Here is a 56,796-nt window from a genome sequence, read left to right as displayed (position 1 = left end):
CCTCCCTATATGAACGCAAGCATCGACTACTACTATCTTGTTCGTCGGCCGGATTGCAACTTCTTTCGGGAATAGTGCGTCTACACTCTTTCAACGAGTGATTCTTCCGGTGACGGTCCCGTTCTCTGTTTTCGCTGTGAGTTCATGTGTGCCGACTGGCGAAATCACCCATAATTTCCCATCGTCGCCAGTTTCGCCTATCTCGACGCCATCAACCGTAATAGTCGAGTTCATTGGCTCGCTAGCTGCTGTATCGGTCACTGTCACCTCGATCGGCCCACCCATCGACGTCCTGTTTACCGACATAGTAACCCCGCTACTCAGCCAGCTTTCCCCCTCTGTGGATGGCATCAACGATGCGTCAAGTTCCTGTATCTCGCGATAGACATCACCGGTCCCGCTGTCGAAGTAAAACTCGAGGCGGCCCTGTTCGTGAGACATCTCAGTCCAGTAGTGATCCGGACTGTTATCCTGGAAATACGGTCGGTCTCCCGCCCACGGATAGAGCCCCCTCGCGTGATCGTATGCTTCGCCATCGCCGAACTGATCCGGCGCTGTTTGGTCACGGTTGTCGAACCGTGTCGTTTCAACGATGTATTGCGTTCCGTCCATTATTTCGATCTGGTACCCAGTCTGCGAAGTGGAGACGACCACGTCACGAGGGGTACTACTGACTGGGGTCATCGACAGCTGCTCGAGGTTCGCCCGGAGAGGTGTCTGATGATAGTCCAGCTTCTTGTGGTTGGAACGCGTTTGACGTAGCGAATAGCTCGGTACTTGGGATGCTCGTTCTTTGAGATCGTCGAGGCTGTCCGACAGTATCGCTGCCTCGTTGTGATTTCGGAGGAGGGCCTGGAGCAGTTCTCTCGACGAGCGCTCACTCGCTTCGTGTCTTTCTACTGCTTCGCGCTCTCGTCGCTCGAGTTCGTCTTCGCGTTGCTGAATCCGCTTGTACGCCCGATTGATCATCGCGATTCGTTCTTCTCTCGACGCTGTGGCGAACTTCCTGTCGACAATTGTGTACTGGTCGTGGTCGATTCGGAGTTCATCGTCAGCAATCGCAAAAACCATCCCGATATTCGGCGTATACTCGGTATATCCGCTGCTCACGTCGCCATCGAGTTGGAGTCGGTTCGTCGAGTTCTCGACTTCAACCGGCGCTGTTTGCAGGAACTGCTTCCCTTGGAGGGCCGTCTCGGATTGCCCGCTGGTCTCCACGCTAGGAGTCGCCCCGACAGTAGCCATCATAGGCAACGAGAGGACGAGGAGAAACGCGAGGAAGACAGGTGTCGCGTTGTTCATCGCGGTTCCATATGAACTCCTGATACAAAAAGAAGGTGTTTATCGACCACAGCAAAAATACGGCTTATTTACGATGGTCTCCTGTGGTCGGTAACAATACATTTTTCGATGGAAAGGGTTTTTTCCCCCCGGAAACCACCCGTTGGTACGCATGCGGATTACCACTGCCACCGTAATTACCCTCGCAGTCCTCCTCGCTACGTCGAGCTTGGGGGCAGTGGCCGCGACACCGTCGGCTACCACACCGACGACTGTCGAACGGTCCTCGTCAGCATCGCCCTCCCTCTCCCCAGCCGTCGAACAGTCACGTTCCATCTCGTCTCAAGAGACTGTTGAACCACCGGAACGGCCTGATCCCTGGCAGAAAATTCGGATCCAAATTGCTGATGACGGGAACGCAGTGTGGACGATTGAGAGTCGATTTCTCATACGGAACGATACCGAAGCAGAAATTTTCAATGAATACGCCAATACAGTCGTTTCGGGTGATCAAGTTGACCTATATAATTCACATACATTTCAGGAGTTCGCAAATCTCGCAGCCGAATCGACCGGTCGCGAGATGTCGATCGAGACTGTGAATTGGGACGACCCTCGGATTATACGTCCTGAGACCGATGTAGAGTCACAACCCTCGAACGGTGACGATGTGCGGATTGGAGTTATCTCCTACTCGTTCGTCTGGACGAACTTTGCGGTGGTCGACGGTGATCGCCTTCATGTCGGTGATGCTCTCTGGTCACCTGACCGTTCCCTCTTACCGATATTGAGCGATGGACAGCGACTTGTCATCAAACCGCCGGAGAACTACGGATTCGTCGATACACCAACGAGCACGGAAAATGGTGCGCTCATCTGGGATGGTCCCCATCAGTTCGACCAAGACGGTCTCGAGATTACGATCCTCCAGGGTGCCAGTAGTGATCCCGATGGACCTGACAGTCCCAGCGGATCTGGTCCTCCGTTGCTGTCGACTGCAGGGTGGGTGATTGTCGCGTTTCTCGTACTTATCTTCGGTGCCGGCGGCTATCTAATTGCGCGCAAATACGGTTACGATCCGATCACACAGGACCGAATCTCCTCGTTCTCGATCACCGCATTATTCGGACGTGCCGAACAATCCGACAGCCGCAAAAGCGACCAGAGTAATTCTCGAGACGCGACACGTGGCGTGGACGGTGGCCCTGCGGCGATCGCCCAATCCGGATCGTCATCCACGGTCGACGATCAGACGCCCGAGTCAGGTGCTGGGACCAGTCTCACATTTAAAGAAACGCACGACAATGCGATTGATCCAGAGCTGTTGAGCGACGAGGAACGCGTCCTACGCCTGATCGATCAAAACGGCGGCCGGATGAAGCAGGCCACCATCGTCTCGGAGACCGGCTGGTCGAACGCCAAGGTGTCGCAGTTGCTCTCGAAGATGGACGACGACGACGAGATCGAGAAGCTTCGTATCGGCCGTGAGAACCTCATCACGCTGCCTGGTGTCGATCCGACCGGGACTAACTGACTTGACGACTGTCATCACGCCTTTTCTCCCTCAGGGCTAGCAATCATCTCGGCTTCGCGAGCGAGTTTTCGGTGGCGCTCGAGATCACGTTGACCTGACGGTCGCAGACGCCCGCGACGGTGCCTGGAGATTTTGTCGGCCAAGAACTTGCGCGCAGGGCGCACAGATTATGGTCATCGAGCGTCCGGGGTGCGTCGTAACGCTCGCAACCGGGGGCTTCCGACCAATGATCATAGCCAAACCTCCTCAGGATCGAACTCCGAGATCAAATCATGTCCTGACGTGAAGTCATATATTGTTACACCCGGTTTCGCACCCACCCGTGAGCAACAGATCTCCTGCCAAGGGCTGGGTCTCAAACGCTGGGCTTTGGCCGGCGTTTCCATACTGCACGCGGTTTCTGTTACTGTCCTCCTACTACAGGAGAAGAGTCAGTGATCATGTTTTTTTTGATCGCCATCTCTCCACCATGTGAAACCGGATCACATGCGAACCCATCGGCAACACGGTAATACTCGAGGACGTAGCGAACATCTCCTTCCACGGTATCATATTCTTCGAGATCAGTCGTCGTGATCACCTCACCGAAGCCATCGTATAGCTTTCCTAGCGACGTCCTATCGATGCGTACGGAAGGTGTTTCGCCGACTGAGTACCGACGCATCGGATGGGCGTCGAAGTGTTCTCGACTGATCACCCACGTCACGTTCTCGTTTGGTCGTACCTCTTGAAACACTGAGTCGTATTTCTCCAGCTCACGTTTTCCGAGTGTATATGTATGTGTGTGTGTGTGTGCAGGATCCAGTCATATACCTCGCGTTCGACGCCACGCTGGATGACATTTTTCTTCGAGAAATCGATCCCCTCGAGTTGTGATCGGTTCGTTTTGACGAACACGTCCGCTGCTTGGCGCTCATCGCCCTCGAGGTAGTAGACTGTCGCAAATCGGCCTGAACCGCCTTTGTTCGTCAGATCAGTCGACTGTGTGACTTTGATCTGGCGGAGATCTGCTCGTTCGTCGTAGGTCAACCCTCCAACGTTGATTTTCGTTTGAGGGCACTCGGCAAGCTGGTCATAGAGCGAGGTCACGATAGAACGGGCTTGGAGTTTTGCGAACGTATGTACTCCGACTCCGCTGTCGGTATCGGGTGCTGTCGCTGGTGGATGTAACGTCCGATAAAAGAAACCGCGGAAATTAGGGCCGGCGGAAGCCGGTAGTTTGACAGCTTAGTTCTGACGTCGGAGGGCCAGCATGGCCGCGCCGAGGAGTGCGACGAGAGCGACGCCGACACCGAAGCCGGGCGTACCATCGTCACTGTCGTCTCCATCGGAGCCGGAGTCGTCGGAGTCGTCGGAGTCGTCCGAGTCGTCGGAGTCGTCCGAGTCGTCAGAGTCGTCCGAGTCGTCGGAGTCGTCCGAGTCGTCCGAGTCGTCCGAGTCGTCCGAGTCGTCCGAGTCGTTGACAGTCAGCGTACCGGAGTCACTGGCGTCGTCGCCAGCGTGGGTCTCCCAGCTGATGTCGCCTGCGGAGCTGGTGTTGAAGTCGTAGCTGGCGTCGTACGTGCCGCCGGCTTCGACTTCGATTTCCTCGCTCGTGACGGTCTCGCCATCGATGTCGATGTGGAAGTCGACAGTGCCTGCGGCGTCGCCGTCGTTGGTAACGGTCACGTCGAGCGTGGCGTCTTCACCAACCTGAACCTCAGAGGGTGCGTCACCCTCAACGGAGATGTCAGGCTGGGAAGCAGCGACCAGTTCGACATCCTTGAGGACTGCTTCAGCGTCACTCTGGGTGTCTGTGGCCGTAAGGTCGAACAGGACACCAGTGGTTTCTTGGCTAAGGTCGAATTCAGCGGCGAATTCGTTGTTACCGTCCTCGCCAGCGGTGACAACTGCGTCACTCAGCTGAACGAAGCCACCCTCATCATCGTCCGAGTCGGCTTCGGCGCTGAATTCCGTACCGGGTGCGACCGTGGTCGTACCGGTTGCGGTCGCGTCCTCAGTAGCTGAGAGCGAGCTGATGTCGTCCCAGTTGATTTCGCGGTCGACAACTTCGAGTTCGAACTCCTCGGTAACATCGTCAGCGTCGTCATCCATGTAGGAGTTTTCGGACGCGTTGATCGTGACCGTGAAGTCGTAGGTCTGGCCAGCCGTGAGCGCACTCTCATCAAGCGTGAAGATCAGATCGCCATTGTAGTTCTCCAGATCTCCAGTGTTGATCAGTTCAGCACCAAGCTGACTGTGATTCAGGGTATCGCCCTCGTCGATCGGGCCAGTCTGCTGCTCTTCGGCTTCGATCGTGATCCCTTCCTCCGTAGCAAGAGAATCACCGAGTGCTTCGACAGCACCCTCTGCGCCGAAGTCTTCAACGGTTACGATGATGCCGTCATCTTCAGCGACGGTGTTGGTCTCGGTAATGGTCGATTCGTTGTAACTCTCGTAGTCGCTAAGATCAGCGTCAGCCGGTGCAGTTGCAGTGGTTACACCACTAATTTCACCACGTTCGCTGATGACGAGGCGGCCACGGTCGTGTTCGGTGGAGATACTGTAGGCACCGTCCAGTTGGTCACCGAGGGTCAGATCCCAGGTGTACGCTGGGAGCGGTGCATTCTCGAGTGTTTCATTCGTATGGTTCCCGGTGACAGTCGCATCAGTCTCACCAGCCACGCTCCATGCGTTAGAGACATTGTGGGTGTTGTATTCGAGGGTGACCTCGTCACCTTCGACACCACTCACGACAGCACTCGTTGCGAAGGAAGTGTCGTCGCTATCGAGGACGACAGCGGCAGTACTGCTCTGTCCAGTGCTGATCGTAATTTCTGCGATACCACCTTCTTCGGCCGAGCTGACATCAACGAAGTCGTACTCAACCTGTCCATCAGTCACTTGGAGAGTTACCGTATCCGAAGCACTCGAGTCGGTGACATCGAATTCAAATTCGTACTCTCCGGCGTCGAGTTCGGCGTTCGAGACGTTAGCCTCGAAAGTGAGTTCGTCACTAACGCCCGTGAGGTTGAGTGAGACAACGTCTGCATCCGAGGCGGATCGGACCTCTTCAATGTTGGCGTGGCTATCGTCGAACAGATTATTAAGCTCATCCGAGCTGACGCCATCAGCAGATACGTTCACCCACTGATCTTCACGTGCGGTCTCGAGTGTGACATCTACCTGACTGCTGTCAGGGACTGTGTCACTGCTGAAGCTGGCACTGAAGTCCTCTGAGGCAACGCGGAACACGTGCTCGTCCCAGTCACTTGCATTATCGCCTGGACCACCGATCAGGTTAACGTGGTAGAATCCACTGTCGTAGTCACTCGAATCGAAGCTGATGGTGTCACCGTCTTCGATCGAACCGCTTGCGACAGCATCACTGGAAGACGAGTCCTCAGGTTCACCGCCTGCGCGGATTTCGAAACCTGCGTATCCGCTCAGGTTGTCGTCCTGAAGTGTGACTTCCTGTCCGATCCAGACCGGGCCTAGATCAGTTACTTCGTCACCGCCGTCAAGGTCATACGATACTCCATCTGCTTCCGGATTGTTTGCCGCTGCCGCACCGCCCGCAAACGCTGCGGACATGGCGACAACAGAAAGGACCATAAGCGCGGCCAGGACCACTGCACGGCCCTTGTCGCGGTATGTCGTTTCGCTTGTCATTTATTGTGTTATTATCGTGTTTCGGTTAGTTAACGCACTATTCACCGGGGGCGAGCACAGCATACAAACCGCCCCGGCGGCGGTCTGCGCTGCCAATTACTCGGCCTCCGGGTAGGGGTATCTACTGTCTTTCCAATGTCGTGTAATAAGCTTTCTTGTTAACAATCACCCTCAGTGACATCTATATAATACTCTCTTACTATATCTTTCGAGAGGAAATACTCCTATAACATATAATTATGGATGGGTGGGATAGTTCCGTCGTATATAAGTAGGATAGATAGAGATATCCAATGCGGGTGATAGGCAGCTCGCCTATTGTCACAAATTCTGTGATGTGTGGGTTCCGAACATGCCGGGGAAAGATCACAGGTAGGGACCGATCTTATTCTTCTTCGGTCCGTTTGTTGGTGCTTAAACTGGCGACATCAGCAAGACTCAGGAGTCAGGAGATTCCACGTTATCTTCGGGATCATTGAATTACAGACATCGGATAGCTGTCACTCGAATTCAATTAGTCTTTCGAGAAACTGCTGAATGCCCGGCGGACCGAGGGAACAGCCTCCACCGGACGAGGCTATAGCAATGTCAGACGTCCGCTATCGGATCGTCCATGTTGCGCGTGCGAAACACGTCCCCGAAAGTCGCTCGAACCACTGTGTTGTCTATTTAGCGGTCAGTTTTCGGTTGTCTCCGAATCGGTGGACTCATCGGACTCGTTGTCAGTAGCCGAGTCGTTGGTCTCCGTCTCCGAATCTGTGGTATTGTCAGACTCGGCGTCAGTAGTCGAGTTGTCGGTCTCCGTCTCCGGATTGTACTCGATGTTCTTGCCCACGGAGGCGTAGATATCGTCCCAGTCCTTGTCCTCGTCCATCAGGTAGACCTCGACGGTCAGCGGACCGGCCCCGAACTCTTCGATCCCAGCGGGACGAACATCGATGTGGAACGTGCCGTTTTCTTCCATGCGGACCTCTCCGGTGCGTTCGATCAGCTTCTGCTTGTCTTCGTTGATCTTGACGAAGAAGTACGGCTCGCCCTCTACGTCACCGTGTTCCGGCGGATCGACGTTCTCCATGCTCGTGTTGGCGACGACCTCGAGGTTGAAGTTCGAGTAGCCGTCACCGCTCGCTGCGGGCTCTTTGTCGACGAACGTCATCGATTTGATCCGATCTCCGCGTTTGTTTTCCATCGGTCGGTTCGGTTCCTCCGGCGGGTTCCACTCCGCGCTCGCAGTGTCGTCTCCGCCGTCGGCGTCTCCGTCGTTCGCGTCTCCTTCGGACCCATCAGAATCGGCGGTGTCGTCGGATCCGTTCGCTCCCGTTTCGCTCTCGTTTAGCGACTCCGTATCATCTTCGCTCGACGGCTCATCCGCTTGTGACCCCCCGAGGCCGCTACACCCGGAGAGCGCGACGAGCAGTGCGACCGCGATAACAGCGACGGTTCGGAATTGCATCGTACCCCGTCGTACCCGGTCGGTTGCCATTATTACAACCCCGATAAGCGACAGCGACCCATTCGACGGAAGACGAGAGAGAACGGGTCCGTAACCGCCGTTTTCGTGCGTTGTACGCTGCGGAACGATCCTTAGGCTGTGCACAAACGGCGTGAGCCTGTTCGCTCGTGATCGCTTTCGACGAAAATAGCTGCGGAGTAGAACCCTTTTGCACTCTCGCTCACGGACGCCGGTTCACGTGACGCGTTCACACCGCATCGATCGACTGGCCGCGCGAGCGGTCCGCAGGAGGTCCGTCGGCCCGCGGCACGCTTTCTCGAGCAATAACTCGCTTCGGACTGCGATCCCTACGCGAGCGGCGTCCGCTCGACGACCTGCCCATCGTAGGTCGGATACTGCTCGACGATTTCACCCTCCTCGAGGTCTCCTTCCTCGATCATCTCTTCCAAGAGCCACCAGGCGACCTCGACGTGGTTCGTTTTGACGGTATAGAACTCCTCGGGGACGCCGAGTGTCTCGAGGCGCTCGGGGTCGGTGTAGGCCTTGCCGTAGACGAGCGTTCCGTCGTCGGTGACGTCGTCGAACTCGCGGCGGACGTTGCGGGCCATGCGTTTGAGCCGCCGGCGGTGCTGGGCCGCGTCTTTGAAGACGGAGGTACAGAAGTAGACCTTCTCGTGGTCGCCCATGGTCTCGAGGATCTCCTCGCGGGAACCGTCGACGGCGCTCATGTGATCCTCTTTGAGTTCGAAGCCCTGCTCTTGCATCCGGCGGTAGTTGCCGTCGCTCATCTCGAACTCGTTGACGTTACAGAACTCGGCGGCTCCCTCGTCGATCAACTCGAGGAACTCCTCCTCGGCGCGGATCCCGGGAATTTCGAAGGCAGGGGTCAGTCCCTCCTCGCGGGCGATGTAGAGGATGTCCTCCCACTCGGTGCCGTGGAGGTCGCCCCACTGTTCGTAGGGCGGGTGGAAGCGAATCTCGTCGAGACCGGCTTCCGAGAGGCGGCGCATGTTCTCGCGGCCGCCGGTGATGCCGGTGTAGAGGTGCGTGTGGTGGTCCTCGCCGAACTCGTCTTTGAGTAGCTCGAGGTAGTGACAGGTCCGGTCGAGGGCTTCCTGGGGCTCGCCGCCGGTGATCGACGTGCCCAGCGCGTCCATCCGGTGGGCCTCGGTGAGGACGTCCTCGTCGCTCTCGACGAGTCGCTCGTTGGCGTAGACGTCGGTGACGTTCTTGCGGTTCTCGCCGAGCGGGCAGTAAAAGCAGTCGCGCTGGTCGCAGTAACCGTAGACGAACAGCACCATCTTGCCGCCTTTCGCGCACTGCTCACAGCCCTTCGAGATCATTCGAGGGAACGTACCCGCCCGAGCCTCAAAAGCAGTGCGAATCCGCAGCGTCGCTGTGCCCCGTTGATCCATATCGTGGGTGCGGTGCGGTAGCACCGATGCGATCGGCCATACACTATTATACGTATCGTCCCTAATGATGGGTATCTGATGACTGGCGGGATCCACGTTCTCTGTGTCGACGACGACCCAGACATCCGCGAGCTAACCGCCACCGTTCTCGAGCGTCGCAACGACGACATCGACGTGAGAACCGCGCGAAGCGGCCGTGACGGGCTGGCCGTCTTCGACGAGAGTGCCGCGGAGCCCGATCGCGATGTCGACTGCGTCGTCAGCGACTACGACATGCCCGACATGGACGGGCTCGAGTTGCTCGTCGCGGTACGGGAGCGCGATCCGACGATGCCGTTCATTCTGTTTACCGGAAAGGGGTCCGAAACGATCGCGAGCGAAGCGATCTCGGCGGGCGTCACCGACTACCTCCAGAAGGGGACCAGCGACCAGTACACCGTGCTGGCGAACCGAATCGAAAACGCCGTCGAGAAACGTCGCGCCGACCGAGCGCGACGCGAGAGCGAACGCGAACTCGAGCAGTACCGCGTGCTCGTCGAGACGGCCTCCGATGCGATGTACGTCCTCGACGACGTGGGATGCGTGACTATCGCAAACGCCGCGTTTTGCGATCTCCTCGACGTCGACCACGACCGCGTCGTGGGCGGCCACATTTCGACGTTCATCAGTAGAGACTCGTTCGAGCGCGGTGTCAAGACGGTTCGCCACCTGTATTCCGGCGGCGGAGAGTCGGACTGCTTCGAATGCACTCTCGAGACCCACACCGACGAGCAGCGCGTCTACGAGGCCAACGTGTCCGTCATCACCGACGACACCGGCGAGTTTGCCGGCTCGACGGCGGTCATCCGCGACGTAACGTCGCGGAAACAACGCGAACGCGAACTCGCGCAGTACGAACGAATTATCGAGCTCGCACCGACTGCCCTCTTCATTCTCGACGCGGACGGGTCGATCGCCTGGTGTAACGACGAGTTCGCCGACGCGTTCGCCGAGGACAAGGCGGAGCTACTCGGAATGTCGTTTTCGGAACTCGTCGACCGTGGCTACTACGACGAGCAGGTGACGACAAAGTACGCCGAGGAGGTACGGAACCTCCTCTCCTCGGCGAGCGACTGCGACCGAGCGAAGTATCAGATTCGGTTTCGCTCGACCGACGGCGCGGTGCTCGTTCACGACGCCCACACCAAGTTGCTCCCGCTCGAGGACGGGGAGTTCGCCGGGACGATCCACGCCATCCGCGACATCACCCGTCGGCGTCACTACCGGCGCGAACTCGAGCGACAGAACGACCGGCTGGAGGAGTTCACCAGCCTCGTGAGCCACGACCTGCGCAATCCGCTGAACGTCGCCCAGGGTCACCTCGAACTGCTCGAGGAGCGGACCGACGGCCAACACGTCGACAAAATCCGGTGGTCGCTGTCGCGGATGGAGGAACTCGTCGACGGACTGCTCGAACTGGCCCGCCAGGGGAAGACGATCGGCGAGCAGGAGTGGTTCCCGCTCGCGCCGGCGACTCGGGAAGCGTGGTCGACCGTCGATACCGGCGACGCCCGCCTCGAGATCGACACGGATATCGAGATCTACGGTGACGAGGCGAGGATTCGAACGCTACTCGAGAACCTGTTTCGAAATGCCGTCGAGCATAGCTCGACAGGCGATCGACGCGGTTCCCGTGCTGACGACACCGGAGAACACGATACGGACGGCGACGACGACGAGACCGAACCCGTCGTCGTCACTGTCGGCTCGCTCGAGGCGGACGATTACGCTACCGGCGACGACACGCGTCCGAACGGGTTCTACGTCGAGGATACGGGACCGGGACTGCCACCCGATCGCGAGTCGCTGTTCGAGTTCGGGTATACGACCGCGGCGGACGGAACCGGACTCGGACTGGCGATCGTCGATGGGATCGTGACGGCCCACGACTGGTCGATCACGGCTCGAGACGGGTCGTCCGGCGGTGCACGTTTCGAGATCGATGGCGTCAGAACTGCTACTGCCGATGCTGACGGCGGCCCTGCGGTCGACGAGACCGAGACCGACAGTACCGGTTGAGTCGGCGGCCACTATTCGCCTCGGCTCCTGTTCGCTCGGCTGCTATTCAACCTGACCGCTGTTCGTTCACGGCGATCACGCTGGGCGATCGACTGACTCTCCACGCGGGACGGTTCGAATCGTCTTTCGTGGACCGGATCCCCTCATCGTCGAATCCGTCGCCCGTCTGATCTGTTCTCCGTCCCAGAAGACGGAAATACCGCGGCGTGCAACCACAACCCGATGCTGCTGGTCCTCTGTGTCGACCTCGACGACGATCTCGGCCGCAAGACCGGTTTCTCGACGCCGGTTATCGGTCGCGAGCCCGTCGAGGAAGCGGCCGTCGCCCTCGCGACCGCCGACCCGGAGGACTCGGACGTCAACGTCATCTTTCAGGGGTTGCACGTCTACGACGACCTCACCGAGCGCGACGAGAGCGTCGAGGTCGCCGTCGTCACCGGGAACGACCAGGGCGACGTCAGCGCCAACCGCGAGGTCGGCGACGAGGTCGACACCGTCCTCGCAAGCCTCTCGACCGGCGAGGACGTCACCGCGCTCGTCGTCACCGACGGGGCTCAGGACGAGTCCGTTATCCCGATCATTCGCTCGCGGGTTCCTATCGACGGCGTTCGGCGAGTCGTCGTTCGACAGGCGCAGAACCTCGAGTCGATGTACTACACGATCAAGCAAGTGCTGAACGACCCCGAAACGCGCGGAACGGTGCTCATTCCGCTGGGAATACTACTGTTGATCTATCCGCTCGCGCTGATCGGGACCTTCCTGAATCTGCCGGGGTTCGTGCTGGGAACGACATCGGCGCTGCTCGGGCTCTATCTCATCTCGCGCGGGCTCGGCCTTGGTGACCGGCTGGACGCGACCGTCGAACGCGCCCGACGCTCGCTGTACGCCGGACGAACGACCCTTCTCGCGTACGTCGTCGCCGCCGCGTTGTTCGTTCTCGGGGGCGTCAGCGGGATGGACTCGCTCGAGTCGGTCCGTCGATCGACGTCCGGCGACCTCGGAGTCCCTGTTATGCTCGCCGCGCTCGTCTACGGCTCGATCCACTGGTTCGCCGCCGCGGGGCTGACCACCAGCCTCGGTCAGATCACCGACGAGTATATCGCGGGATCGCTCGAGTGGCGATACCTCAACGCGCCGTTTTACGTGCTCTCGATCGCGATCGTTCTCCACGCGGTGAGCGCGTTCTTCCTCGACGACGTCGAAATCGCCTACCTCGCGGCGGCGCTGACGGCGGGGACGCTACTGGGAATCGTGAGCACGCTCACGTTCGCCGTGGCGGAATCGCGGTTTTCCGACTCGGATCGAGAGGAGGGGACGCGAGGGGCCGAGCGGGTCTGATCGTCACTCGGTCCACGAGAGTTCGAACTCGAGTTCGAAGCGCTTCTCGTCGGTTTCGGAGTCGGTCGTTCGCTCGATTCGACCTCGAACGTCGGTTCGCTGGGGACGGTAACCGTCCGGCTCCGTGTCTCGCTCTCCAGATCGATCGATCCGTCCTCGAACTGGTCGGAGACAGCGGTGAGCGTTTGCGAGATAGCGTCCCGGGATCGTCGCTCTTCGGTCTTGAAGAGTTGTCCGTCTGGCATCACGTGCGTTGGCGATCGCTACAGTCCTCAAACGTCACCACGACTCCAGCCGCTCGGGAGATATCACCGGCTTTTTCGGAGCGGTTATCGCTCGCGGTCGACGACGAACTCGGCCAGTTCGACCAGGTATTCTCGCGCGTCGGGATCGGTGATTTCGACCCGATCCAGGGCGTCGATCGCCCGATCAGCTTCGCTACGCGCGCGATCGTTCGCCTCCTCGGGCGTGAGCTTAGTCACCTGGACGACCGACGGCCGCTCGAGGGCGGCGTCGTGGCCGGTCGGTTTGCCCAGCGCCTCTGGATCGGCGACGGCGTCTAACACGTCGTCCCTGATCTGGAAGGCGACGCCGACCCGTTCGGCGTACTCGCCGAGCGCGTCGACGGTAACGGGGTCGGAATCGGCGGCGATCGCGCCGAGTTCCGCCGCGGCTCGAAACAGCGCGCCGGTCTTGCGCCGAGCGAGGGTCATGTACTCGTCCTCGTTCGCGGGTTCGGCCGACAGTTCGGTCGCCTCGCCGACGCCGAGTTCGACCATGGCGTCGGCGACGACCCGGGTCGCGTCCGGATCGGCGGAAAAGAGCGCGAACGCCTCGCCCAGTAGCCCGTCGCTCGTGATGATCGCCGGGCCGTGACCGAACTCGGCCCAGGCGCTGGTCGTCCCACGCCGCAGTTCGGAGCGGTCGATGATGTCGTCGACGACCAGCGATGCCGTGTGGACGAGTTCGATCCCGACGCCGAACTCCACGGCGTCCTCGGCCCGTCCGCCGACGGTTTCGCAGGCCAGCAACGTCACCACCGGTCGGACGCGCTTTCCCCCGGAGAGCGCGACGTGGCGAATTTCCTCGGAGAGCGTCTCGGGTTCGACCCCCTCGACCACCTCGATGAGACGCGTCTCGATCAGCGCCCGTCGGCGCTCCAGCAGTTCCATCACCCGGGCTTAGGATGCGGTGGAAAAGTAGCTAACGGATCCAGAACGATCCGTCTCCACCCACCTTTTTTCCGTTCGGGTCGCTCACGCTGTTCGCGACCACTCACGCAAAAAATCTGGACCAAAAAAGCCCGCGAGCGTCCATGACGCTCGGGGTACAACTGCTTAGCCCTCGAACTCTTCGATGAGTTCCGGCACGACGTCGAAGCGGCCAGTCCGACCTTTTTCCACTCGGGTTCGTTTCACTCACCCTCGTGCAAAAAATCTCGACCAAAAAAGGCCGCTCACTGCGTTCGCGGTACGATTACTGGAACTCTTCGATGAGTTCCGGCACGACGTCGAAGAGGTCGTCGACGATCGCGTAGTCGGCGATGTCCATGATCGGCGCGTTGGGGTCCGTGTTGATCGCGACGATCGTATCGGAGCCCTTCATGCCGGCGACGTGCTGGACTGCGCCGGAGATACCGATGGCGATGTAGACGTCGGGCGTGACGACCTTCCCGGACTGGCCGACCTGGCGGTTCTTGGGCAACCAGCCGTTGTCGACGATCGGTCGCGAGGAAGACAGCGTCGCACCGAGTGCGTCCGCCAGATCGCGGATCAGATCGAGGTTCTCCTCCTCCTCGATGCCGCGGCCGATCGAGACGAGGAGTTCGGCCTCGCTGATGTCGACGTCGCCGCCGCCGACCTCTTCGAAGCCGCTGACGGTCGAGCCGATTGCGTCCTCGTCGATGTCGGCGTCGAAGGCCTCGATCGACGCGTCGCCGGTGCCTTCGGCCTGGGGCCATTCGGCACTTCGGATCGTGACGACCGCGTCGCCCTCGAGTTCGTTGGTCGTCTCGACCTTCCCGCCGTACATCTCGCGGGTCGCGATCAGCGTCTCGCCGTCCGTCTCGAGGTCGATCGTGTCGGTGACGACGGGGAGATCGAGCTGGTTCGCGACGGCGGGCGCGTAATCGAGCCCGTTGACGCTGTTGGGCGTCAGGACGTACTGCGGGGCGAGTTCGTCGTAGAGCTGCGTGATCGCCTGCGTGTAGACGTCGTGGTTGAACTCCTCGCCGTGGGAGACGGTGTGGATGGTGTCGACGCCGTCACGGTTGAGCTTGTCGGCGAAGTCGTCGACGGTGCCGCTGATGACCGCGAGGTGAAGGTCGCCGCCGGTTTCGTCGGCGAGTTCGCGCCCGGCGGTGATGATCTCGTAGCTGACGTCGCGCAGGTCGCCGCGGCGGTGATCCGTGATCGCGAGAACGTCCGTCATTGTGCCACCCCCTTGTCGCGGAGGAGTTCACCCAGCTCCGAGGCCGTCTCCTCTGCGCTGCCCTCCCAGAACGTCGCGTCGCTCTCGCTTTCGGGCTCGTACATGGCCGTCATGGTGAGTTCGGATTCGATAGTGCTCTCGTCGACGCCGATGTCGGCCAGGGCCTTGACGTCGAGTTCTTTCCGCTGTGCCTGCCGGATGCCCCGAAGACTGGCGTAGCGAGGCTCGTTGATCCCCGTCTGGATCGTCAAAACGGCCGGCAGCTCGAGATCGGTGAGCTCCTCGACGCCGCCCTCGAGTTCGCGTCGCACGGAGGCGACGCCGTCGTCGAGATCGTGCTCGAGGTGGTTGACGACGGCTCCCCACTGGAAACCGAGGTTCTCGGCCACCGAAACGCCGGTCGCGGCGAAGCTGTCGTCGCCGGCCTGAACGCCGGTCAGCACGAGGTCGGGATCTTCCTCCTCGATGACGGCGCTGAGGATCTCCGTCTTGGCGTTGACGTCGAGCAGGTCAACTCCCTCGAGGGAGTCGTCCCAGACGCGGACGGCGCGGTCGGCGCCCTTCGCGAGGGCCTGTCGGATGGTCTGTTCGCAGTCCTCCGGACCGATGGTGACGGTGACGACCTCGTCGGCGATGCCGTCTTCCTGGAGCTGGACGGCCTCTTCGATCGCGTAGTCGTCCCACTCATTGAGATCGGCACCGAGGTACTGGTCCGCGATTTCGGTTCCCTCGATTTCGAACTCGTCTTCGACGGTCGCTACCTCTTTGACCGTAACGAGAATTTTCATCATCAATCACTGCAACGTCCATACCGTAAACCTTTTCGAAACCGCCCGTCACCCAGAAGCCGTTCAGTTACCATTTTTCAACTCTCATTCACGATACGTTATATCTGCAGTCGATTCTCCAACGGAGATCTACCAGCGTTTCGACCTCTCTCGTCCGCGATCCGGAAGACGGAAACGGTTTAACGCCACCACTGGTAGTGCCGATCATGGCAGACTGTCCACTCGCCGATGACTGCCCGGAATTCTCCGAACGGATCTCGGGAATGGGATGTCAACACTACGGTGACCGGGGTGGCAAGGAGTGGTGCAACCACTACAATCAGCCGATCGACGATCTCAAGACCCAGCCGGTCAAGTCGGGCGAGGAAGTCGTCATCGACGTCGTCGACATGCACGAAAGCGGCGCCGGCGTCGGCCGAACCGACGACGGATTCATCGTCATGGTCGACGGTATCTTACCGGAAGCCCGCGCTCGAGTCGAGATTACGCGGGTACACAGCAATCACGCACGAGCGGAGGAGCTGGAGATCCTGCCGATGGATCCCGACGACGACGACGCTGAAGCGGCGGACGCAGACGCGGATGCAGACGCAGACGCAGACGGAGACGAGGGCGCGGACACGGAAGACGATGCTGCGACCGACGCCGAAACCGGTGCGGACGACGCTGACGGCGGCCCGCAGCGCGAGCGACTCGGTAGCCGCGATAACTTCTGGGGCTCCTAACACACCGCCTCGAGTGGACAGTCGGCGCGGTGAATTCTCACGGAGTTCGGACGGCCGTTCGGGCGATGCTCGGTCCGATGGCAACAAGATGTAAATATCGATTCTGTTTACTGTACGGTAATCGATGGGGAGTGGATCTCGCGGTAGCCGTCAGTTACTCTCGGTTATCGCGCTCGTCTGTGCGATCGGTGGACTGGTTCTGGCAGCGGGGGCGTTGCCCACCCTCGCGTCGGACTCGCCGGCGAGCGGCATTTTCGAGGGTGCGGCCGACGGGCAGGCGTCCGGTGAAACGACCGCGTCATCGGCGGCCGCTGCCGGCAGCGCTGCGTCCGGCTCGAGCGGGATGTCGGGACTGGATTCCGGTCTCATAGCCAGTCTCGCGGACACTCCGCTCCTCGGCGGTCTACTCAGCAATCTGCTGGATGGCTCCGCGGGGACCCAGCCTCGTCCCGATGTCGACGACGCCTCGATGGACGCTCTCGAGGGGGGCGATGACGGCGGGATGCAGTCGGACGGAACGTCCGGCGAGACGGGATCGACGGACGGTTCGGGTGAAACCGGCTCGACTAATAGTTCAGGCGAGACGGGATCGACTGACGGCTCGGATGGAACCGATTCGACTGACGACTCGAGCGGGACGGATTCGACCGACGGAGGCGGTGAAACCGGCTCGAGCAGCGGGGGGACGGACGGCGGTCAATCGACCACCGAGGGAGAAGCCGGCGGGACCGACGGACAGACGTCCGCCGCGCGAGGCGAGGACGGATCCGACGCCGGTGCTGACGAGAGCGAAGCGGACGACGGGAGTGGCTCGGACGACTCGGACGGCGGCGACGACTCGTCGCTGACGGACTCCGTCTCCGACCGCGCAGTGACGGCCGGCCTCGTGGCGATCGCCGCGCTGATCGTCGGCTACGTGTTCTACACGCGCGAGGATCCGATCGGCACGCTGCTTTCGATCCCGGGACGGCTCGTTTCGCTCGCGCTGGCGGGCGTCGTCGCCTGTTCACAGGCCCTCGAGCGGGCGCTGGCCGCGCTGGGCGGCCTTCGTTCGATCGCGGACCTGCCGGGGCTCGTTCTCGCGGCGATTACGGACGCGATCCGCTCGGCGCGGACGCGCGCCCGGGAGGTCGGCTCGTCGGTGTCGACGTCGCTGTTCGGTGGTGCTGAAGGGGCGACCGATACCGACGCGGCCGTCGACACACAGACCAGTGCTCGCGAACGCATTCGGCGGGCGTTCGAGAGTGTCATCGACGCGTCGCCGATGTATCGAACCCGCGTCGCGACCGCGACCCCTGGAGACGTCGCCCGGAGCGCGACCGACGCCGGGGCACCCGGGGAACCGGTCGAGACGATCACCGACTCGTTCCGCGACGTGGAGTACGGCGACCGCGATCCGAACGCCTACCTCGAGCGGACGACGACCGCACACGATCGGCTCCGCGACGCGATGGAATCGGCCGACGAAACCGATGATGGCGGGAGCGACTCGTCGGGTGACCCCGATGAGTAGATCGCCGTCGACGACCGGGCTCGCGATCGTCACCGTCCTCGCGACGGTGTTGCTCGCCGTCGGTGCCACGGTGGTCGTTCAGCCGGCGCTGTTGCTCGAGCGGGTCCCCGAACTCGAGGCGGTGCTCTCGGCGCTCGATCCCGCGCACGTCGTGCTGGCGATGGCGCTCGTGCTCGTGGTGTTCGCACCGACGCTGGGGATCGCCGGTCGACTCCGGCCCTCGGCGACGTCGCCGCTGGTCGAACCGACGGCCGGTTCGGGTCTCGATCCGTCTCGGTTCGACGATCGGGCCACGCGCCAGCGGATCGTCGGCGAATCGTTCGATCGGTGGCTCGAGCTGGCCACGGCCTACGACGACGAGTCGCGGTCGACGCGCGAGGACGCCCGCCGACGGCTCGTCGAATCGCTGCGCCCCATCGCCGCGACCGCCTACGCGAACCGGGCCGGGCTGACCGAAGACGACGCGATGGCCGCGATCGAGGCCGGTTCGTGGACCGACGACCCCCGCGCGGCCGCCTTCCTCGGGGGCCCGGACGGCCCGTCGACGCCGCTGTGGCTCTGGCTGTTCGATCTCGTCAGCGCGGCCGATCCGGTCGTCCGGAGCCTCGAGCACGCGATCGACGAGATCGATCGGGTGCAGTCGACGCCGTCGATCGCGGCACCGGCGGCGACGTCGGCGACCGAGCGGACGGAGACGGCCGACACGGAGGGCACAGCGTGACGGACGCGATCCGCCAAGCGCGCTGGCACGGCGCGCTCGTCGTCACGCTGGTAACCGCGCTGCTCGCGGTCGTGCTCGGACTCCCGTCCCTGCTCTTCCTCGGCGTCGTGGCGCTCGGATTCGCCCTCGTCGGAGAGGTGAGTTCGGTTCCGGATCTCGACGGTGGCGAGGACGAAGCGGTTGCCGACGCCGACGCTCCCGATGACGCCCAAGCGGGTGCCGAGAGCGGCGGCGGTTCCGATGCCGGCCTGCGCCTCGAGCGGGCGCTCGATGACGCCCGCGTGCGACCGGGTCGGTCGGTGACGGTGACGCTGTCGGTGACGAACGAGAGCGACCGGGTCGCGTCGGACGTTCGCGTCGTCGATAACCCGCCCGCGGACGTGCCGGTAACGAGCGGCTCGCCCGCGTTTGCGACGGCCGTTCGGCCCGGTGAGACCGTCACCCACGAGTACGAACTCACGCCGCCGCGCGGGGAGTACGAGTTCGGAACGCCGACGGTCCGCTGTCGGTCGCTGTCGGCGACGGTGGTGACGACCGACGAGGTCGAACCCGCCGGCGAGACCGGGTTCACCTGCGAGACGCTGCTCGACTCGTTCCCGTTTCAGGATCGGACGATCCAGTACGTCGGCCAGACGCCGACCGACGACGGCGGGAGCGGCGTCGAGTTCTTCTCGACCCGGGAGTACCGCCGCGGCGATCCGATGAACCGGATCGACTGGCACCGCTTCGCCCGGACGGGCGATCTCGCGACCGTCGAATACCGCGAGGAGCGGGCGGTGACGATCGTGTTCGTGATCGACGACCGCGCGTCGGTGCATCGCGACGCCCCCGGCGGCGGGCCGGATTCGTTTGACCTGACGCTCTACGCCGCCTCCCGCGGCGTCGTCGCCTCGCTCGAGAACGGCAACCGAACCGGACTGGCGACGCTCTCCGGTGACACGTGGATCGAGCCCGGCGGCGGTTCCGACACCCGAAGCCGCGTCGAGGACGCGCTCGAGGACGCGGAGACGCAGTCGGCATCGGGGGCGGCCTCGCCCTCGGGAGCGGCGACCGATCGGCCGATCGCGGACGGCGGGGAGGGAATGACGGATTCCCGATCCGACGGCAGTTCGCTCGCGGTCGATCTCGAGCGACGGCTGCCCCAGCGCGCGCAGGTCGTCTTCTGTACGCCGCTGTCCGACGAGGGGGCGGTCGATCTCGTCGAGACGCTGCGGACTCGCGGGCGAGCGGTGACGGTCGTCTCGCCCGACGTGACGACCGGCGTGACGTCGACGGTCACGACCGGCATGCGGATCGCCGGCCTGCAGCGGGCCAACCGGGTCGACGCGCTCCGCGGGCTCGGGGCGACCGTCGTCGACTGGCAGCTCGAGGACCCGCTCTCGGTCGATCTGGCGCGGGCGTTCCGCGTCGGCTCCGGCCGATCCGGAGGTGGATCGCCGTGACGGGCGACGCGATCACCGGCTCGGCCGTCGGGAGCGATCGCGGCGGTCCAGATGCGCGCGACTCGAACGCAGCGGGATCGGCGGGAACGGCGACGGGATCGAACTCGAGGCGTTCGCTTGCGCTCGAGACCGGGAGAGAGACCCTCGAGTCGGGGATCAGCGGCCTTCGACGGGCGCTGCGCCGACCGACGGCGAGCGACGTGGCGATGCTCTGCTGTACGCTGACCGTCTGTATCGCGGTCGGAACGACGCTGGTCGGCCTCGAGCTGGCGGCGCTCGCGGTCGGTGCCGGACTGGCGGCGGCGGTGACGACCGCACTGCTGGCGAGCCGGCGACCGCTCGTCCGGGGAATCGGCGGGATCCTCGCGGTCCCGACCGCCGTTCTGGTCTCGTCGCCGGCCCTCCTCGCCGGCGCGCTCGCCCTGACCTCGTCCGGCGTCGGGCTGACCGCCGGCGCTGCGGTCTGGTCGCTCGTCGTCGCCGCGTTCGCCGCGGGGCTGGTCTCGTGGGAGCGGTTCGGACGCGGCGGCGTTCGGCGCGGTTCGACGGGGACGACCCTCGCCGCGATCGGGGTCGCCGCCGTCGCCGCCGCGCCGATCGTTCCGCGGGCCGACCTCCGCGCTCGCGCCGCGGCGGCCGTGACGGACACGGTCGGCCAGCTCTGGGCCGCTCTCGTCACCTCGCCGGCGCCGTGGACGGTGGTGTCGTTCGCCGGCCTGGTGCTCGTCGCCGCGTTCCTCTCTAGTCGCGCGCTCGCTGCGGTGCCCCTCGAGCGGTTCGTCCCGCCGGATCGACGCGACGCGCTCGCGACGGCCGTCGACGCCGTTCGCCGGGGGTGTTCGCTCTCGATTCGGGGGACGCTCGCGCTGGTGATCGCGGCCGTCGGTGCACCGCTCGCCGTCGATCGGCTCGAGGGGCCGACGGTGACGCCGGCCGACCTGCGGACGGAGCTACCGGCACCGGTCGGCGACGCCGTCGCGACGCTCGTCACGACCGCCGACCTCCGCGTTGCACTGTTCGCCCTCACGGGAATCGCGCTCTCGCTCCTCGTCCTCGAGCGGGCCCGTCGCGCGGCCGGTCGCGGCCCCGCCGTCGTGATCGCCCGGCTGATCGCGCCGATCGTCGGCGGCGCGCTCGTCGCGCTCGTGCTCGCACGGGCGCTCGCCGGGTCGGCGCTCGAGGCCGAGATCCGGACGACGCTGACGACGGGCCTCGGCGGGGTGGCACCGCCGTCGGTGCTCGAATTCCTGACTTCGGTTCCCGCCTTCGTGCTGGTGGCGATCGTGTTGATCCTCGCGTTGGGCTCGCTCTCCTCGCTGCTGTGGACCGTGACGATGTTGCGAGTGCTCCGCTTGCTTCCCCGGCGGGGGATCGCCGCCGCGCTCGCCGCGGGTTCGGTGTTCGCGCTGGCGATCGGCCTCGCGATCGTCGGCCGGCTCGAGCCGGCGATCTGGACGGCCGCGGCGGCGTTCGTCCTGTGGGACATCGGCGAGTACGCGGACGGAATCAGGACGGAACTCGGCCGCGATGCGGCGACGATGCGGGCGGAACTCGTCCACGTCGGCGGGACGGTGCTGTCGGGTGGCATCGTCGCCGGCGGGACCGTCGCCCTCTCCCGGTGGGGCGTGACAGACGTGTCGATCACCGACCCCGCCCTCGCGGCCGTCGCCGTGGGGGCGGGGCTGTTCGCGGTCGTCCTCGTGACGTGGTCACTTCGCGGCTAGGGACCGTGGCTCACCGATTCCAGTGGCGGTACCGCTCATCGACCCGTACCGTTCCGCTTCAGACAACGTTTTCTCGGTTCGCGTGAGATGTGGGTGCATGGAACGCATCTCGCTGTCGAACTCGGCGTTCGAGGGTGACAACAACGCTTATCTCTTCGCGAACGGAGCCGAAACGGTGCTGATCGATACCGGCGACTGGATGCCGACGACTCGGGAGCAACTCGAGGCGGCGTTCGCCGATCGGGGACTCGAACTCGGCGACGTCGACCGAATTTTTCTCACGCACTGGCACCACGACCATTGCGGACTGGCCGGCGAGATTCAGGCCGAAAGCGGTGCCGAGGTGTACGCACACGCCGCCGACGCGGCGCTCATCGAGGGCGACGAGGACGCTTGGGACGCGATGTACGACCGCCAGAAGCGTTACTTCGAGGAGTGGGGGATGCCCGAGGCCAAACAGGAGATCCTCCTCGAGCGGATGGTCCACGACGAGACGACCGTCGAGACGCCGACCGTCACCACCTTCGAGGGCGGCGAGACGTTCTCCGTCGACGGGACCGAACTCGAGGTCGTTCACACGCCCGGCCACGCGGCCGGCCTCAGCATGTTCGAGGCGGAGATCGACGGGTGGCGGGTGGTCTTCTCCGGCGATACGCTCCTGCCGGTATATACGCCGAACGTCGGCGGCGCGGACGTCCGCGTCGACCGGCCGCTCGAAAAGTACCTCCGTGCGCTGCGAGGAATGGTCGAGGCCGACTACGACCGCGCGTGGCCGGGCCACCGCGATCCGATCGACGACCCCACCGGGCGGGCGCAGTACATCATCGATCACCACGAGGAGCGCTCCTGGCGGGTGCTCGACGCCCTCGACCGAACGGGGCCCTGTGATACGTGGACCGTTAGTGCAGAGCTGTTCGGCGAACTCGATAGCATCCACATCCTCCACGGCCCCGGAGAGTCTTACGCCCACCTCGAGCACTTAGAGCGCGAGGGATCCGTCGTCCGCGAGGGGAACGAGTACCGGCTCGCCGACGGCGTTTCGGACGAGCTCGCGGGGCTCGAGGCGGAGCGCTGGCCCCTCGAGTACTGAGCCGTCGCCGTTTTTGGTCGATCCTTTTCGCCTCATCACTAGCTCGATGTGCTTACTGAGTAGAGCGTTCGGTAGTGAGTTCGATGTACAAAGTGTCCTGCTACCGTGGCAACAGGGAATAGCCACGCCCTCCCCAGCCGATTCGCTCACTCACTCCGTTCGTTCGCTCATCCCTCGCACGGCTTCAGGCCGCGGCTCTCAATCCGTTCGCGGTTCCCTCCGGTCACCGCTCACAGTATCGAGGCCTTCACTCCGTTCAGGCCTCGCAATTCGCCGCGGCCCAGCGCGCGCCACCACATGCCGGCTGACTGGTCTGGTGTGAGACGTGGCTCCCTTGTATTGAACACTCGACGGTCATACGAGCGGAGATGTGGCGGTCGCGAAGGGTGTCGTCGGTGCCGCTCAGTCTCTCATCGAGGGAACCGGCACGCTGTTCAGCGCGCCCTCGACGATCGAACGGGGGTCGACGTCGCGGACGTCCGCCTCCGTCGTCAGGACGATGCGGTGGTCCAGTACGGGGTGGACGACCGCGTGGACGTCCTCCGGAGCGACGTAATCGCGGCTCGCGATCGTCGCTCGAGCGCGACTCGCCTCGAATAGTCGCTGGAGGCCGCGCGGTGAGATACCGACTTCGACGCGCTCGTCCTCGCGAGTCGCCCGGCAGACGTCGACGAGGTACGCCCGGATCTCGGGGTCGACGCCGACCGATTCGGGAACGGTCTGGAGATCGAGTACCGCGTCGCGGTCGACGACGCTGCCGACGTCGGGCGTCCGGGTCTTTCGGTTCGCCCGTCGCTCGAGGAGTTCGAGTTCGCCGTCGCGGTCGGGGTACCCGATCGTCGTCTTGACCATGAAGCGGTCGACCTGTGCCTCCGGCAGCGGGAAGGTCCCCTCCTGCTCGACGGGATTTTGCGTCGCGATGACGAAGAACGGGTCCGGAAGCTCGCGCGTCTCGCCGCCGATCGAGACCTGTTTCTCGCCCATCGCTTCCAGCAGGGCGGCCTGGGTCTTGGGCGGCGCGCGGTTGATTTCGTCGGCCAGCACCACGTTCGCGAAGATCGGCCCCTCCTCGAACTCGAACTCGCCGGCCTGCTCGTCGTAGATGTGGGTGCCGGTGATGTCGGCCGGCAGCAGATCGGGCGTAAACTGAATCCGCTTGAACTCGAGGTCGAGCGCCGTCGCGAGGGTCCGCGCCGTCAGAGTTTTCCCGGTCCCGGGCACGTCCTCGAGGAGGACGTGGCCCCCTCCGACGATGGCCGTGAGAATCGTCTCGAAGCGCTGCTGGTCGCCGATGACTGCGGTCTGAATCTCCGAGAGGACGTCCTGAGAGGTCTCGGCGGCCGCGGAAACGTTCATGCTCGCCGTCTGTCTCCCGACCACTATATACGGTTCGGCCAACACGACGAGCCGGATTCGATACCGAGAAGTATTTACTCATAACTGAGTTAGGGCGTGTATGATGTGGCAAGACCTGATCTTCCTGGCCGGCAGCGTCCTCTCGATCGTCTTCCTCGCACCGACGGTGCGCGACGTGACCGCGAACATCCCGCTCGCCTCGAGCGTTCCGTCGATGACGATCGGCGCGGTCTACGCCGTCACGTACGCGACGATGGGAATGCGCTTCTCTGCGGTCGGCTCGCTCGGCGTCGCGGTAATGTGGTCGCTGATCGTTTCCTACCGCTCGCCGGGACCGCACGACGGTCCCGCGAACGTCGGTCGATTCGTCCGCTCGCTGCTCCGGCAGGCGCGTCGCTCCGGGACCGAGACGGCGACCGAAAACGAGTACACCGCACCCGGCCAATCGGCCGACTAACGACCGGCGTCGGGATTCGCTCCGTCCTCTTCCGAGTGCCGATCGATCTCGGCCGCAGACTGAGACGGTGGCGGTCCAGTACCGAAATCGTGGCAATTCAGTGTCGAAACCCCACAGTCCGGTGCCGAAACCGTGCCAGCCCAGTGTCGAGACCGGGGAAGCTTTGATCCCGCCGAAAGCTATAGTATAGTACTATGCACACGCGAGCCTGCGGATTCGGGGGAGGGCAGTCGTCGTGATCGACGACGTCGAGGAACTCCTCGAGGAGATCGGGTTCGATCCGGAGACCAGCGTCCTGACCTACCGGCAGGCACAGGTGCTCGCGTTGCGCGAACGCGGCGTCTCGCAGGCCGATATCGCCGAGTCGCTGGGGACCTCGCGGGCGAACGTCTCCTCGATCGAGTCCAGCGCCCGGGAGAACGTGTCGAAGGCCCGCGAGACCGTCGCCTTCGCGGAGGCGCTTCGCGCGCCGGTCCGCGTTCGCGTCCCCGCCGGGACCGACCTCTACGACGTGCCCCAGATGGTGTACGACGCCTGCGACGAGGCCGGCGTCAAGGTCGATCACACCGCGCCGGATCTGATGAAAGTCGTCGGGGATGCCGCGGGGTCGGCCGTCACCGGTCGGCAGATATCGACGCCGCTGATCGTCGGGGTGACCTCGGAGGGAATGGTCCGCGTTCGCCACCACGAGTGATACGGACTGCTGTCAGTCAGTTCCGGAAACCGCGACCCGTCCTACGGTTGCTCCGGTACATCTTACAACAGACCGTATGAACCGTCTTTCGTCGCTGCGAACTGTGCGACTACTCGAAGCGCTTTTCGAGAAACTGTCGAACTAACCGCCCGACCTCCGATCGAAACTGGTCCATCTCGACGGTTCCGCTCCCGCGATAGAGCCGGTTGTGCGCGTCGCGAACGATGTCCTCGAGGACGCGCTCGTGGACGGCCTCGACGGTCACGGGTCGTTCGCGGTCCTCGAGTCGCCTCGCGATTTTCTCCATCCGTTGGCGCGTCGCGTACGTCGCGGCCAGCTCCGGAGCGGACGCGTCGACCGGAGTCGTTTCCTCGCCGTCTCGATGCGCGGGATGGAGTAGCTTCGCCCGCTGTCCCCGTTTGTTCCGAATGATAACGCCTTCAGCGGGCCCGTCGTACCAGTTCGACTGCGGGACGGTGTACGATTCGGGGTCGAAATCTCGAGTGTGTCGCTCACGTTCGAAGGCGTTCACGGGCCGAAGCCCGATCCGCTCGAAGATCCGTTCGGCGGTATCGGGCGGGTAAAACGCGCCGTTCTCGTCAGCCCAGATATCGAACCCGAGGACAGACGGGGTGCGGTCCCACTCGTACTCGATCGCGTGCCGGTGCATCGCCTCGCCGAAGAAGACGATCGACTCGACGTCGTCGACGGCGCGTCGAAGCGCGTCCCGGTCGAGACGCTCCCGAACGTGGCGGACCGCGTGGTGGTACGGGTCGGGAATCGCGCCCGGATCCGAATACCACCGGTTTCGATCGCCGAAGCGGACGAGTCCCGACCGCTGTAACTGAAACCGAAAAAACGCTCCGTCGACTTTCTCGAGGAGCCAGAGATGCCCGTCATCGAAGAGCTCGCGGGGCGCATTCTCGACGCGCGGGATGGATGGGTATCGCTTCAACTGTGTCGTCCTCGAGGGGCTCCACCGTCTTCTATCTCCTGTTGACTCTTCGGTTCCTCGGAACCGCTCACCGGGAGGATACCGTTCGTCGAGTCGCGATCTGCCGACTCGACGGAAAACGTCATACCTCCCGTGTCCGTGCTTACGGATATGAGTGCCGACGACAGAGTCACCGTCGAAGATGTGATGTCAACGCCCCTAGAGACGATTTCGAAGGATGCAACGGTAATGGAAGCGGCACGGCGGATGCGCGGAAAGGACATCAGTGCACTGGTCGTTCGGACCTCGCCGCGGGCGATTATCAGCAGTACAGATGTCCTCGACGCCGTTGCTGAGGGCCGGGACATCTCGGAGTTGCAGGTCGGCGACGTGATGACGACCGACGTCGAGACTGCCGCCCCGGATCTCTACATGGAGGAAATCGCCGCGATGATGACCACGTACGGTATCAAACACCTCCCGGTCGTCGACGACGACTACATCGGGATGGTCTCCTCGACCGACGTCACCGCCCACCTCTCGTAGTCGCGAGTAGCCGCTCGCTTTCGGCGGACGCTCGCGGGTGTAGTGTGCGCGTCCCGATTGCAGTGATCGCCGTCACCCGCAGTGATCGCTCCGTCACCCGTGCCGATCGGCCGGCATCCGATACAGGTCCTCGCGTATCGGTCGCCTGCCGGCTCCCCGAGAGATTTGTACGCCCCGGTCGTCGCCACGAGTATGGACTTCGAACTCGACGGCAACTCGGCGCTGGTGACTGCCGCCTCGAGCGGCCTCGGCTTCGCGAGCGCGCAGGCGCTCGCCGAGGAGGGCGCGAACGTCGCGATCTGTGGCCGGGACGCCGATCGACTCGAGGACGCCCGCGATGAACTCGAATCGACGGCGGCTGGCGACGTGCTCGCCGTCCGGGCCGACCTCACGGACCCCGACGACGTCTCCCGGCTCGTCCGCGAGACGGTGGACGCGTTCGGGGGGCTCGATCACCTCGTCACCTCCTCGGGCGGCCCGCCGAGTACGACCTTCCTCGAGACCGACGAACAGGACTGGTATCAGGCCTACGACCTGCTGGTGATGAGCGTCGTCTGGACGATCGAGGAGTGCCACGAGCACCTCCTCGAGTCCGAGTACGGAACGATCACCTGCATCACCTCGCGAACGGTCCGGGAGGTCGCGGACGGTCTCCTGCTCTCGAACTCGGTCCGACGGGGCGTGATCGGCCTCGTCAAGACGATATCGCGGGAGTTCGCGCCCGACGTTCGGGCCAACGCGGTCCTGCCGGGGACGATCGAGACGGCCCGGATCGAGGAACTCGTCGAGTCCGGCATCGAGCGCGGCACCTACGAGGACTACGAGGCGGGGCTGACCGAACTGGCGAGCGACATTCCGATGGATCGCCTCGGCGAGCCCCGCGAACTCGGCGACGTCGTCGCCTTCCTCTCGAGCCCGCACGCGAGCTTCGTCAACGGGACCGAAATCCCGATCGACGGCGGCCTGTTGCGGAGCTGAGGCGGTCGCCACCGCAGCCTGGCACGCCATCTGACTCTCGTACTTCCGCGACGGCGAACTGGTGTCGAGTCGCTGCCGGCTCCCGATTTCGAATCGAAATACTCTCGGTTCCCCTCGGACGAGTCGGGGTGTGTACGGGCCGGCTCAGATCGCTGGATACCTCGCGCTGGTCGTGACACCCGCCGCGTTGTTCGTCGGTGCCGTTCGTGCGCCGACCGACCCTTCAACCGGACTGTTGAGCGTCCAGCTCGGGGTCGTTCTCGCGGGAACCGTCGTCGCCGCGATGGAGTGCCACCGCCTCTGGACGGTCGAGACGGCCGGCTGGGAGTTCGATGCGACCGGATTCGATCGCACGGATGCCGTCGACGCGCTCGCGGTCCCGGCCGCGGCGGTGCTCACCTACGGGCTGAGCGTCCACGCCGATCTCGGCCCGGTTCTCGCGTCCGCGCTCGTCGGACTGATCGTCGGCCTCGGGCTCCCGCGGATCGACGGCGCGGCCTACTGCGGGTCGTTCGTCGGGATGGCCTCGCCGGCGGTGTTCCCCTCGCTCGAGGGGGTCGCGCTGGCGGGACTCCTCGCCGGGCTCGCGTTCGTCGCGACGGCCGAATCGTTCGGCGGCTTCGGCGGCAAATACGGTACGATCGCGCTCTTCGGCTGTCTCTCGGCGGTGTTCCTGACGGACGTCGATTACGCCGCCGGGAGCTCGCTCGAGTGGCGACTCGCCCCCGTGATCGGTGCCGTCGCCGTCGTCGCTGCGGTCGCGACCGTCCTGCTCCGCACTCGCGGCGAGACGAGTTCGGTGGTCGCTTCCGCCGCGGTCGGGGTCGTCGCCGGTGTCGGGTTCCCACGGATCCTTCCGGAACTGGGGCCGACGCTGGCCGCGGTCGCCTTCTGTGCCTCGTTCGTCGGAATGTCGAGCGCCGAACGGCTGGAAACCACGGGGCAGGTCGCGGGTGCCGGCCTCGTCTGTGGACTCGTCTACCTCGCGGTCGCTCCCGCCCTCGCCGGTGCGGGCGGTAAGCTGGGGACGACCGCGTTCGTCTCCTGTCTCGCGCTCGCCGGCGCGCTGGAACTGACGGCCGTGGCCCGCTCGAGCGTCGGTCGCTTCGCTGTGAGCCGTTGAACGCGATCTCCGGGTACGCTCGAGTTCAGTGGGCGCTCGAGTTCGGGATCCTCCGCCGGGCGTGCGCCCGGTCGCCCAATCGACGGCGATTCGGATCAGGAACACTTTCACTATCGAGCGGATAGTGACAGTAAACAAATGACAATGTCCCCGATTCGAAACACCCTCGCGGACCTGACCGCCGAGTGGTTTCGAGCGGCGGTCCTCCTCGGACTCGCCTCGATCCCGTTCACCGTCGCCCTCTCGTGGGAGTCCGCGCCGTCCTCGGTTTCGGGGACCGCCGTGCTCGCCGCCGGGCTGCTGGCCGGCCTCCACTACGGCGACCGATCGGCGGAGAACGACGATGTCGGCCCGATCGAGGGCTATCGCTACGGTAAGCGACCGGCCGCGAGCCACCGGGCCGGGGCCGTCGCCGGCGTGGTCGGCTCCGTCCCAGCGGTACTCCGGGTGATAGCCCACATGCTCGATCTCGCGTGGTCCCTGTCCGGGTGGCGGACCGTGATCGCCGTCGTCCTGCTCCCGGTCGCGATCCCGATCGTCGTCGGCCTGTTCGCCCTGTCGGGGGCGATCGGTGCCTACGTCGGTGACTGGCTGGCCACCCGGGTCGATCGCGCTCGAGACAGGGCCCGTTCGCGAGTGACCGCGAACTCGGACGGCGATATTTCCGGCTGGTGGCGGTGGGTCGCCGCGTACATCTTCTTTGCTCCAGCGGTACTGCTCTACGTGTTCGGCGTTCAGCCCGAGGGCGGTGCCGGCTTCGCCCTTTCAGTGCTGGCGCTGTTCGTGCTGGTCCCGTTCTCCGTCGTCGCCGCCGTCGCGCTCTTCGAGGACGCGGTCACCCTCCGAGAAGCGGGGTGCGTCCGGAAAATGGAGCAGGACTGGACGCCCAACTACTGGGCGTACGTCGGCGCGCCGCTGGGTATCTACGCGCTCGTCTCTCTGCTAGCGACGGTTCTGGAGTCGGCGAACCCGTCGGGGGACGGCGTCTACGGATTCATCGTCGCGCTCTGGCTCTCGGCAATCGTCTATTTGAACGGCAGACGCCGCCACGTCGGCACGCCGTAACTGTCGTCACCGCTCGCTTTCCGAGCCCCTCACTCCGATCGGGTCTCGAGACGCTCATACGGACTGCTGTCAGTCATTTCCGGCGCGACTGCGATCCGGCCTGCGGTCGCGCCGGTACATCGTTACAGCAGACCGTCTCAGTCGGCCGAAATCTCGCAGGTGCCCTCGTAGGCCACGTCCGAGACCGATTCGATTTCGGGGTCGTCCCCGCAGACCGGACACGCCGGGTTCGGCTGAACTGGGACCTCCTCGAAGGTCATGTCCATCGCGTCGTACAGCAGGAGGCGCCCCTCGAGCAGGTCGCCCTTCTCGAGCAGGTATTTGACGACCTCGGTGGCCTGGATACAGCCGACGGTGCCGGGGAGGACGCCGAGGACGCCCGTGGTCGCGCAGTCCGGAACGGTCCCGGGTTCGGGCGCTTCGGGGAAGACACAGCGGTAACACGGCGGCGACGTCTCGTCTCCGTCCGTATCGCCGCGGCCGTCACCGCTGCGGTCGTTGGTGAAGGACGTGATCTGCCCCTCGAACCGGTAGATCGCGCCGTGAAACAGCGGCGTCTCGGTGAGGACGCAGTGGTCGTTGAGCAGGTAGCGGGTCGCGAAATTGTCGCTGGCGTCGAGGACGATGTCGTACTCGGCGACCAGGGACTCGACGGTCGCCGCGGTAACGCGAGTTTCGTGGGTCTCGACGTCGATATCGGGGTTCAGTTGGTCGACGTAGTCGGCGGCGCTCTCGACCTTCGGCCGACCGACGTCGGCGTCGCCGTGGACGATCTGTCGTTGCAGGTTCGAGCGCTCGACGACGTCGTCGTCGACGATTCCCAGCCGACCGACGCCGGCCGCGGCGAGATACTGAATTGCCGGCGAGCCGAGTCCGCCGGCGCCGACGATCAGGACGCTCCCCTCGAGCAGCCGCTGTTGGCCCTCGGGACCGATCTCGTCCATGATGACGTGTCTCGAGTAGCGATCGAGCTGGGTCGCGTCGAGGCGCAGGTCGCTCATACGATACCGTTCGGCCGAGAGCGAGAAAAGGGCGCGGGTCGAATGCTCTCGGACGGACTGTTGTTAGTCAGTTCCGGAGCAATCGCGACCGCCCGACGATTCTGCCGGGACATCGGTACGCTAGACCGTCTCATCCGTCGGCGCTGGCGGGCGGCTGATTCCGTCGTCTGGGAGGCTGCTACTTCCGTCGTCGCAGCGACGACGCGTGGTCTCGCGGAGGTGGCAGGATCTTCACCGACCCAACGATTTAATAGCATGGTGTGCATTCACACACCTATGGCAACCTCACCCAGTGATGCCGGTGACGACGTCATCGATCAATTCCTGTCCGATCGCGGTCACTCGGTCGAACAAGTAGGGTGGGACCAAGAGTATAACAAGAAGCAGTGTCCGGAGTGTGGCGGTCTCCACGATACGTCCGCCAGTTCCTGTACCGTTTGCGGCTGGGAACCTGCGACGTAAGGGCCCGCACTGTCGGGAGTCAGTACCGTCGTACACGTTCTTCGATCCATCGCACACCGACGGGGCCGAGTTACGGTATCGTCGCAACTCGTCCCGGTCGTTGACGCTTCGAACCCCCTGCGATCCCCGTCCACGCCCCTCCGTTTTTATCACACGAGATTCGACACAATTATAACCTGTTACCGGTCATCTCGTAGTGAGAAGAACTATGCCGGAATGTCAGAACTGCGGCGCGTTCGTCACCGAACGATACGCCCGGGTGTTCACCCCGCGAGGCGTCGACGATCCGCGCGTCTGTCCGGACTGTCAGGACAAGATCCGCGACGGTGCTAACGTCCGAGACGCCCGCTCGCCGCGCGATCCATAACCGCTCGTTTCTGTCGAAGAAAACCCACGTCACTTATAGGTATCGCGCTCCTGTTTGGCTACAATGACCACGACGGACACGACGGTTACCCGCCTGTTCGGCGGTCCGGGAAGCGGGAAGACGACCGCCCTTCTCGACCGCGTCGAAGATATCCTCGAGCAGGACGGTGTCACCTTCCGGGACATTCTCGTCGTCTCGTATACGCGAGCGGCGGCGCAGGAGATTCGAGAACGCCTCGCCGACCGCCTCGACGAGAGCCCGCGCGCCCTGCAGGGCAACGTCTGTACGATGCACGCGAAGGCCTACGAACTGCTCGATCTCTCCCGAGCCGACGTCATCGGCGAATCCGACAAGGAGGACTTCTGCGACCAGTACGGCATCGATTACGAAGACGAGTACTCGGGCGCCGGCCGCCGGACCGCCCGGTCGACGACGATCGGGAACAAGATCATCGCGACGAGCCAGTGGCTCCAGCGGACCAGCCGCGATGTCTCGGACTGGCACGACGTCCCCTTCCAGTGGGACGACGAGGAGGTTCGACTCCCGCCCGAGATCGACGACAACGCCCAGGAGGGCAACAAGTACACCCCGACCTGGCCCAGCGACGACGACCGGATCGACATCCCCGAAGCGATTCGCGCCTGGCGCACCTACAAGGGCGACGAAGGGAAGATCGGCTTCGCGGACATGCTCGAGCGAGTCGAGCAACGCTCGCTGCTGCCCAGCGTCGACTACCTGGTGATCGACGAGTTTCAGGACATCACCACGCTGCAGTACGATGTCTATCAGGAGTGGAAACCCCACATGAAGCAGGTCCTGATCGCCGGCGACGACGATCAGGTCGTCTACTCCTGGCAGGGAGCAGACCCCGCACTCCTGCTCGAGGAGGAGGTCGACGAGGACGTCATCCTGCCGAACTCCTATCGACTGCCGTCGAACGTCCTCAACGCGGTCAACAAGGAGATCCGCCACATCGATCAGCGTCAGGACAAGGACCTCAAGCCGCGGACGGAAGGTGGAGCCGTGGAGGCGAAAACGAACGCGTCGATGCTCGACGTGGTTCGGATGGTCCGCCGGGCGCTCGTCGAGGGCGACGGCACCATCATGGTGCTGTTCCGGGCGCGCTACCAGATGTTCCAGTTCATCGACGAGTTCATCACCGAGGGCGTCCCCTTCACCTCGTTGACCGACCAGCGGATGTGGACCGACCGACTCACGCAGTACGTCTACGCGGTCGAAGCGATCGACGCCGGTGACGATGTCACCGGGCTGCAGGCCCGCCGACTCGCGGACATGCTGCAGGATTCGGCCTTCGGTACCAACGAACGCGACGCCCTCTTCGACGAGATCGACGAGCGTCAGGAAGCGGCCGGCATCGAGGACCTGGAGGAACTCATGATCCCCGCCGAGGTCGTCGAGGACCACGCGCCCTTCATGCCCGGTCCGGCCTCCGCCTCGGACATGCTCCGGAAGGTCACCAACTTCCAGAAGAAGAGCGTCCGATCCTACTTCGCGATCGGCGAGTACCAGGGGATGGACACCGACCGCGTCCGCGTCGGCACGATCCACTCCGCGAAGGGTCGCGAAGCCGACCACGTCTTCGTCGGCACCGACCTCACCGAGAAGGTCGTCGAGCAGATGGTCGCCACGGTCGACGATCCCACCGATATCCCCGGCTGCGAGGAGTTCACCAAGACCTCCTCACCCGTTCCCGTTCTGACCGACAACGAACGCCGCGTCTTCTACGTCGGCATGTCTCGAGCCCGCGAGCGGCTCGTCCTCCTCGAGAACCTCGTCGACGGCGCGCCCACGCTGCCGATCGATGTCCTGCTCACGAATCAGCTGACCGATTCGACCCTCGAGGAACTGATCGAACTGGCCCAGGAGCCGATGGACGAACCGGACGCCGACGAACTCGAGGCCGAAGCCGAAGCGCCGTGACCGGCGGGAACGAACGCAGCCTCGAGCGCGACCGATCAGCCGACCCCGCCGCTTCGAGAGCGACCGTCGACCTCGCCCGCGAGCGACGTGACCACGCAGCAACCGCTCTCTCCGACGCGCTCGAGCAGTACGACGCGACCGCGTTCGTTCACGCCGGGACCGACCGCGATCCGGGGATTCAGTACACCCGTCCGACGCCGGCGGGCGGCGTCACCGCAGTCGCGTACGACGGCGTCGAGCGCGAGTGGCTCGTCCGCTCGGCGGCCGACGGGGCCGGCGGTCATCCCGCCGAGCGCCTCGCCGCGACGCTCGCCGAGCGCGGCCTCGAGGGCGCGGTTCTCGCGCCGCCGCGAGTTCCGCACGACGCCGCGCTCTACCTCGAGGGACGGGGGTTCGAACTGGCGTCGACCGACGCGCTCGAGCGGGCGCGAGCGATGAAGACGGCCGGCGAGCGCGAACGGATCGCGACCGCCCAGCGGGCGGCGAGCGCCGGCATTCGGCGAGCGGCGTCGGTGCTGGCCGACGCGACGGTGGTCGACGGTCGACTCGCGACCGCTGCGAGCGCCGATGCAGGGTCCGAGCCCGAGTTTTTGACGCCCGATCGACTGCGAATCGCCATCGACGAGGCCGTCGTCGGTGCGGGTGCGTTTCCGGTCGGTACCACCGCAGTCAATCCTGACTCGAGCGCTGAAACCGACGCGGAGGCGCTCCGGCCCGGCGAGCCGATCGTCCTCGAGACCGCACCGCGCGGGCCGGCCGGCTACTACGGCGGGCTGGTTCGGACGCTGGTCGTCGACGGCGACGGCGGCCGGGAGCGGCGGGTTCACGTCGGCGTCACCCAGTCGTTTCGCTCGGCACGGTCGATGCTGACCGCCGGTCCGGAGTCCGTCACCGCCGTCGAAGCCGACCTCGAGGCGGAGGTGCGATCGTTCGGGTTCGGCGACGGCGACGCGATCGAGACGCGAGTTTCGGGCGTCGGGCTCGAGCCCCGCGAGCGGCCGATCGACGGCGACGAGGACGTCGGATCCGGAACCGTGGTCCGGCTCGACGTGGCCGCACGCGTCGACGACGACGACTGGCTTCGGATCGCCGACGTGCTGGCGATCAACGACGAGGGCGAGCGACCCGACTGGCTCGCGTCTCCGTCGCAGTCGCTCGAGCCGACCGCGTTGCTCGAGTAACTGTTGTGGGAGGATGTCATAGAACTCTTCTCACATCGTGATGATCGTGCTTCCCGGATTGTCTCCGCGTTCGTAGTTTGTGATAGCGACGACGAGGCGAAAACACAGGGCAAGAAGACGCTCCGTGAGGCAGGGTTATCACGCTATGGAACGAATCTGTGTCACCTTATTATCGTCTATCAAGGTATTCTTCGAGATTATTGATGATTTCTTCGTCATCAAACCGGAGATCGTTTCGATCGAATCGAATACTCGGTAAAAGACCTGATCGATGTAATATTACATCGTTCTCCGATACTGTAACGTATTTGATCTGTGACTTTGGTATAAATTGGCGCCAGGTGACAAGTTTTCCACCTCCACTCCGACGAAGCTCTAACCCAGCCGGAGTAAGCTTATAGGCTCTATCAGACAGCACTGTGTTTGTTGTACTAGATACTGTGACGACGACAACGAGAGCAGTTAACACAGTCAGATGTGGAGGAAGCCAAAATGAAAGTAGTCCAACTGGGACCAATCCAGTGACCATGGTGAATATCTGCACTTTTATTCTGTGAGCCCGCGGCCACCTGGAAGTCCATTCTATCAGGACGTTCTCGGATGCGATAGCGGAAGACGCAACCCGATTACGAGCCGTGAGTATGGCAATCTCACCTGCCACAGCTGCGATAATCCCGAGTAGGAACCCAGTCGCACCGACGAGACTTGACACGGGGATGGAAGCCGGGTCGATGAGATAGAAAGCGACCACCTCGAGGACACTAAAATGGTAAGCCGTCATTGGAACGAGTCCGAGAAGCGGGAAGAGCCAGGCTACCCAACCTGAGTTCAGCCAAGAGGCTATTTGTCCGTTGTCGGTTGTTAGGAATGCCGTCCCGGAACCGATAGTAATACCGATCGTTCCTAGAACGGCGAATGCAAGCACTTTGCTGCGCAAGCCGACATACTCCACAATGAAGAGAGTAAGCGTCGGCGCAATCAGCGCGGCTACGTAGCTGCCGACGAGCACGCCGAATCGAGGACCCAATCGATCCGGTGAAACTGCCGAGTTTTCGGTAATATGTTTCATGTCTGCTATTGATCTGGATGGTATTAAGTATTTACGTGCGCTGAGAAATGAGTGCTGACCTCAGCGTGAAGGAGGGAGTTGAAGCGGTTTCTGACGACTGCCGTTGCTGACGACTCGCCGGCCCAAGGTCGCGGGCTGGCTGTCAGCCCGCGACCGGAGCGTACGCGTCGGGACGCCGATACGTTCGTCTCGATCTTCCACCGCCGCTCTGCCTCTGCTTCTAGTTCGTGGTGTTGCGCTCTGTCTACGACTCGTCGTTGCCATCACCAACTACGAGCGAGGAAACGATCCGGGCTGTGAGATATTATGAGATGGATTCTATGACACGCTCGTTGTGGGATTTTGATATCGCGACTCGAGGCGATATACGGGTGCGTGGGCGAATCACTTCAAACGACGAGCACCCTGATTCACTGGCAGCAGGGAATAGCCACGCCCTCCCCAGCCGATTCGCTCGGTCACTCCGTTCCCTCACTCATCCCTCGCGCAGCTTCGAGCCGCGGTTCATTGGCATTCACCGCGGCCCAGCGCGCGCCACCGCACGTGGTCCGGTCGGTCCGAAGTACCACGCGTTTCCTCGCCTCGATAGTCATCACTCGCCTCTCTATTGTCCGCTGGCTCTCGATCCGCGCCGGCACGAGCGGACCGCAGAAATAGGTGATCGATTACGTTACCGGTCGTCGTCCGGATCGGATTCGGGTTCTTTCGCGACCGTGCCGACGACCCGGTTAGCCACGAGTTCGGGAACGTCGGTCGGCATCGTCAGCCAGTGCTGGATGACCACGAGCCCGATCGCGAGGCCGATGAGGGTCAGGCCGATGCCCGGATCGTCGCGAATGAGCAGGAAGTCGAGTCCGGCGAGCGCGGCGGGAATGGCGAAGACGAGGGTGCCCGCGAGTTTGATCGTATCGATGATACCGGCCATTACACCGAGATAGCGCGGCAACCGGTAAAAGCGCGGCGACGAGTCGCGCCCGATCGTGGCAGACTTCGAGCGGACGACTGGACCCGGAACGGCTTTCTCCCGTCGCCCGCCAGTTGCGAGTATGTTCACGGGGATCGTCGAGGAGACCGGCGAGATCGTCGCTCGAGAGCGAACGGACGACGGCCTCCGGCTCCGGATCGGGGCCGACGAGGTCGCGACGGGACTCGAGCACGGCCAGAGTATCAGCGTCAGCGGCGCGTGTCTCACGGTCGAACGGTTCGCGGAGCGCGAGTGGTTCGAGGTCTTTCTCGCGACCGAGACCGTCGAGCGGACCTATCTGGGCGAGTTGGCCGAGGGCGACGCGGTCAACCTCGAGCGGGCGATGCCGGCAGACGGCCGGTTCGACGGTCACGTCGTGCAGGGCCACGTCGACGCGGTCGCGACCGTCACCGGCGTCGAGTCCGTCGACGAGGACTGGTTCTTCGAGTTCGACCTCCCCGAGGGGTACGACCGCTACGTCGTCGGGAAGGGATCGATCACGCTCGACGGCATCAGTCTGACCGTCGCCGACCTCGATACCGAGAACGGACGGGTAACGGTCGCGATCATCCCCACAACCTACGAACTGACGACGCTCTCGGACAAGGAGCCCGGCGACCCGGTCCACCTCGAGGTCGACGTGCTCGCGAAGTACGTCGAACGGCTGCTCGAGGCCCGATTCGAGTAACTGGGCCGTCTATTCGTCCGCTACATCCAGTCGTCGCTGGCACTCCTCGAGCAGTTCGATCTGTCGGCCGAGGAGGAGCGCGGCCTGTTCGCTTCCCGCTTCGGCTCGGTCGTCGAACCGGGACTGCAGCGCGCGGAGCTGCTCGAGGTGTGCCGCGAGCCCGTCGGTGAGTTCCTCGTCTTCCAGCTGCGTATGGGTGTCCTCGAGTTCGGTAACCGCCTCGTCGAGCACCCGACGCTGCTCGCGGGACACACTGGTTCCCGCCTCCAGTAGCGCCGTGACTACGGCGACGTAATTTCGAGTGGCCGTTCGCATCGCCTCGAGCCCCTGTCGCTGGACGAGCAGCGAGAACTCGGCAGCGCCTCGAGCGGCACGTTGCTGAGCGGCGAGACTCTGCTGGAACATCGCCTGACTCTGGGCCATCGCCGTTCGCTGTGCGGCGAGCACGGCGGTCAGTGGCGAATTCGAGCGCCCCCGTTCCCGACCGCGGTCGGTACCGTCTTCTGCGAATTCGGCGGTTGGCCGCTCGTTCGTCGCCTCGGTGGTTTCCCGTCCCGTCACCGCAGTGCCTTCCGGAACGATTTCGCGGGCCGCCGCCTCGGCTCCCGATTCGGCGTCAGTCTCCGGGCCGGCGACCGCGTCTGGCTCGATCTCGGGTTCCGACCGCCGATCCGGTTCCACCGCTGCCTCGAGATCGACCCCGGGATCGATCTCGACCCCGCGGTCGAGTTCGTCGGACAGATCCATCGCTTCGGTCTCGCTCGTTTCGCCAGTGGTCTCGCGATCACCGGTTTCGACCGTCTCCGTCGCCGACTCGAGATCGGTGCCGAGCGCTATCTCGTCGGCGATGTCGTCGGTCTCTGCGATTGTGTCCGTTCCCGAATCCACCTCGGACTCGTCGGATTCCGTTGTGTCGACGGTTGATTCGAGATCGACGCCGGTCTCCAGTTCGTCGATCGGATCCGTCTCCTCGGTTTCGGTTTCGGTTTCGGTTTCGGTTTCGGTTTCGGTTTCGGTTTCGGTTTCGGTTTCGGTTTCGGTTTCGGTTTCGGTTTCGGCTTTGGCCGCCGATTCCTCAGTGGATTCAGCTTCACTCGTCTCTGCGGTCTCGGGAGTGCTGTCTTCGGATATCTCTGCAGTGTCGCCCATCGGCACGTCCCGGACGCCGCCCCTGTCCATCGCGCCGGGTGACTCCGCCGATTCGGTCCCGCTCATCGCGTCGGGCGAGGGCTGCGTTTCGACCCCGTCCGTTCGGTCGTCGGTTTCCTGCGGGTCGGTTTCACCACTCCTCCCGATCGAGTCCTGTACTTCTGCCTCGTCCGTGTCCGGGCCGTCGGCGCTCGACTCGGTCGTGTCGGGGGCTTCGTCCGTCCCGCCGGCGGTATCGCGTCTCGTCACCTCGCCGAGTTCGTCGCCGCGATCTCGTTCCGCCGCGGTGTCGGGCTCGCGTTCCGCTCCCGGACCGGTGTCGTCCGCTTCATCGATACTGGCGGGCTGGCCCGGTTCGTCGACGTGCGTGTCACGTTCCGACTCCGTGCCGTCGGGCTCCGTCGATTCCGTGGTATCGGAATCCGTCGACCCGATGTCGTCGATCCCCGTCGGCACGCTTGCCGTTTCCGTCTCGGCCTCGAGTCGGATCGTCCCGCTCGAGATCTCGTCGATCGCGGTTTCGTGAATCACGACGGTATCCCCGCCGCCTCGGCTCCAGCCGAGCCTGGCCCTGATCGAGCCGACGATTCCGGCACGGGGCTCGACGCGGGCGGTGTCCCCCTCGACCGCCGTGACGGTCCCGATCACCTCGCCGCTGGCGTTCTCGACGGTCTTCTCGATATCGTCGTTCGTAAACGTCTCGCCCATGACTTGGGGCTGCGTTGCTCGAGAAAAGTTCCTGCTGCCTGCACCCGCCAGCGCGTCGGAGATTGTCTCGTACCCGTCTGCTGCGTTCTGGAATCGCCGTTTTCGGACGGACCGTTACCGGACTTCGGTCAGCGCTGGGGCGGCTCGAACTCGGTCAGTTCCGGCCGCGAGTCGCCATCGATATCGCTCGTGACGGACTGATAGGTCCGGCGGTAGCGATCGATCTTGCGATAGAGGTAGTAGCCGATCGCGAGGTCGTAACAGATCACGTAGCCGACGAACGCGATTCCGTAGCCGATGGGGAGGAAGTCGGTGAGGATCCCCGGAACGATCCCGACTGTGACGTTGTAGGTCCCGTGGACGAACGCAGCGACGAGCAACCCTTTGAGGACGATCGGACCGGCGTAGTCGCGGTTGAACTTCGCCAGTCCGAGGTAGTAGCCCGCGATCGCCGAGTAAATGACGTGCCCCGGTCCGGCCAGCGCACGGACCGTCGCGATCCCGCTGGCGGTGACGAGGATGTTGGTCTCGGGGTTCGCCTCGCCGATGACGCGGCTGATGTAGAGCGCGTTTTCGATGGCGGCGAATCCCAACCCGGCGACGGCGCCGTACACCGCGCCGTCGATGACGGCGTTGAAACTGTCGTTCCGGTAGGCGAACACCTGAACGGCGAGTAGCTTCACCGTCTCCTCGATCGGGCCGACGATCAGGTAGAAAAAGAGAACCCCGCTGATCCCGAGCAGCGCCCGACTGTACGAGTTGACGAGCGCCGCGAACGTCGCGAACAGGACCGCGAGCAGGAAGGTCACGACGAGCAACCAGAGCGGTTCGCTCGTCGTGATGTCCGCGTGCCAGATGTACGCCGCGAGCAACCCCGCGGGGACTACCGAGAGCCCGAAGAAGAGGGCGACGAACGGATCCTCGAGGACGATCGCGGCCGGCGAGACGAGCAAGACGAGGGTGATCGCGATCGCGATCAGCAAGACGAGCGCACGGAATCCGTAGCTCATGGCGTTGTAGAGCGTGTACGCCACCAGGTCGACGATCGATCGCGGCTCCCACGTCGAGACGTCGTAGAGGTCGACCGACCCGTCACCGGTCCGCTCCTCGCCCCGTTCGACTGGGTCGCGCCTACGTTCCATGGGTGGCCGTATGATCGCCTGCCCGGTATAGGTTCGGCAACCGGCGACGGTCTCTCGGAGCCACTGAGCCGATTTTCACACCGATCGGGGACGGTTGTCTGTCCGGGCGAGCGGTTGTGCGATCGGACGGGCGGTGACGGCCAGCGGCAATCGACCAGAGCGGTGACGGCCAGCGGCAATTGACCAGAACAGCGACGGCCAGTGGCAATCGACCAGTGGAACCTATTCGACCGGGCCGATTGTGGAATACTCTCCCGGCGGGGCCTGACCGGAGTCGGACACGGACTCCACGATCGTTCGAACGAGCGAGATGTATTCGTTCGGATCGACCGGTTTGATGTGATAGCCGTCCACCCCTAATTCGGCCGTTTCGCGGATATCGTCCGGGGACTTCGAACTCGAGCAAACGATCACCGGAACGGACCGAAGCTGCGGCTCGCGGTTGATCGCCTCGAGGATCGTTCTTCCGTTCGCCTTCGGGAGGTTCAGATCGAGAAACACGAGGTCGGGAACCGCCTCCGAGTCGGACGCCTCACACTGGCTAACGTAGTCGAGCGCTGTCTCCCCATCGGTAATAACAGTGATGGTGCCGTCAACGCCGCTTTTCTCGAGCCCCTCACGCATCAAATGAACGTCACCGGGGTTGTTCTCGATTACCAGAACCGCCGGCGGATCAACGCGGTGATCGGGGCTCATCGCCTGCGCTCCGACGCACGTGTCACCATGGGTCCTCCGCCGGAGGTGTCACCGCTTGGCCCTGGGAAGTGTGAAGTAAAACGTCGTTCCGTCACCCGGTTCGGAGTCGACCCAGATATCGCCGCCGTGGTGGTCGACGATTTTTCGGCACAGTGCGAGCCCGATTCCCGTTCCCTGATACTCCTCGTTCGAGTGAAGTCGGTTGAAAATCTCGAAGATCTGATCCGTGTGCGCCGGCTCGATCCCGATCCCGTCGTCCGCGACCGAGAACACGCAGCGGTCGCCCTGCCGTTGTGCCTCGATCTCGATTTGCGGCGGCGCGTCGTCGGTGTACTTGATCGCGTTCGCGATCAGGTTGTGAAACAGCTGTTCGAGCTGGGTGTCGTCACCGACGACCGTCGGGAGCTCGTCCGCAACGATCGCGGCGTCGCGCTCCTCGATCTGTAGCCGGAGATCGGAGATGACGGCCTCGAGGACGGTGGTACAGTCGACCGGTCGAAACTCGGCGTCGTTCATATCGATTCGCGAGTAGCTGAGCAGCCCGTCGACCATCTCGCGCATGCGATCGGAGCCGCCGACGGCGAAGTCGATGTACTCACGGGCCTCCTCGTCGAGGTCGTCCCCATGTCGGTCCTCGAGTAGCTGCAGGAAACTCGAGACCATCCGCAGGGGCTCTTGGAGATCGTGCGATGCGATGTACGCGAACCGCTTGAGCCGCTCGTTCGACTCCTCGAGTTCGTCGATGGTAGTACTGAGCTCCGCCTTCGCTTCGGTTCTATCGACGAGCGTTCGCAACATCCGGTCGATGTCGCGAGCCGGCTCGTCGGGTCCGAAGTACTCCTGTGGTGGTGTGTAGTAGAAGTTGTGGCAGAGCGTTCCGTCGTAGATGAGGTGAGGGTGGGTCCGGACGACATCCGTGAGAACCTCGGGGGGGATCGCCTCGCGATCGTACTGACAGAGCGCGATACAGTCCTCGTCCCGAAAGAGGTCGTTGACCCGGCTCTCGTAGGCCATGAAGTCCTCGATCGTCGTCTTCTCGTCGAGGATCCAGTGCGTGTCCGCGGTGATTCGAAGTGCCGGATACTCCGCCGTCGCCTCCTCGATCGTCTGTCGGTAGAACTCGATCATCTCGTCGGGATCGAACGCGCCGTTCCGGCGGTAGGTCTCGTCGACCGAATGGAAGGTGAGCGCACCGGAATCGGTCGCGGCGTCGACGTCGACGCCGCCGTCGCGCAACGCCGCGAGGACGTCGTCCTCGGTGCGCTCCTCGATGACGTACATGACTCGCTCGTCCCGCTCTACCCCCTGCCGGACGAACGGGACCATCGCTTCGACCTGCTCGTCACGGGACTCGTAGAACAGCGCGATGTGTTCGTTCGCTTCCACGCCGTCGAGCGGTTCGACTGGGCCACGAAACTCCGGACTCGAGCGGAGGGCGTCCAGGCCGCGTTCGACGCTCAGCGGTTCGGAGCGGGCAGCACTTCCCGTCAGTGATTCGTCCTGCGGGTCGTACTCGGCCTCCTGACTCATTGTCCACAACTCGACGGCCGTCGCTAAGTATGCTTTGCCTACTTCGGTTTCGGTCGATCGAAACGCCGCGACGGCGTCCGGAGCAGCGGTGCGGTTCGTTCGACATTCGCTACGAGCTCGAGACCGCCAGCACGGACTCGGAATTATCAAAGGCCTTCCGGCCCAACCGGCGCGTATGCACTTCGACCAGCGAACTCAGCGTGCGCTTCGCGACGTCGGCCTCGAGACCGACGAGCTCCGGGCCGCCTCGGCGGCGGTCGTCGACGCCGTCGCAGAGGACGCGGCGACGCTCGAGGCGTTCTTCGACGAGCACGACACCGTCTACTCCGACATGGATATGGCGCACTCGAGTTCGGACTACCCCGAACACGACGTCGACTACGCCGACATCCCCACCCACGCCGACGAGATGCGCGGTTGGCTCCGATTCGAGACGTGGGGCGTCTCCGTCGAGGACGGCCGGATTCTGGGAGACGGACACGTCGAACTCTCACTCGGGCCGACGATCGACGATCGGGTGCGGTTCGCAGCCGACCGCGACACGCTCCGATGATGTTCGTGTGCGATGTAGGGTTCGGATCGCTCGAGCGAGCGTTGCGACGAGAGCCGCGACGAGGGATCGACGAGCGACGGCGGCCGTCGACGGCGGCGCGGCGAGCGGTCGCGGAGGGAGCGCGATGACGACGGCTCGAGTCCGCGGCATCTACACGACGGCGATCACTCGGTTGCTGAGCGAGACCGGCCGCGAGGTCGTTCAGGCCTCCGAACCGATTCGGGAGCGATTCGAACGATCGTTCGACGCCGCGCCGGCCGACGTCTCGATCGAGACGACCCGGGATCGACAGGGCGTCGAGATTTCGGGCGCGCCGGACGCGGTCGAGCCGGTCGCGGGCGAGCTCGAGTCCCTCGCGATCGATACGTTCCGCTGGGCGGACGACGCGTCCCGCGGTGCGGTCTTCGACGCGGAAGTGATCGAGGCGGGCGGCGGCAGCGGCGCGGTCGTCGACCTCGGCGACGGTCGGCGCGGTTTTCTGAACTACGACGACGCCGACGGCTACGTCGACGCCGGAAACCGGTATCGGGTACAGGTCCACGAGCCCGCGCCGCCGTGGGACGACGACCGGCCGCTCGTGCGGCCGACGCTCGAGGTTCAGGGCGGGCTCTGTACGCTTTCACGGGACCGAACCGGCGTCTCGGCGGCGCTTCGCGGCGAGCGAGCGGAGGAACTGGTCGGCATGACCGACCTCCTTTCGGTCGAGGTACCCGAGGGATGGGGCGTCCGGTGGCAACACGCGGCCGCCGACGCCGACCTCGAGGCGATGGGAACCGCGCTCGAGGACGCCGCGGATCGGGCCCGGGCGCTCGAGACCGCGCTGGCCGACGCACCCGACGAACCCGGCGAGCCGGGACTGCTGGCCGCGCCCCGCCGGACCGAGTGGTGCTGGTTCGGTCGCGAGTCCCGGTTCACGCTGGACGGCGTGCGGCGTCGGGTGGAGACCACGATGCCGGGCCACCACCGGACGAAGGCGGCCGATCGGGCCGCGAGCGCGGCGGTCGACTTCGCGGAGGCCGTCTGCGAGTCGACCGGAACCGGTGACGGCGGCGCTGACGCCACGGGCGAGTTTCCCTTCGCCGCGGTCGCTCGGCAGTTCGGTCCGACGACGGGCGACCGCCTCGAGATCGGCCACGGCAAACCCGACGGCCGACTCATCTCGCTGGGTCGCGGCGAGGTGACCGACTGGGATCCCGAGGGGAAGGTGACCCTCGAGCGCTCCATGCGCGGCGGCGGGAGCTACGACGCGCTCGGCGTCTCCAAGGAGTCGGGCGACGTCGCCGTGACGAAGTTCCGCGAAGGCCGGTGGTGGTATCCGACGACGTACACGACCGCCGACGGCACGTCGAAGGGGACCTACGTCAACGTCTGTACGCCCGTCGAACTGTTTCCGGACACCGTTCGGTACGTCGACCTCTACGTCGACGTGATCCGACAGGGCGACGGGACGGTCGAGATCGTGGACGCCGACGAACTCGAGGGCGCCGTTTCCGACGGATTCGTCTCCGACGAACTGGCCGAGAAGGCGATGGAGGTTGCGGAAGCCGTCGAGCGCGCGCTCTCGAAGTAATTGCGCGTTCAGCCGGGCGTGATCGATGGAGAGTGAACGGAGCAGCCAATTATATCGAGACGTAGCTGAAAGAAGCCTCCTGCTATCGTGGCAACAGGGAATCGCCGCGCCCTCCCCAGTCGATTCGTTCGCTCCCGCCGGTCACTCACTCATCCAACGGAAGACGCATACACGTCTTCCGAGCCTTTGCTCGCTCCGTTCGCGAAGACCTCGCACGATTTCGGCCCGCGGTTCACCAGTGGCTCACGGGTCGCTTTGCTCCCCGTTCGCTTCTCGAGGTCCTCACTCCGTTCGGACCTCGCACGTCTCACCCCGGTCCAGCGTGCGCCACCGCACGCCGGTTGACAGGGGTGGCGTGAGACATCAATTTCCTGTCTCGTACGCGCGGTCGGAACCCGTCTCCTCTTCTCTCTCAAGTCCGTGATCGACGTATATCGATGGTATCTCTCCACGACGCCGCGGACGTGACCCACGCCGGCGGGATGCGCGCGACTCGTGCGTTTCCCACGCGAACGCACTCGCATCTGGATCCGTTCGTGCTCTTCGAGCGATTCCACATCGGGGCCGACCAGGGGTTCCCCAGCCACCGCCACGCCGGGTTCGAGATCTGCACCTACATGCTCGAGGGCGGGATGGCCCACGACGACTCGCTCGGTAACGCGGGGACGGCTCGAGCGGGCGAGGCCATGCGGATCTCCGCGGGGCGGGGCATCGAACACTCGGAGTTCCCGGCGGACGGCCCCTGTACCGGCCTTCAACTGTGGCTCAATCTTCCTCGAGAGCGCAAGGAGATCGAGCCGTCGTACGCGGACGCGACGGCCGAACAGTTGCCGACCGCGGAGTCGGGCGGTGCCACCGTCACGACCGTCGTCGGCGAGGGCTCGCCGCTCGAGTTCGAGACCCCGATGACGTACCGAGACGTGACGCTCGCGGAGAACGCGTCGTGGTCGTGGGACCGCCCCAGCGACTGGGTCGGCTTCTGTTTCGTCCTCTCGGGGTCGGGTGCGGTCGACAACGCATCACTCGAGACTGGGCGCGTCTGCACCGTCGCCGCGGGCGACGATGCCGTGACGCTATCGTCGGACGACGGCTGTCGCGTCGTCGCCGTCGCCGGCCGACCGCACGACGAGCAGATCCACCAGCGCGGGCCGATCGTGGCCTGATACGGTTTGCTGTAACGATTTACTGGCGCGACCGCGATCCGGCCTGCGGTCGCGCCGGAAATGACTTACAGCAGACCGTATGACTCGAGTCAGATGCCGACCTCAGTAGGGGCCGCACACTCGAGCAACGGAAGTAGTCACTCGCTCAATCCGACGCGCTCGCGACCGGGTCCGAACCGGCGGTGGTGGGGAGCAGGCCGACGTACTCGTCGAGGTCGAGCGCGAACTCCCGCCCGGTCGGCGGCCGGACCCAGCGAAACTCGAACTCGGCCCCGTGTTCCTCCCCGCCGTCGGTGACGGTGTGAGTCCACCGATCGCGGGGTTCGTGCACCGTCGCGTGGAAGAAGTGGCGCACGTAGCGCTTCGGCGGCTCCTCGCGGCGGGTCCAGACGTCGGTCGTCAGATGTTGGGTCCCGCTCAGCGTTCCGAGCCCGCTCTCCTCGAGGACCTCCCTGAACAGCGCCTCTCGCGGTGATTCGCCCGACTCGAGCGTTCCTTTCGGGATCTGCAGGCCGTCGTGTCCCGGTCCCTCGAATACCAGTAACTCGCCCGTTGCGCGAGTGATGTACGCGCACGCCTTCTGGACGTACGTGACGTCGGTCATGATACAATGTGTCACACCGTTCCGACGTAAAAACCTATCATAGGGGGTGTTAAATGACATTAAGGGGATTGTCTGTTCGGTTCGGGCGCGCTCGGTCCGTACTTCGTGGATGAGGACGGACAGAACAGCGACGGTCGGGAAAACTGCACACCGCTCCGCTCGAGCCGTAGCGTTCGATTCGCGCGTACCGCTGCCGGTCACGGTGCGATCAGTTCGCGAAGTTGCGTTCGGCCACTGACCGTCCACAGATGGGACAGCCGTTCGTCAGCGCCGCCTCGCGCATCGAGTCAGTGACTGGAATCTCTCGATGACAGTCCGGACAGGTGAATTCGTACGGTTTCATGTGTATAGTCGGTGTTCTCCACCTGGGCTGTTGTTTTCGGTCGAGTTATCGGACTCACCCAGATATAGAGGGGATTATATAAGCGAGACGCCGATGGTCGGTATCGATCAGTCGTCCAGCACCGATCGCAGACGGGCGAGTTCAACCTTCCGGCGGCGTTCGGCGATCGTACTGGGAGACAGAGTTGTTTTCCGCCGCGACCGCTTCGTGGCCGGTCTTGTGCGGCATCTCGGAATCGCCGAGATCGCTACCGGCGTCGATCGCTTTGCGCTGGCGGTAATCGGGGAGGAGGAACGAGAACACTATTCATCGGGTAAATTTCAGCTTCGAGGTTGCCCGCTTCGATACACCCGAACGCGTCTCACGGACTTGCTGCCGTCCTCGTTGCCGCAATCTTGCAGACGAATCCGGCGCGGTACCTTTAGTTTTGCCGACTGAATATACGACGGTATGACCTGTCGGACGCTCCTCACGGGGGCCACCGGGACGCTGGGGACGGCGCTGTCCACTCGACTGATCGATGCGGGACACGTGGTCCGAGCGGCGAGTCGATCGCCGCCGACCTCCGACGAGGACGGAACGGAGTGGGTCGCGATGGATCTGGCTGACGGAACGGGAATCCGCGAGGCCGTCGCGGACATCGACGTGATCGTCCACGCGGCCAGCGCGCCCCGCGGCGACAGCGAGGCCGTCGACGTCCGCGGCACCGAACGACTGCTCGAGGCGGCCGCCGACGCCGGCGTTTCGAACGTCGTGTACGTCTCCATCGTCGGCATCGACGAAATCCCGTACTCGTACTACGAGCACAAGCTGGCGGCCGAGCGGGCCGTCGACGCGAGCGAGGTCCCGTCGACGATCCTCCGGATAACGATGTTCCACGAGTTCGTCGGCGACTTACTCGAGACCGTGTCGAGACTCCCGATCTGGCCGCTGCCGACGGGGATTCGGCTCCAGCCGATCGACGTGGGTGAGGCAGCGGACGTGATCGTCGACCACGCAACGCTCGACGCAGCCGGTCGGGTGCCCGATGTCGGCGGTCCCGAGGTACGAACCGTCGGCGACCTCGCGCGGACCTACCGTGACGCGAGGGGGCTTCGCCGACCGATCGTTCGCCTCCCGATTCCCGGGAAGACAGCCGCCGCTTTTCGAGCCGGTGGGGCGATCTGCCCGGATCGGACCGTCGGAACGGTGACGTGGGACGAGTGGGTCGCCTCGCAGTTCGACTGATCGCTGCAAGCGTCTGCCCGTCCTTCCGAGAGATCCGTGACGAAAACGCGATCTGCCGGTTCACGAGCAGCATCAGGGTCGCCAGATCCACAGTTCGCCGATCCTGCGGCGTGATTCCGGTCGAACGCCTCGACGCGCTCGAGGCCTCGGCAGTGGTCCGGACAGTTCAGGGGGAACCGTTAAGCCATGCTATCAACTACCAATGAGGATGAGCACGTTAAACGAAGAGATGGCCGACGTTCGGTCGGACGTCGACGACGTGCAAACGCAGCTCAGAGAGGACGTTCCGGAGTTCTTCGCGTTCGACGTCGCCGTCGGGAACATCACGTACAACGCGAACACCAACAGCGTCTCCGTCACCGTCGAACCGAGTTCTCGAGCGCGAGAGCAGCTGTCGGACGAGCTCGGCGGCGTGACCGTCAAGACCGACGGGAAACTGGAGTTCGAATTTAGACTCACGGACCCCCAATCCGAGTCGGAATAAGCGAATCGGTCGGCCGTCGATGCTGCTCGAACCGGGGATCGGCCCGATCAGTCGGCCGCGAGTTTGTCCAGGCCGGCAGACTCGATGTCTTCGCCGTCGACCGACGAGCGCAGCGAATCCATCCCGTCGTCGCGATCGATCTCGAAGTCGTTTTCGTACAGCTCCGCCACGCGAGTCATCTCCTCGTCGGAGAGTTTCGGCACGTCGCTGGCGGCCGCCCACTCGTCGATGTCCGCCTTCGTCCGGAACGTCGGCGTGACGGTCGCGACGGAATCGTGGCTCAGGAGCCACGCGATCGAGGCCTGTCCCATCGTCCGCTCACGGTCGCTCCCGCCGGTCGCCCCCTGCCGTCCGCTCGCTTCGCTCGCGGAGACGCCGTCACGCTCCAAAAAGCGCAGCGCCTCGAGTTTCTCCCAGCCGGTCTCGTACCACTCCTCGGGTCGGAACCCGCGGTGGTCGCCCTCGCCGAGTTCGGTGTCGGGCGTGACCTGCTCGTTGAGGATCCCCGAGGAGTGGGGGACGCGGGGGATGAGGCTGGTCGACGAGCCCGTGCGTTCGATCGTCTCGAGGAAGTGGTTTCCCACCTCCTGCTCGAGCATATTCCAGACCAACTGGACTGAGTCGAACTCCTCCTCGATCGCGAGGTCGCCTTCCGCGAGCCAGCCGATCGAGGGACCGAGCGCGAGGCCGGTGGCGTCGATCAGCCCGTCCTCCTCGAGTTCATCGAGCAACTCGAGGACGTCCGGCGTGATCTCGTCGACGTCGGCGTTGTGGAGCTGGAGCACGTCGACCGAGTCGATTTCGAGGCGCTCGAGGCTCTTGTGGACGGCCTCGCGCAGGTACTCCGGATCCATCTCTTTGGGGAGTTCGCCGTGGCCGGCCTGCGGGTTGTCGTAGAAATCGTAGCCGACTTTGGTGGCGATCGTGACCTCGTCGCGAACGTCCGAGAGGGCCTCGCCGAGTAATTCCTCGCTCCGGCCGTGGCCGTAGACGTCGCCCGTGTCGAAGTACGTGATTCCCTGCTCGACGGCGTACCGGACCATCTCGATGGCGTCGTCTTCCGAGCGATCGCCCCACCAGTCGGTCCCGACGACCCACGCGCCGAAGCCCACCTCGCTAACCTCGACGCCGGAGTCGCCCAGTTCGCTGTGTTGCATACCCGTTCCTTCGAAGCGGGGGAACTTAGGGTGAACGGAACGCTCGAGATGCCGCCCGAATCCGTTCGGGCCTGACCGCCCCGCGGGTCGAACTGCGAACTGTGGGCCCGCGTGTTGACCGCCGTGTCCGAGTCGACCCCGTCCCTGCGAGTCGAACCGCTCTTGCGTACTCGGCTGACACGTATGCGTATGGACGACCGCCGTTTCCGCACCCTCCGGCCGAGTCATCTCCTGCTGGCGGTTCTCGTCGTCATCGTTCCGCTGGGATTCCTCGCTGCGAAGGCGTTCGAGTTTCCGGGCGACCGAGTCACGGTCGGTGCGATCGTGGTCGGCGCTCTCCTGTTCGTCGGGGCGCTCGCGCTCCCCGCATTGCTCCTGGCCCGCTGGCAATCCGAGAGGGAATCTAGGTAACCCGTATGCCAGTGGGTCCGGCAACCGCCGCCGGACAACCGAACCACTATCAACTCGGCGGGCAATACCTCGAAGTATGACAAAGCGGTACGTGTCGCTCCCCGATGAGGCCGAAGCGGGGATGCGCGAGTTCATCGACGAGGTCGACCGACGGCTTGCGAGCGACGAGGACACCTGTTCCGTCGTCGAAGACGTCCTGATCGACCTCTCGGGCGACCGTGAAGCCTACGAGAGCTGGCAGGCCGGCGAGTCTGTTTCCCCGGCCGAACGCGTCCGCCTGCAGAGCTACGATCCCTGTAACACGACCCTCGAGAGCGAGTACTACGCCGAGAAGGACGAAGAGAAGTTCCGCCGTTCCAAGCACCTCCAGTGGCTCTGGCGGCAGTTCGATAGTCTTCCCATCGCGGACAACGTCGAGTTCGCGCTGCGATTCCGGCGGATGCTCGCCGACCACCTCTTCGCGGACTGCGGGGACGGCTGTCGCTTCTTCAAGGGAATCTCGTTCACCTACGGTCACAACATCACGATCGGCGACAACACCGTCGTCCACGACGACGTTCACCTCGACGATCGAGGCGAACTCACGATCGGCGACCGCGTGTCGATCTCCGACGGAGTCCACATCTACAGCCACGATCACGACGTCGTCGACCAGACCGAGGTCCGCAACTACCACACGATCGTCGAGGACGACGTCCGGCTCACATACGACTCGATGGTTCAGGCGGGCAACAAGGTCGGCGAGAACGCGATCGTCGGCGCGCGCGGCGTCGTTCAGTACGACATTCCCGCCCACCACATCGCCGTCGGAATGCCCGCCCAGAGCGTCAAGATCAAACCCGGCTGGGAAGACGTCGCAACGCCCGTCGACGACGCCGGCACCAACCGGCAGGAACAGCGCCACCTCGAGTACGACCTCCCCGACGATTTCGCGGTCTTCGACGAGTTCGGTCGAGACCTATAATAGGCCCTGTCCGTCTCGTTTCTACGATTTTCTTCGTGCCGGAACTCGGGGAATATCCAAGTGCCTCGAGAACGTATCACATACCGATGGCGCTCTGGGGTTGGCTCATCGGCTACGTCGTGCTGTTCGCCCTGCTCCACCTGTTACTGTACTATATCTACGCCCGAAGTGACGATGACGACGGCGAGCGCACCCCCTCTTTCGCCGACCCGAATCGCGCGAGCGTCCGCTCCTCGCCGGGACCCGATCGGTACTCGCGCGCGGCCGACGATATCGGGGACGTCGATCCGGAGTACGCCGATTCCGACCTCGAGATCGAGGGGGAGACGATTCGGTGCCCCCACTGTGGTGCACCCAACGAGGCCGATCAGACGTTCACGTACTGCTGGAACTGTATCTCGGGGCTTCGGCAGTGACCGTCGCCCACGGGCGTTCACCGATCGGATCGCCCGTCCGACCGACGACCAGATCCGAGTGGTGATCCGACTAAAGCGGTGCGACAGTCGATTCACAGTTCGCTCAGACCGCTGCGAGATTCTCCAGCACTAACTGATACGAGCCGTTATATCGACCTGGTTCCTGCGGTAACAAACGATTACGCTTTTGGTCTTCAGACGGAGAGGTGGAGGGGACGAACAGTAATGACAGGATACGCTCCCCGCGTCGCGCAGTCCCGCGCTCCCTCCCTGTATCGCGCCTCCCACGACCCCGACGGCCCGGCGACTCTGAGCACGACCGTCATCCACGCGCTGGCCGACTGTCTGGGCGTCGACGTGACCGACAGCCGCGTCTCGCTGTACGATACCGTCGACCCCGACGCTCTGGACGCGCTTTTCCGACCACGCTACAACGGAACGCCCCGAACCGGCGGCACGCTCTCGTTCGTCGTCAACGGCCATCACGTCCGGGTCCGCGGCGACGGCGAGATTCTGATCGAACCGCCCGCCCACCGCTGATACGACCGTCGAAACCCTCTATTTTCACGCGATCCGTTCCAGCAAAACCCGACCGCTCTCACGCCGATAGTTCCGCCGCGAGCCGCTCGAGGTGATCGACGCCGACGACGGCGACGGCGTCGCCCGGCTTCGATCGAATCGCCTCGAGGCGATCGACCATACACCCTTCGCGCGTGTCGTCACGATAGGATAGCGCACTGCCCTCCGTCTCGACGCTGCCCAGCAGCGCCTGAACGCCGGCGACGTGCGAGCGCTCGTGAGCGGCCTGTCGGTCTGGCGGGTCCTCGGGATCGACATCGTACTCGACCCGGTCACCGGGGACGACCGTCATCGGCGTCGCGTGGGTCAGCGTCGCGGCCACCCGACAGGCGAGCGCCTCTCGGGTCGCGCCGCCGACGCTCGAGATGACGCGCCGGGCCGTTCCGGGCGAGACGCGGTCGGCGACCAGTCGCGCGACCAGTCGGCGGCAGAACGACCAGTTGGGGGCGTCGATGCCGACGGGATCCGCGTCGGGAGCGGCGCGGATCGCCGCGCTCATCTCGCCGCCAAAGCGCGGCGGCGTCGGGTCGTCGGCGTCACCGTTGCGGGCATAGATGCGATACAGGGGCATTGCGACGGGCGGTAACTCGAGTGCGAGCGTCTCCGGCTCGAGGCGGTGGAGGACACGCTCGACGCGCGCGATGCTCGCGGGATGGTCGTGGACGACGCCCAGCAGCACCAGATCGCCGGTCGAGTCGGCGATCCGGCGACAGAACTGGGGGGTAATTCGGGGGTCGTCGAACGATTCGGAAACGGACGGGGACTCGTCCATTGCTCGAGTGGTAATACGTGACTACCGGCATAACCCTTCTGTTGTGTTGACTCGGAATCGAGTCAGGATCATCTCGCTCGAGCGGCACCGTACAGAAATCCGTTTCAGTCGTTGAAGTGCGTATTACGGGGACTATCTCGAGACCGGTTTCGATTATCCGCTCCCCTCGAGACCGGGATGGACTCGCGAGTGCCGCTGCTGTCGTTCCGGTCGTCACCCAATATAAAAACGCCGCGTCGCCGATCGAATGGGAACGATTGACGATCGGATACCGTCGAAGTAAACCCTGGGGATCGTCCCGCACTCCTTCGGTTTTTCTCGTTTACTGACCGAACCGATCGACGTTACCGCTCGCGAGGATTGGAAAAGACTTATATAGAATCACAAACAATCATCCGCTCGACTATGAGTCAGCGAATGCAGCAGGGTCAGCCGATGATCGTAATGAGCGAGGACTCCCAGCGCGTCAAGGACAAGGACGCGCAGGATTACAACATCAGCGCCGCCCGTGCGGTCGCTGAAGCCGTCCAGTCCACGCTCGGTCCGAAAGGAATGGACAAGATGCTCGTCGACTCCATGGGATCGGTGACGATCACCAACGACGGCGTCACCATCCTCAAGGAGATGGACATCGACAACCCGACGGCCGAGATGATCATCGAGGTCGCCGAGACCCAGGAGGACGAGGCTGGCGACGGCACCACGACGGCCGTCGCGATCGCTGGCGAACTCCTCAAGAATGCCGAGGACCTTCTCGAGCAGGACATCCACCCGACGGCGATCATCAAGGGCTTCCACCTCGCCAGCGAGCAGGCCCGCGAGGAGATCGACGACATCGCGACCGACATCGACACGTCGGACGAGGACCTCCTCCGGAAGACCGCCGAGACCTCGATGACCGGCAAGGGTACCGAGGTCAACAAGGAGCACCTCGCCCAGCTGATCGTCGAGGCCATCCGACAGGTCACCGTCGAGGACAACGAGGGCAACAACGTCGTCGACCTCGAGTTCCTCAACATCGAGACCCAGACCGGCCGCAGCGCCGGCGAGTCCGAGCTACTCGAGGGCGGCATCATCGACAAGGATCCCGTCCACGACAACATGCCCACCGAGGCGACGGACGCGGACATCCTGCTGCTGAACGAGGCCATCGAGGTCGAAGAGACCGACGTCGACACCGAGGTCTCCGTCACCGACCCCGACCAGCTCCAGAAATTCCTCGACCGCGAGGAGAAACAGCTGAAAGACAAGGTCCAGCACATCGTCGACCTCGGCGCGGACGTCGTCTTCTGCCAGAAGGGCATCGACGACCTCGCCCAGCACTACCTCGCCAAAGAGGGCATCCTCGCAGTGCGCCGCGCCAAGAAGAGCGATCTGGAATTCCTGCAGGAGGTCGTCGGCGCGTCGATCGTCTCCGACCTCGAGAGCGCGACCACCGAGGACCTCGGCTTCGGTGACGTCACCCGCGACGACGAGGACGAACTGTTCTACGTCGAGGGCGAGGACGCCCACGGCGTCACCCTCCTCCTTCGCGGCTCGACCGACCACGTCGTCGACGAACTCGAGCGCGGCGTCAACGACGCGCTCGACGTCGTCGCACAGACCGTCTCCGACGGCCGCGTCCTCGCGGGCGGCGGTGCCATCGAGGTCGAACTCGCCTCGCGTCTGCGCGACTTCGCCGACTCCGTCTCCGGCCGCGAGCAGCTGGCCGTCGAGGCCTTCGCCGACTCGCTCGAGCTCGTCCCGCGCGTCCTCGCCGGCAACGCGGGCCTCGACTCGATCGACACGCTGGTCGACCTGCGTGCGGCCCACGATGACGGCCAGATTACGGCCGGCCTGAACGTCTTCTCGGGCGACGTCGAGGACACGTTCGAGGCAGGCGTCGTCGAACCGGCTCACGCCAAGGAGCAGGCGGTCACCTCCGCCGCCGAAGCGGCCAACCTCGTGCTCAAAATCGACGACATCATCTCCGCCGGCGATCTGTCGACCGACAAGGGCGACGACGAGGCCGGCGGCCCCGGTGGTGCCCCCGGCGGCATGGGCGGCATGGGCGGTGGCATGGGCGGCATGATGTGAGGGAGGTTCGGAGGCCGCAGGCCGAGAACCTCCGAAACCGAGCGGGGAACGAAGTGACCCGCGAGGTAGACCTAAACTTTGCTCTGCGGGCGCGGCTTCGCCGCGCCCTCGGCAAAATTTAGTATAAAAGCACTCCTCCTTCCGTTTCGGCCCCTTCGGGGCCTCACATCAGTCGTCGGCCCGAGCGCTACGCGCTCGGCGAACGGCGTCGCTCGGGTTCTTCGAACCCCTCGCTCGCCGACATCCGATTGAGGGAATAACTATCGTTCGTTCCGGTGGTCTGATCGGTGTCGCCACTGCTCGCGATACATAGTATCCGAAAAGAGTCGTCCGATTACTCGTCCTCGTCGACCTCGAGGTCGAACTGCTCGTTCTCGCTCACGGCGTTGAGGACGACGCTGGTGTTCGAGGCCTTGATATCGGGATCGGTCAGCAGCTGTTTGATCTGCTCGTTCATGCCGTCGGTGTCTTCGAACTTGCCGATGGCGATCACGTCGTAATCGCCGGTGACCTCGTAGACGCTGGTCATCTGGCGGTGGTCGCGCAGCGTTTCCGTGACGTCGGGCAGCGCGTTCCCCTCGACCTGTAACTGGATAACGGCAGTCACGTCGAACCCGGCCGCGTCGTAATCGACGCGGGGGGTGTAGCCCTGAATGACGCCCTCGTCTTCCAGCGTGGAGAGGTGATTCGAGACGGTCGTCACCGAGACGTCGAGTTCTTCGGCGAGGCTTCGCAGGCTCGCTCGGCCGTCGCCGAGGAGTGAATTCACTAGTTTTGCGTCGAGATTTTCGTACGTCATCACATCTACCCACTCAGTGAGGCCTTTAGAACTTTACGAATATACAGTTTGGACGGAGAGAGCGAAGATTTGCTTAGAACAGTAGTGTTTTAATAAGCGGGTTCCGAGGATACGACCACGAGAACAATGACAAGCGGAAACCTCACTGACGCCGAACAGGCGGTACTGGACGAGATCGAGGAGCAAGACGTCGACTTCCTCCGACTGCAGTTTACCGACATTCTGGGAACGGTCAAGAACGTCTCCGTGCCGGCCCGACAGGCCGAGAAGGCGTTCGCCGAAGGGATCTACTTCGACGGTTCCTCTATCGAAGGCTTCGTTCGCATTCAGGAGTCGGACATGCGGCTCAAGCCCGATCCGGACACGTTCGCGGTTCTCCCGTGGCGACAGAAAGAGGAGAGCGCGGCCGCCCGAATGATCTGTGACGTCTACGACACCTCCACGGGCGAGCCCTTCGAGGGCGA

At 63.9% G+C, this 56,796-nt stretch carries 54 protein-coding genes and 1 pseudogene (1 of these 55 only partly in view); 31 read left to right on the top strand and 24 right to left on the bottom strand.

Translation table 11 applies throughout. The features are described 5' to 3' along the window. Positions 1-90: 90 nt before the first annotated feature. A complete protein-coding gene (locus tag LDH74_RS15050) occupies positions 91-1,302 on the bottom strand; it encodes a hypothetical protein (RefSeq protein WP_226039526.1) in 1,212 nt (403 codons plus the stop codon). 217 nt (positions 1,303-1,519) lie between these two features. Here LDH74_RS15050 and LDH74_RS15045 point away from each other — a divergent pair, with 217 nt between their 5' ends. Then, complete coding sequence (locus LDH74_RS15045) at positions 1,520-2,815, top strand: hypothetical protein (RefSeq protein WP_226039525.1); 1,296 nt, start codon at positions 1,520-1,522, stop codon at positions 2,813-2,815. A gap of 702 nt (positions 2,816-3,517) precedes the next feature. Here the strand turns inward: LDH74_RS15045 and LDH74_RS15040 are convergent. The 4 genes from LDH74_RS15040 to LDH74_RS15025 all read right to left on the bottom strand — a co-directional run bounded on the left by LDH74_RS15040 (position 3,518) and on the right by LDH74_RS15025 (position 9,262). Beyond that, positions 3,518-3,904 carry a hypothetical protein gene (locus tag LDH74_RS15040; protein WP_226039524.1) on the bottom strand — a complete coding sequence of 129 codons (387 nt, stop codon included), beginning with the start codon at positions 3,902-3,904 and terminating at the stop codon, positions 3,518-3,520. A gap of 138 nt (positions 3,905-4,042) precedes the next feature. After that, complete coding sequence (locus tag LDH74_RS15035) at positions 4,043-6,466, bottom strand: BGTF surface domain-containing protein (protein ID WP_226039523.1); 2,424 nt, start codon at positions 6,464-6,466, stop codon at positions 4,043-4,045. A 676-nt stretch (positions 6,467-7,142) separates the two neighbouring features. Next, on the bottom strand, positions 7,143-7,919 hold the full coding sequence (locus LDH74_RS15030) for a hypothetical protein (RefSeq protein ID WP_226039522.1): 777 nt from the start codon (positions 7,917-7,919) through the stop codon (positions 7,143-7,145). 347 nt (positions 7,920-8,266) lie between these two features. After that, positions 8,267-9,262 (bottom strand): radical SAM protein, encoded by a 996-nt coding sequence (locus LDH74_RS15025; protein WP_226039521.1) that lies wholly within the window; start codon positions 9,260-9,262, stop codon positions 8,267-8,269. A gap of 150 nt (positions 9,263-9,412) precedes the next feature. Here LDH74_RS15025 and LDH74_RS15020 point away from each other — a divergent pair, with 150 nt between their 5' ends. Next, a complete protein-coding gene (locus LDH74_RS15020) occupies positions 9,413-11,392 on the top strand; it encodes a PAS domain S-box protein (RefSeq protein WP_226039520.1) in 1,980 nt (659 codons plus the stop codon). Positions 11,393-11,614: 222 nt separating this feature from the next. Then, on the top strand, positions 11,615-12,730 hold the full coding sequence (locus LDH74_RS15015; protein WP_226039519.1) for a DUF373 family protein: 1,116 nt from the start codon (positions 11,615-11,617) through the stop codon (positions 12,728-12,730). Between the two features lie 125 nt (positions 12,731-12,855). Here LDH74_RS15015 and LDH74_RS15010 read toward each other — a convergent pair. The 4 genes and pseudogenes from LDH74_RS15010 to LDH74_RS14995 form a co-directional block, all read right to left on the bottom strand. Next, positions 12,856-12,975 (bottom strand): annotated as a pseudogene (locus tag LDH74_RS15010) (amphi-Trp domain-containing protein); the annotation flags it as partial. Positions 12,976-13,059: 84 nt separating this feature from the next. After that, positions 13,060-13,902, bottom strand: a complete 843-nt coding sequence (locus LDH74_RS15005; protein WP_226039518.1) for a polyprenyl synthetase family protein — start codon at positions 13,900-13,902, stop codon at positions 13,060-13,062. A 304-nt stretch (positions 13,903-14,206) separates the two neighbouring features. Further along, complete coding sequence (locus LDH74_RS15000) at positions 14,207-15,160, bottom strand: electron transfer flavoprotein subunit alpha/FixB family protein (protein ID WP_226039517.1); 954 nt, start codon at positions 15,158-15,160, stop codon at positions 14,207-14,209. Next, positions 15,157-15,948: an electron transfer flavoprotein subunit beta/FixA family protein gene (locus LDH74_RS14995; protein ID WP_226039516.1), complete on the bottom strand. Its 792-nt coding sequence runs from the start codon at positions 15,946-15,948 to the stop codon at positions 15,157-15,159. The genes LDH74_RS15000 and LDH74_RS14995 overlap by 4 nt, the downstream gene beginning before the upstream one ends. A 206-nt stretch (positions 15,949-16,154) precedes the next feature. On the opposite strand from LDH74_RS14995, the gene LDH74_RS14990 reads away from it, so the two are divergent. The 6 genes from LDH74_RS14990 (at position 16,155) to LDH74_RS14965 (ending at position 23,163) form a co-directional block, all read left to right on the top strand. Beyond that, complete coding sequence (locus LDH74_RS14990; protein ID WP_226039515.1) at positions 16,155-16,673, top strand: TRAM domain-containing protein; 519 nt, start codon at positions 16,155-16,157, stop codon at positions 16,671-16,673. A 124-nt stretch (positions 16,674-16,797) separates the two neighbouring features. Further along, positions 16,798-18,186, top strand: coding sequence for a DUF4129 domain-containing protein (locus LDH74_RS14985; RefSeq protein WP_226039514.1), 1,389 nt, complete (start codon positions 16,798-16,800; stop codon positions 18,184-18,186). Further along, positions 18,179-18,907, top strand: a complete 729-nt coding sequence (locus LDH74_RS14980) for a hypothetical protein (RefSeq protein WP_226039513.1) — start codon at positions 18,179-18,181, stop codon at positions 18,905-18,907. The genes LDH74_RS14985 and LDH74_RS14980 overlap by 8 nt, the downstream gene beginning before the upstream one ends. Continuing rightward, positions 18,904-20,349, top strand: a complete 1,446-nt coding sequence (locus tag LDH74_RS14975; protein ID WP_226039512.1) for a DUF58 domain-containing protein — start codon at positions 18,904-18,906, stop codon at positions 20,347-20,349. Before LDH74_RS14980 ends, LDH74_RS14975 begins: the two co-directional genes overlap by 4 nt. Continuing rightward, a complete protein-coding gene (locus tag LDH74_RS14970) occupies positions 20,346-22,073 on the top strand; it encodes a hypothetical protein (RefSeq protein WP_226039511.1) in 1,728 nt (575 codons plus the stop codon). The genes LDH74_RS14975 and LDH74_RS14970 overlap by 4 nt, the downstream gene beginning before the upstream one ends. A gap of 97 nt (positions 22,074-22,170) precedes the next feature. Continuing rightward, a complete protein-coding gene (locus LDH74_RS14965; RefSeq protein WP_226039510.1) occupies positions 22,171-23,163 on the top strand; it encodes an MBL fold metallo-hydrolase in 993 nt (330 codons plus the stop codon). Between the two features lie 402 nt (positions 23,164-23,565). Here LDH74_RS14965 and LDH74_RS14960 read toward each other — a convergent pair whose 3' ends face one another. After that, complete coding sequence (locus LDH74_RS14960; protein WP_226039509.1) at positions 23,566-24,519, bottom strand: AAA family ATPase; 954 nt, start codon at positions 24,517-24,519, stop codon at positions 23,566-23,568. 100 nt (positions 24,520-24,619) lie between these two features. Between LDH74_RS14960 and LDH74_RS14955 the strand changes: the two genes are divergently transcribed. Both LDH74_RS14955 and LDH74_RS14950 read left to right on the top strand, forming a co-directional pair. Then, positions 24,620-24,976 carry a hypothetical protein gene (locus tag LDH74_RS14955; protein ID WP_226039508.1) on the top strand — a complete coding sequence of 119 codons (357 nt, stop codon included), beginning with the start codon at positions 24,620-24,622 and terminating at the stop codon, positions 24,974-24,976. Between the two features lie 235 nt (positions 24,977-25,211). Further along, positions 25,212-25,670, top strand: a complete 459-nt coding sequence (locus LDH74_RS14950) for a Tfx family DNA-binding protein (RefSeq protein ID WP_226039507.1) — start codon at positions 25,212-25,214, stop codon at positions 25,668-25,670. A gap of 109 nt (positions 25,671-25,779) precedes the next feature. Here the strand turns inward: LDH74_RS14950 and LDH74_RS14945 are convergent, their stop codons facing one another. Then, a complete protein-coding gene (locus tag LDH74_RS14945; RefSeq protein WP_226039506.1) occupies positions 25,780-26,625 on the bottom strand; it encodes an RNA ligase family protein in 846 nt (281 codons plus the stop codon). 150 nt (positions 26,626-26,775) lie between these two features. Here LDH74_RS14945 and LDH74_RS14940 point away from each other — a divergent pair, with 150 nt between their 5' ends. The 4 genes from LDH74_RS14940 to LDH74_RS14925 all read left to right on the top strand — a co-directional run bounded on the left by LDH74_RS14940 (position 26,776) and on the right by LDH74_RS14925 (position 30,316). Further along, positions 26,776-27,150: a CBS domain-containing protein gene (locus tag LDH74_RS14940; RefSeq protein WP_226039505.1), complete on the top strand. Its 375-nt coding sequence runs from the start codon at positions 26,776-26,778 to the stop codon at positions 27,148-27,150. Positions 27,151-27,342: 192 nt separating this feature from the next. Further along, entirely contained in the window at positions 27,343-28,128 is a 786-nt protein-coding gene (locus tag LDH74_RS14935) for an SDR family oxidoreductase (RefSeq protein WP_226039504.1), read from the top strand. Positions 28,129-28,258: 130 nt separating this feature from the next. Next, positions 28,259-29,251, top strand: a complete 993-nt coding sequence (locus LDH74_RS14930) for a hypothetical protein (protein WP_226039503.1) — start codon at positions 28,259-28,261, stop codon at positions 29,249-29,251. A 138-nt stretch (positions 29,252-29,389) separates the two neighbouring features. Then, positions 29,390-30,316, top strand: coding sequence for a DUF5518 domain-containing protein (locus LDH74_RS14925; RefSeq protein WP_226039502.1), 927 nt, complete (start codon positions 29,390-29,392; stop codon positions 30,314-30,316). 137 nt (positions 30,317-30,453) lie between these two features. Here the strand turns inward: LDH74_RS14925 and moeB are convergent, their stop codons facing one another. Next, entirely contained in the window at positions 30,454-31,317 is an 864-nt protein-coding gene (gene moeB, locus LDH74_RS14920; protein ID WP_226039501.1) for a molybdopterin-synthase adenylyltransferase MoeB, read from the bottom strand. A gap of 276 nt (positions 31,318-31,593) precedes the next feature. Between moeB and LDH74_RS14915 the strand changes: the two genes are divergently transcribed. From LDH74_RS14915 to LDH74_RS14900, 4 genes are all read left to right on the top strand, one after another. Beyond that, complete coding sequence (locus LDH74_RS14915; protein WP_226039500.1) at positions 31,594-31,779, top strand: HVO_0416 family zinc finger protein; 186 nt, start codon at positions 31,594-31,596, stop codon at positions 31,777-31,779. 208 nt (positions 31,780-31,987) lie between these two features. Continuing rightward, on the top strand, positions 31,988-32,146 hold the full coding sequence (locus tag LDH74_RS14910; RefSeq protein WP_176548162.1) for a hypothetical protein: 159 nt from the start codon (positions 31,988-31,990) through the stop codon (positions 32,144-32,146). A gap of 63 nt (positions 32,147-32,209) precedes the next feature. Next, complete coding sequence (locus LDH74_RS14905) at positions 32,210-34,087, top strand: ATP-dependent helicase (RefSeq protein ID WP_226039499.1); 1,878 nt, start codon at positions 32,210-32,212, stop codon at positions 34,085-34,087. Beyond that, entirely contained in the window at positions 34,084-35,268 is a 1,185-nt protein-coding gene (locus LDH74_RS14900; RefSeq protein ID WP_226039498.1) for a peptidase M24, read from the top strand. The genes LDH74_RS14905 and LDH74_RS14900 overlap by 4 nt, the downstream gene beginning before the upstream one ends. A gap of 169 nt (positions 35,269-35,437) precedes the next feature. Here LDH74_RS14900 and LDH74_RS14895 read toward each other — a convergent pair whose 3' ends face one another. Then, on the bottom strand, positions 35,438-36,337 hold the full coding sequence (locus LDH74_RS14895; RefSeq protein WP_226039497.1) for a hypothetical protein: 900 nt from the start codon (positions 36,335-36,337) through the stop codon (positions 35,438-35,440). Between the two features lie 670 nt (positions 36,338-37,007). Continuing rightward, on the bottom strand, positions 37,008-37,262 hold the full coding sequence (locus LDH74_RS14890; protein ID WP_226039496.1) for a hypothetical protein: 255 nt from the start codon (positions 37,260-37,262) through the stop codon (positions 37,008-37,010). A 121-nt stretch (positions 37,263-37,383) separates the two neighbouring features. On the opposite strand from LDH74_RS14890, the gene LDH74_RS14885 reads away from it, so the two are divergent. Further along, positions 37,384-37,989 carry a riboflavin synthase gene (locus tag LDH74_RS14885; protein WP_226039495.1) on the top strand — a complete coding sequence of 202 codons (606 nt, stop codon included), beginning with the start codon at positions 37,384-37,386 and terminating at the stop codon, positions 37,987-37,989. Between the two features lie 9 nt (positions 37,990-37,998). Here LDH74_RS14885 and LDH74_RS14880 read toward each other — a convergent pair whose 3' ends face one another. From LDH74_RS14880 to LDH74_RS14865, 4 genes are all read right to left on the bottom strand, one after another. Next, on the bottom strand, positions 37,999-39,846 hold the full coding sequence (locus LDH74_RS14880; RefSeq protein ID WP_226039494.1) for a hypothetical protein: 1,848 nt from the start codon (positions 39,844-39,846) through the stop codon (positions 37,999-38,001). Positions 39,847-39,974: 128 nt separating this feature from the next. Beyond that, positions 39,975-40,988, bottom strand: coding sequence for a PrsW family intramembrane metalloprotease (locus tag LDH74_RS14875; RefSeq protein WP_226039493.1), 1,014 nt, complete (start codon positions 40,986-40,988; stop codon positions 39,975-39,977). A 222-nt stretch (positions 40,989-41,210) separates the two neighbouring features. After that, positions 41,211-41,684, bottom strand: a complete 474-nt coding sequence (locus LDH74_RS14870; RefSeq protein ID WP_226039492.1) for a response regulator — start codon at positions 41,682-41,684, stop codon at positions 41,211-41,213. A 48-nt stretch (positions 41,685-41,732) separates the two neighbouring features. Then, positions 41,733-43,214 (bottom strand): MEDS domain-containing protein, encoded by a 1,482-nt coding sequence (locus LDH74_RS14865; protein ID WP_226039491.1) that lies wholly within the window; start codon positions 43,212-43,214, stop codon positions 41,733-41,735. A 175-nt stretch (positions 43,215-43,389) separates the two neighbouring features. On the opposite strand from LDH74_RS14865, the gene LDH74_RS14860 reads away from it, so the two are divergent. The 3 genes from LDH74_RS14860 (at position 43,390) to LDH74_RS14850 (ending at position 46,500) form a co-directional block, all read left to right on the top strand. Further along, positions 43,390-43,767, top strand: a complete 378-nt coding sequence (locus LDH74_RS14860; protein ID WP_226039490.1) for a hypothetical protein — start codon at positions 43,390-43,392, stop codon at positions 43,765-43,767. A 124-nt stretch (positions 43,768-43,891) separates the two neighbouring features. After that, positions 43,892-45,337: a DUF402 domain-containing protein gene (locus LDH74_RS14855; RefSeq protein ID WP_226042536.1), complete on the top strand. Its 1,446-nt coding sequence runs from the start codon at positions 43,892-43,894 to the stop codon at positions 45,335-45,337. A gap of 437 nt (positions 45,338-45,774) precedes the next feature. Continuing rightward, on the top strand, positions 45,775-46,500 hold the full coding sequence (locus LDH74_RS14850) for a pirin family protein (RefSeq protein ID WP_226039489.1): 726 nt from the start codon (positions 45,775-45,777) through the stop codon (positions 46,498-46,500). 145 nt (positions 46,501-46,645) lie between these two features. On the opposite strand, the gene LDH74_RS14845 is transcribed toward LDH74_RS14850, so the two are convergent. From LDH74_RS14845 to LDH74_RS14835, 3 genes are all read right to left on the bottom strand, one after another. After that, the gene (locus LDH74_RS14845) at positions 46,646-47,104 is read right to left on the bottom strand and encodes an NUDIX domain-containing protein (protein WP_226039488.1); all 459 of its coding nucleotides are present in this window, start codon (positions 47,102-47,104) and stop codon (positions 46,646-46,648) included. Positions 47,105-47,312: 208 nt separating this feature from the next. Further along, on the bottom strand, positions 47,313-47,447 hold the full coding sequence (locus LDH74_RS14840; RefSeq protein WP_226039487.1) for a zinc ribbon domain-containing protein: 135 nt from the start codon (positions 47,445-47,447) through the stop codon (positions 47,313-47,315). 141 nt (positions 47,448-47,588) lie between these two features. Next, positions 47,589-47,750 carry a hypothetical protein gene (locus LDH74_RS14835; protein WP_226039486.1) on the bottom strand — a complete coding sequence of 54 codons (162 nt, stop codon included), beginning with the start codon at positions 47,748-47,750 and terminating at the stop codon, positions 47,589-47,591. Between the two features lie 147 nt (positions 47,751-47,897). Here LDH74_RS14835 and LDH74_RS14830 point away from each other — a divergent pair, with 147 nt between their 5' ends. Together LDH74_RS14830 and LDH74_RS14825 are read left to right on the top strand one after the other, a co-directional pair. Next, on the top strand, positions 47,898-48,674 hold the full coding sequence (locus LDH74_RS14830) for an NAD(P)H-binding protein (RefSeq protein ID WP_226039485.1): 777 nt from the start codon (positions 47,898-47,900) through the stop codon (positions 48,672-48,674). Positions 48,675-48,882: 208 nt separating this feature from the next. Continuing rightward, positions 48,883-49,158: a hypothetical protein gene (locus LDH74_RS14825; protein WP_226039484.1), complete on the top strand. Its 276-nt coding sequence runs from the start codon at positions 48,883-48,885 to the stop codon at positions 49,156-49,158. 47 nt (positions 49,159-49,205) lie between these two features. On the opposite strand, the gene LDH74_RS14820 is transcribed toward LDH74_RS14825, so the two are convergent. Further along, entirely contained in the window at positions 49,206-50,315 is a 1,110-nt protein-coding gene (locus LDH74_RS14820) for an aldo/keto reductase (RefSeq protein ID WP_226039483.1), read from the bottom strand. Positions 50,316-50,504: 189 nt separating this feature from the next. Here LDH74_RS14820 and LDH74_RS14815 point away from each other — a divergent pair, with 189 nt between their 5' ends. The 4 genes from LDH74_RS14815 (at position 50,505) to LDH74_RS14800 (ending at position 52,646) form a co-directional block, all read left to right on the top strand. Continuing rightward, the gene (locus LDH74_RS14815; RefSeq protein ID WP_226039482.1) at positions 50,505-50,726 is read left to right on the top strand and encodes a hypothetical protein; all 222 of its coding nucleotides are present in this window, start codon (positions 50,505-50,507) and stop codon (positions 50,724-50,726) included. A gap of 76 nt (positions 50,727-50,802) precedes the next feature. Next, positions 50,803-51,690: an acyltransferase gene (locus LDH74_RS14810; RefSeq protein ID WP_226039481.1), complete on the top strand. Its 888-nt coding sequence runs from the start codon at positions 50,803-50,805 to the stop codon at positions 51,688-51,690. Positions 51,691-51,776: 86 nt separating this feature from the next. Next, positions 51,777-52,106: a hypothetical protein gene (locus LDH74_RS14805; RefSeq protein WP_226039480.1), complete on the top strand. Its 330-nt coding sequence runs from the start codon at positions 51,777-51,779 to the stop codon at positions 52,104-52,106. A gap of 225 nt (positions 52,107-52,331) precedes the next feature. Then, entirely contained in the window at positions 52,332-52,646 is a 315-nt protein-coding gene (locus LDH74_RS14800) for a HalOD1 output domain-containing protein (RefSeq protein WP_226039479.1), read from the top strand. A 58-nt stretch (positions 52,647-52,704) separates the two neighbouring features. On the opposite strand, the gene LDH74_RS14795 is transcribed toward LDH74_RS14800, so the two are convergent. Continuing rightward, positions 52,705-53,457 carry a hypothetical protein gene (locus LDH74_RS14795; RefSeq protein WP_226039478.1) on the bottom strand — a complete coding sequence of 251 codons (753 nt, stop codon included), beginning with the start codon at positions 53,455-53,457 and terminating at the stop codon, positions 52,705-52,707. A gap of 405 nt (positions 53,458-53,862) precedes the next feature. Here LDH74_RS14795 and thsB point away from each other — a divergent pair, with 405 nt between their 5' ends. After that, positions 53,863-55,533 (top strand): thermosome subunit beta, encoded by a 1,671-nt coding sequence (thsB, locus tag LDH74_RS14790; protein WP_226039477.1) that lies wholly within the window; start codon positions 53,863-53,865, stop codon positions 55,531-55,533. A 334-nt stretch (positions 55,534-55,867) separates the two neighbouring features. Here thsB and lrp read toward each other — a convergent pair whose 3' ends face one another. Continuing rightward, positions 55,868-56,332 (bottom strand): HTH-type transcriptional regulator Lrp, encoded by a 465-nt coding sequence (gene lrp / locus LDH74_RS14785; protein ID WP_226039476.1) that lies wholly within the window; start codon positions 56,330-56,332, stop codon positions 55,868-55,870. Positions 56,333-56,458: 126 nt separating this feature from the next. On the opposite strand from lrp, the gene glnA reads away from it, so the two are divergent. Then, a protein-coding gene (gene glnA, locus LDH74_RS14780; RefSeq protein ID WP_226039475.1) for a type I glutamate--ammonia ligase crosses the window boundary here: on the top strand, positions 56,459-56,796 show its 5' portion. Its footprint extends 1,018 nt past the window's final position; 338 of the gene's 1,356 nt are visible here — the first part of the coding sequence; the start codon lies at positions 56,459-56,461; its stop codon lies off the right edge, out of view.

Source organism: Natrinema sp. DC36, from assembly GCF_020405225.1.
Lineage (GTDB): Archaea > Halobacteriota > Halobacteria > Halobacteriales > Natrialbaceae > Natrinema.
Note: the sequence above shows the minus strand (reverse complement) of the source record. Positions and strands in the feature narration are given on the sequence as shown.

What these genes read in the sequence shown, in the direction of transcription:
- LDH74_RS15050 (WP_226039526.1), bottom strand. Translation starts at nt 1,302, where the DNA reads ATGAACAACGCGACACCTGTCTTCCTCGCGTTTCTCCTCGTCCTCTCG.
- LDH74_RS15035 (WP_226039523.1), bottom strand. Translation starts at nt 6,466, where the DNA reads ATGACAAGCGAAACGACATACCGCGACAAGGGCCGTGCAGTGGTCCTG.
- LDH74_RS15030 (WP_226039522.1), bottom strand. Translation starts at nt 7,919, where the DNA reads ATGCAATTCCGAACCGTCGCTGTTATCGCGGTCGCACTGCTCGTCGCG.
- LDH74_RS15025 (WP_226039521.1), bottom strand. Translation starts at nt 9,262, where the DNA reads ATGATCTCGAAGGGCTGTGAGCAGTGCGCGAAAGGCGGCAAGATGGTG.
- LDH74_RS15020 (WP_226039520.1), top strand. Translation starts at nt 9,413, where the DNA reads ATGACTGGCGGGATCCACGTTCTCTGTGTCGACGACGACCCAGACATC.
- LDH74_RS15015 (WP_226039519.1), top strand. Translation starts at nt 11,615, where the DNA reads ATGCTGCTGGTCCTCTGTGTCGACCTCGACGACGATCTCGGCCGCAAG.
- LDH74_RS15005 (WP_226039518.1), bottom strand. Translation starts at nt 13,902, where the DNA reads ATGGAACTGCTGGAGCGCCGACGGGCGCTGATCGAGACGCGTCTCATC.
- LDH74_RS15000 (WP_226039517.1), bottom strand. Translation starts at nt 15,160, where the DNA reads ATGACGGACGTTCTCGCGATCACGGATCACCGCCGCGGCGACCTGCGC.
- LDH74_RS14995 (WP_226039516.1), bottom strand. Translation starts at nt 15,948, where the DNA reads ATGAAAATTCTCGTTACGGTCAAAGAGGTAGCGACCGTCGAAGACGAG.
- LDH74_RS14990 (WP_226039515.1), top strand. Translation starts at nt 16,155, where the DNA reads ATGGCAGACTGTCCACTCGCCGATGACTGCCCGGAATTCTCCGAACGG.
- LDH74_RS14985 (WP_226039514.1), top strand. Translation starts at nt 16,798, where the DNA reads ATGGGGAGTGGATCTCGCGGTAGCCGTCAGTTACTCTCGGTTATCGCG.
- LDH74_RS14980 (WP_226039513.1), top strand. Translation starts at nt 18,179, where the DNA reads ATGAGTAGATCGCCGTCGACGACCGGGCTCGCGATCGTCACCGTCCTC.
- LDH74_RS14965 (WP_226039510.1), top strand. Translation starts at nt 22,171, where the DNA reads ATGGAACGCATCTCGCTGTCGAACTCGGCGTTCGAGGGTGACAACAAC.
- LDH74_RS14960 (WP_226039509.1), bottom strand. Translation starts at nt 24,519, where the DNA reads ATGAACGTTTCCGCGGCCGCCGAGACCTCTCAGGACGTCCTCTCGGAG.
- LDH74_RS14955 (WP_226039508.1), top strand. Translation starts at nt 24,620, where the DNA reads ATGATGTGGCAAGACCTGATCTTCCTGGCCGGCAGCGTCCTCTCGATC.
- LDH74_RS14940 (WP_226039505.1), top strand. Translation starts at nt 26,776, where the DNA reads ATGAGTGCCGACGACAGAGTCACCGTCGAAGATGTGATGTCAACGCCC.
- LDH74_RS14935 (WP_226039504.1), top strand. Translation starts at nt 27,343, where the DNA reads ATGGACTTCGAACTCGACGGCAACTCGGCGCTGGTGACTGCCGCCTCG.
- LDH74_RS14925 (WP_226039502.1), top strand. Translation starts at nt 29,390, where the DNA reads ATGACAATGTCCCCGATTCGAAACACCCTCGCGGACCTGACCGCCGAG.
- moeB (WP_226039501.1), bottom strand. Translation starts at nt 31,317, where the DNA reads ATGAGCGACCTGCGCCTCGACGCGACCCAGCTCGATCGCTACTCGAGA.
- LDH74_RS14915 (WP_226039500.1), top strand. Translation starts at nt 31,594, where the DNA reads ATGGCAACCTCACCCAGTGATGCCGGTGACGACGTCATCGATCAATTC.
- LDH74_RS14910 (WP_176548162.1), top strand. Translation starts at nt 31,988, where the DNA reads ATGCCGGAATGTCAGAACTGCGGCGCGTTCGTCACCGAACGATACGCC.
- LDH74_RS14905 (WP_226039499.1), top strand. Translation starts at nt 32,210, where the DNA reads ATGACCACGACGGACACGACGGTTACCCGCCTGTTCGGCGGTCCGGGA.
- LDH74_RS14895 (WP_226039497.1), bottom strand. Translation starts at nt 36,337, where the DNA reads ATGAAACATATTACCGAAAACTCGGCAGTTTCACCGGATCGATTGGGT.
- LDH74_RS14890 (WP_226039496.1), bottom strand. Translation starts at nt 37,262, where the DNA reads ATGGCCGGTATCATCGATACGATCAAACTCGCGGGCACCCTCGTCTTC.
- LDH74_RS14885 (WP_226039495.1), top strand. Translation starts at nt 37,384, where the DNA reads ATGTTCACGGGGATCGTCGAGGAGACCGGCGAGATCGTCGCTCGAGAG.
- LDH74_RS14880 (WP_226039494.1), bottom strand. Translation starts at nt 39,846, where the DNA reads ATGGGCGAGACGTTTACGAACGACGATATCGAGAAGACCGTCGAGAAC.
- LDH74_RS14875 (WP_226039493.1), bottom strand. Translation starts at nt 40,988, where the DNA reads ATGGAACGTAGGCGCGACCCAGTCGAACGGGGCGAGGAGCGGACCGGT.
- LDH74_RS14870 (WP_226039492.1), bottom strand. Translation starts at nt 41,684, where the DNA reads ATGAGCCCCGATCACCGCGTTGATCCGCCGGCGGTTCTGGTAATCGAG.
- LDH74_RS14865 (WP_226039491.1), bottom strand. Translation starts at nt 43,214, where the DNA reads ATGAGTCAGGAGGCCGAGTACGACCCGCAGGACGAATCACTGACGGGA.
- LDH74_RS14860 (WP_226039490.1), top strand. Translation starts at nt 43,390, where the DNA reads ATGCACTTCGACCAGCGAACTCAGCGTGCGCTTCGCGACGTCGGCCTC.
- LDH74_RS14855 (WP_226042536.1), top strand. Translation starts at nt 43,892, where the DNA reads ATGACGACGGCTCGAGTCCGCGGCATCTACACGACGGCGATCACTCGG.
- LDH74_RS14850 (WP_226039489.1), top strand. Translation starts at nt 45,775, where the DNA reads ATGGTATCTCTCCACGACGCCGCGGACGTGACCCACGCCGGCGGGATG.
- LDH74_RS14845 (WP_226039488.1), bottom strand. Translation starts at nt 47,104, where the DNA reads ATGACCGACGTCACGTACGTCCAGAAGGCGTGCGCGTACATCACTCGC.
- LDH74_RS14840 (WP_226039487.1), bottom strand. Translation starts at nt 47,447, where the DNA reads ATGAAACCGTACGAATTCACCTGTCCGGACTGTCATCGAGAGATTCCA.
- LDH74_RS14830 (WP_226039485.1), top strand. Translation starts at nt 47,898, where the DNA reads ATGACCTGTCGGACGCTCCTCACGGGGGCCACCGGGACGCTGGGGACG.
- LDH74_RS14825 (WP_226039484.1), top strand. Translation starts at nt 48,883, where the DNA reads ATGAGCACGTTAAACGAAGAGATGGCCGACGTTCGGTCGGACGTCGAC.
- LDH74_RS14820 (WP_226039483.1), bottom strand. Translation starts at nt 50,315, where the DNA reads ATGCAACACAGCGAACTGGGCGACTCCGGCGTCGAGGTTAGCGAGGTG.
- LDH74_RS14815 (WP_226039482.1), top strand. Translation starts at nt 50,505, where the DNA reads ATGGACGACCGCCGTTTCCGCACCCTCCGGCCGAGTCATCTCCTGCTG.
- LDH74_RS14810 (WP_226039481.1), top strand. Translation starts at nt 50,803, where the DNA reads ATGACAAAGCGGTACGTGTCGCTCCCCGATGAGGCCGAAGCGGGGATG.
- LDH74_RS14805 (WP_226039480.1), top strand. Translation starts at nt 51,777, where the DNA reads ATGGCGCTCTGGGGTTGGCTCATCGGCTACGTCGTGCTGTTCGCCCTG.
- LDH74_RS14800 (WP_226039479.1), top strand. Translation starts at nt 52,332, where the DNA reads ATGACAGGATACGCTCCCCGCGTCGCGCAGTCCCGCGCTCCCTCCCTG.
- LDH74_RS14795 (WP_226039478.1), bottom strand. Translation starts at nt 53,457, where the DNA reads ATGGACGAGTCCCCGTCCGTTTCCGAATCGTTCGACGACCCCCGAATT.
- thsB (WP_226039477.1), top strand. Translation starts at nt 53,863, where the DNA reads ATGAGTCAGCGAATGCAGCAGGGTCAGCCGATGATCGTAATGAGCGAG.
- lrp (WP_226039476.1), bottom strand. Translation starts at nt 56,332, where the DNA reads ATGACGTACGAAAATCTCGACGCAAAACTAGTGAATTCACTCCTCGGC.